The organism is Streptomyces sp. NPDC058086 (assembly GCF_042885015.1).
Taxonomy (GTDB): Bacteria; Actinomycetota; Actinomycetes; order Streptomycetales; family Streptomycetaceae; genus Streptomyces.
This window is the reverse complement of sequence record NZ_JBHVST010000093.1, coordinates 1-44,242: the sequence shown is the minus strand read 5'-3', so window position 1 is coordinate 44,242 and position 44,242 is coordinate 1. Positions and strand designations below refer to the sequence as shown.

Here is a 44,242-nt window from a genome sequence, read left to right as displayed (position 1 = left end):
GGCGGGATCAGCCCGAGCCCAGCGACACCCTCTCAGGCCGGGCGACTTTGCGGCGCCCGGCCCGTACGCCGGTCTCGTGCAACCCCCTCAGGGGATCTCCCGGAGGTTCCTTCAGGGGATCTCCCGGAGGTTCCTTCAGGGGAGCAGCTTCGGCTTCTTCTTGGCGGCCACGTCCTCGACCCAGCCGACCAGCGGGATGGCGACCCAGATCAGCACCCAGCCGATGCCGAACATGAACCACTGGCTCTCCAGCGGCAGCCACTTCTCGAAGGCGGGCACCTTCCAGAACTGGTCGATCAGCGGGACCGCGAGCACGAGGGCGATCTCGTGCCAGAGGTAGATCGTCACCGCCCGCCCGTTGAAGATCGTCACGGTCCGGTCGAGCCGCTTGAAGCGGGCGAGCCAGGCGAAGTCGACGTTGTAGTACGCCTTGAAGTACATCAGCAGCGTCACGAAGCCGGCCGACCAGAAGGTCTGCGCGACGGGGACCTCGTCCAGGTCGTACGTACCGAACTCCGCCTGGTGCGCGAAGGCGTACCAGCCGCCGTACGCCAGGAGGGCGAGCGACGCCAGGATCACCAGGGCCGGCTTCAGTCGCTGGAGCACGCCCTCGCGGTGCGCGAAGCCGACCAGCCAGCAGAACAGGAAGGTGGCGAAGTCCGTCAGGCCGCTGCCGAAGCGGTTGTACGGAGGCTGCCAGGCGTACTGGAAGACCAGGATCGGGACGAGGGAGAGGAGCAGGACCGGGAGGGGGGCCTTGCGGAAGACCTTCAGGAGCAGCGGGGACATCAGGACGAACCAGAGGTACGTCCGCAGGTACCAGAGGATCTCCCAGGCCTGGATGCCCCACTGGTTGCCCGGCGGGTCGCCGACCGGCACGATCCAGAAGACGATCTGCCAGCCCGGCATCCAGTCGTGGATCAGCATCGCCACCACGACGAAGAAGCCCCAGAACCAGAAGGGCGGCAGCAGCCGTCGCATGCGGCTCTTGACCACCTTGAGCGCGGGGCGTTCCAGGGACTTGGCCATCAGCGAGCCGGCGAGCGCGAACATCACGCCCATCGACGGGAAGACCAGGCCTGCCCAGGCCCAGCCGAAGGTGTGGTACGCCACGACACGGACCAGCGCGACGGCGCGCAGCGCGTCGAAGTAGCGGTCGCGTCCGGTGCCTTTGGCCTTCGGCGCCGGCTCGGCGGCGGGGCTTTCGGGCTCCCCGGCGTCAGGGCTGGGCTCGGTCCGGACGGCAGCGTCCGCCGCGGGCTCCGGCTCGATCACCGGCAGGGGTGCCGTCCCGGTGACGTACACCTGGCCATGGTCGACGTACCCCTGCCCGTAGCCGTACTGCTGGGGGACCTGAGGCTGCCGGCCCTGGCCGTACGGATCGGGCTGCTGCCCGTACCCATAGTCATATCCCTGCTGCCCCTGCTGCCCCTGGTACTCCTGCTGGCCTTGGTACCCCTCATACCCCTGGTACCGCTGTTGTTCCGAGCCCCAGCTCATGTCAGCTCACTCCTGCCGGGGTCCCGACCTCACCCGTGCGCTTGAGCTTCTGCCAGCGGAGGCGGCCGCCGGTCAGAGCGGTCACGGAGGAGTGGATCAGGACGAGGTACATCATCTGACGGTACGCGAGCTGCTGCAGCGGCAGCATCGCGAGGTAGCGGTACTTCTCACGGTCGAGGCGGAACGCGTAGGCGGCGCAGACGAGTTGGACGACCAGCACCGCCAGCCAGGCCAGCAGTGAGGCCCAGAAGTCCACGAAGATCATCGAGTAGATGGTGAACACGTCGATGAGCGGAGCGAGGACCGGCGTGATGATCTGGAAGATCACCACGAGCGGCATGCCTATGCGGCCGAAGCGGCCCGACGGGCCCTTGTCCGTCAGGGACTTGCGGTGCTTCCACAGCGCCTGCATGGTGCCGTACGACCAGCGGTAGCGCTGCGACCACAGCTGCTTCAGGGAACTCGGCGCCTCCGTCCAGGCCTTGGCGTGCTCCTGGTAGACGACCCGCCAGCCCGCGCGGTGCATCGCGATGGTGATGTCGGTGTCCTCGGCGAGCGTGTCCTCGCTCATGCCACCGACCTCGAGGACCGCGTCGCGGCGGAACGCGCCGATCGCGCCCGGGATGGTGGGCATGCAACGCAGCAGGTCGTACATGCGGCGGTCGAGGTTGAAGCCCATCACGTACTCGATGTGCTGCCAGGCGCCGATGATGGTGTTGCGGTTGCCGACCTTGGCGTTGCCCGCGACCGCGCCGATACCCGGGTCCGCGAAGGGCTGGACGAGCTGGTGCACGGCGTCCGGTTCGAAGACGGTGTCGCCGTCCATCATCACGACGATGTCGTAACTGGCGTTGCGGACGCCGTTGTTGAGGGCGGCCGGTTTACCCGCGTTCTCCTGGCGGATGACTCGGACATTGGGCAGGCCCAGTGACTCGGCGATCTCCTTGGTGCCGTCCGTGGAGCCGTCGTCGACGACGATGATCTCGATCGGATGGGTGCTCTGCGCCAGCGAGTGGAGCGTGTTGGCGATGCACTCCTTCTCGTTGTACGCGGGCACGATCACCGTCACCGGCCCGGTGACCGTCGGCCCCCAGCTGAACTTGCCGCCCTTGCCGCGTTTCCTGTTGCGCTGTCTGTAGTGACGGCGGGCGAGGATCAGCATCATCCCGAAGCGGCCCATGACGGAGATGCCGACGACCAGCAGCAGCCAGGAGAGCAGCGGCAGGACCCATTCGGCGACCGCGACCGCGTAGACGAGGGCCTTGCCCTCGTAGAGGGTCGAGCCGGTGGCCTTCTGCTGGCCGGACTGCTCGACGTTCACCTTGTTGGTGGCGTTGTTGGTGGAGCCCGAACCGGGCGCGGACTGCGTGCCGCCCGGCTGCTCGCCCAGCGCGCCGGTGTCCGTACCGGCACCCGCCCCCGCACCGGTACCGGTCTGTCCGACCCCGGCCTCGACGGCCTGTCCGGAACCGGCGGTGCCCGTGCGGCCGGCACCGTTCGCCGCCCTGTTCAGCTTCGCCATCGCGCCGCTGACAGTGGTGAAGGAGTACCCCTTCGCCTTCATCTTCTTGATGTACGTGTCGAGCGCCTTGACCGTCTCCGAGCGGTCGCCGCCCGCGTCGTGCATGAGGACGACGGCACCCTTGTTGTTCTTCGGCGTGGCCCACTGGACGATCTTCGAGACGCCCGGCTTCTTCCAGTCGTCACTGTCGGTGTCGACGAAGACGCTGGTGTAGCCGAGGTTGCCGATCTCCTTGTAGACGGGCCAGCTGTAGTTGTCGACGGCGTTGATCTCCGAGGAGTACGGAGCCCGGAACAGCGTCGTCGTGATCCCCGCCGCACCCGCGAGCGCGAGCTGGGTCTGCTTCAGCTCCCGCTGGAGCCGGCCCGTGCCCTGGTAGGAGAGGTCGACGTGGGTGAAGGTGTGGATGCCGACCTCGTTGCCCTGGTCCACGAGGTCCTTCACGACGCTCGGATAGCGGGAGACCATCGAGCCGACCATGAAGAAGGTGGCCTCGACGCCGTTGTCTTCGAGCACCTTGAGGATCTGGGGAGTCCAGGTCGGGGTGGGACCGTCGTCGAAGGTGAGCACGATGGTCTTCTTCGGGACGGACCGGGTCTTGGCCGTGCCGCCCGTGAACGTCAGGAGCGGACCGCCGTCGAGGATCTTCTGCGGCACCTTGTCGTAGGCCGCGCCGTCGCGCACCCGCGCGTCGTTGCCGATCTCGGAACGCAGATAGCCGTCGAGCAGCATCACGCTGGTGAGCCCCAGCAGGAGCAGCAGGGCGAGGATCACGCGCGGCTTCTGCAGCGCCGCGGCCTTGCCGGCCGCCCGCTCCATCTTGGTGGGGGCGCGCCGGCGGCCGCGTGAAGGCGTCGTCGAAGTCATGGAGGTGGGTCCGTTCCGGTCAGTTGGCGCCGGTGGAAGCGGACGCGGATGCGGCGGGGGCCGGGGAAGCGGCCGAGGAGGGGGCCGTGCCCGTGCGCAGGCCCGACGGCGGGGTGCCGGTCGGCCTGCCGGTGGGGGCCACGCCGCCCTGCGGCCGGAGATTGCCCCCGGGTGCGGAGCCGGCCTGGCCGCCGCTGAACGGGAAGAGCGAGGACGGGGTCAGCGAGGTGCCCCAGCCCATGAAGGCCATCCCGAGGACGACCGCGTAGCCGAAGCAGACGGCGCCGACAAGCATGCCGAACCTGCGCAGCAGACGTGCTCTGCGCCCGGAGTTGTCAACGAACACGGGACCGTCTTCGGACGCGTTGCCGCGTTTGCGGCGGCGGCCGCGCCCTTGACTGTGGTTTTCGATGGCTGACTCGGATTGCATTCCCCGGATATTAGGGCTCCTTTATGTGGCCAATTCTCTGGTTCTCATGTGAGGCGCCCATGAAACTTGGCCCAAGCTGTCCATTCCCTGAGAGAATCCTTGAACATCTGCGCAGCTCAGGGTCGATACATATTTACCTTGTATGCCGATTCACGGCCCGGCTTGCCCGATTCGCGTACCGCTACTCATGGGTTACCCATGCGCTTCCTGTATTCGGGAATCACCCTCGGATGTGCCACCTTGGAACTCCCGAATCGCACTTTGTTTCGGTCCTGAGACAGAAATCACGAGAGCGGGTGCATACGCAATGAGGGGTTATCTGAGGCCGGCTGCCGGGCTCACCTGCCTGTTTGCTCTGGCGGCGGCGGGGTGCTCTTCCGGTGGTACGGGTGCCACGGACGCGGCGCCCGCGCAGACCTCCCAGGCCCCGCGGACGAGTGCGGCGCCCTCCGAGAGCGCGTCCTCCTCCAGCACCTCGTCCAGCACCTCGTCCAGCACCTCGTACGCGCCCTACGTGAGCGCCACGGAGGCCTCCGCGACGGACTCGAAGGGGTCGCCGACCACGTACAACCTGGCCTTCGTGATCTCCGACGGCACCAACTGCACGGCCAAGTGGAACGGCACGGACGCCATCGACAAGGCCGCCGTGAAGTCCCGGATCTCGGCGCTGAAGGAGTCCGGCGCGAGTGTGCGCGTCTCGTTCGGCGGGGCGTCCGGCAAGGAGCTGGCGGAGGTCTGCGACAGCGCGAGCGCGCTCGCGGCGGCGTACGGGGCGGCGCTCGACGCCGCCGGGTCCACCCAGGCCGACTTCGACATCGAGGGGGACGCGCTGACCGACTCCGCGTCGGTCGCGCTGCGGTCCAAGGCGATCGCGCTGCTCCAGAAGGAGCGCGCTGACCTGAAGGTGTCCTTCACACTGCCGGTCATGCCGTCCGGGCTGGATTCGGACAGTCTGGCGCTGCTGGAGTCCGCCAACGACAACTCCGTGACCGTCTCCACGGTCAACATCATGACGATGAACTACGGGAGTTCGTACTCCGGGGACATGGGCGACTACGCCGAGACCTCCGCCAAGGCGACCCATGATCAACTACAGGATGTTTTCGGACTGTCGAGTGCGGGCGCCTGGCAGGGGCTCGCGTTGACCTCGATGATCGGGGACAACGACGTGGCCAATGAGACGTTCAGCCTCTCGGACGCGGCCCAGGTCCGTGCGTTCGCGGAGTCGAAGAAGATCGCTTGGGTGTCGATGTGGTCGACGTTCCGGGATCAGCAGTGTTCGAGTGATGACGCTTCTTCGGACAATGCGGCCACCAATTGCAGTGGGGTTTCGCAGAGTTCGGGGGCGTTTGCTCAGGCGTTCGCTGGGTGACGGCGCATATCTGATCTGCGGGCCGGTGGGGGCTGGTCGCGCAGTTCCCCGCGCCCCTAAAAACGGGGCGCTTCCCCGCCCGGGATGAAGAAGTTCAGCGGCGTCTGTGTACCAAGCGTCCAGCGCACACCGTCGCCAAGCACGTCCCGTCCGCATCGAAGACCGCCAAGTCGGCTCGGCCGGTATCGGTGATCTCGGGCTTTCTTGCACTACGGAGTACGGCGATCTCGTTACGGGAGGCCGCCGCGCGGAGATCGGGGGTGTCGGCGTACTGCTGCAGTACGGCGGTGGAGCCCGACTTCAGGACGGCGTGCAGCCGCTCCCTGGGGGACGGCGCCTCCGGCAGTGGGCCCTCGTGGACGAGCGCCGGCCCGAGGACCCCGGGCCAGCTGCGGACCCGCGCCCCCGGGAAGCGCTCCAGCAGCACGTCCAGCGGCCCGGTGCCCGCGACCCGGTCGCCCTCCACGGCGACCGCGCCGCCCTTCAGCGGGTCCGCGTCCCGGCTGATGCGCAGCTCGTCGGCGGTGTGGATCGTCAGCACGGCGGGGCTAGTTGGAGGCGAGCAGCTTCAGCTCGGGATGCGCCGTACCGCCCTCGATCGCGGTGGAGGAGATGTGCGACATGACGCGCTCGTCGACCGGGTCGTTCGCCGGGTCGTCGTGGACGACGATGTGCTCGTACGTCGTGGTCCGCTGGGCGGGCACGCGGCCTGCCTTGCGGATCAGGTCGATGATCTCCATGCGGTTGGAGCGGTGCTTGGCGCCCGCCGAGGAGACGACGTTCTCCTCCAGCATGATCGAGCCGAGGTCGTCCGCGCCGTAGTGCAGGGAGAGCTGGCCGACCTCCTTGCCGGTGGTCAGCCAGGAGCCCTGGATGTGGGCGATGTTGTCCATGAACAGCCGGGCGATCGCGATCATCCGCAGGTACTCGAAGAGCGTCGCCTGCGTGCGGCCCTTCAGGTGGTTGTTCTCGGGCTGGTAGGTGTACGGGATGAAGGCGCGGAAGCCGCCCGTGCGGTCCTGTACGTCACGGATCATCCGCAGGTGCTCGATGCGCTCGGCGTTGGTCTCGCCGGTGCCCATGAGCATCGTGGACGTCGACTCGACGCCCAGCCCGTGCGCGGTCTCCATGATCTCCAGCCAGCGCTCGCCGGACTCCTTGAGGGGGGCGATCGCCTTGCGGGGGCGGGCCGGGAGGAGTTCGGCACCTGCGCCCGCGAAGGAGTCGAGGCCGGCGGTGTGGATCCGCTGGATGGCCTCCTCCACACTCACCTTGGAGATGCGGGCCATGTGCTCGACCTCGGACGCGCCGAGGGAGTGGATGACCAGCTGCGGGTAGGCGGCCTTGATCGCGGCGAAGTGCTTCTCGTAGTACTCGACGCCGTAGTCCGGGTGGTGTCCGCCCTGGAACATGATCTGCGTACCGCCGAGTTCGACGGTCTCCGCGCAGCGGCGCAGGATGTCGTCGAGGTCGCGCGTCCAGCCCTTGGCCGTGTCCTTGGGAGCCGCGTAGAAGGCGCAGAACTTGCACGCCGTGACGCACACGTTCGTGTAGTTGATGTTGCGCTCGATGATGTACGTGGCGATGTGCTCGGTCCCCGCGTACCGGCGGCGGCGTACCGCGTCCGCGGCGGCGCCCAGGGCGTGCAGCGGGGCGTCGCGGTAGAGGACGAGCGCCTCTTCGGGGGTGATCCGCCCACCCGCGGCAGCACGGTCGAGGACGGCTGTGACATCAAAAGACGTGAGGTCGGCCTTCTCGGTCACCGGGAGCGTCCCTTTCGTAAGGGTTCTGGACGGACCCGGCCAGCCTACGCCAGCCCCGTCCGCGACCCGACGTCAGGCCGCGTACGCCCCGATCAGCAGCCCGACGTACGCCCCCGCGATCAGGAACGGTCCGAAGGGGATGGACGTCTTGCGCCCCGCGCGTCGCATCAGCACCAGCCCCAGCCCGTACAGGCCGCCGAACAAGAACCCGGCGAAGGTCCCGAGCACCACGGTCCCCCATCCGTACCAGCCGAGCACGGCCCCGATCCCCAGCGCGAGCTTCACATCCCCGAAGCCCATGCCGTTCGGGTTGACGAGGAAGAGGAGGAAGTACGCGCCGCCCAGCACGAGCGACCCCAGCAGCGCGGTCGGCCACTCCCCCGCGTGCTCCGGTACGAGGGCCATCACGCCCAGCAGGACGAGCGCCAGGCCCGCGAGCGGCAGGGTCAGGACGTCCGGCAGGCGCTGCACCCGGAAGTCCACGACCGCGAGCAGCACGCCGAGCGGCGCGAGCAGCAGCCAGACGGCCAGTTCGGGGCGGGCGCCGGTGGCGAGGGCGAGACCGGCGCAGGCCCCCGCGGTGGTGAGGGCGACGAGCGGGGTGCCGGGGCCGTAGCGGTGGGTCGTCGGGGCACCGCCCGACACCCGCCCCGCACCGCCCGGCACGGTTCCCGCATCACCGGGCACGCGCCCCACATCGCCGGGCACATGCCCCGCGTCGCCGGGCGCCGACCACGACGTACGAACGTCACGAACGTACTGGGCGCATTCGGCACAGCGGGCGAGGCCGAGCCAGCCGCCCGCGGCGCCGGTGAGGGCGTGTCCGTCGGGGCACCGGGTCCGCCACGCCTCGTCCGGCTCCACCGCGAACCGGTAGGCGGCCCGCGGTATCAGCAGTCCCGCCGCCGCGCCCCAGAGGACGGCGAGGACGGTCAGCCACAGCGGCCGGACGGACCAGAGTTCGAGGTCCACGGCTACTCGGCCTTCGACATGCGGGCCACCGGATCGCCCGCGTCCGCGTTGTCCGTCTCGTACTTGAGGTCGCCCCCGGCGGGGATCAGCCGCACCTCGTGGCTGCCCGTCGTGCAGGTGCTGGAGTTGGACGTCTTGGCGGTGCTCGTCGCGGTGAGCTGTTTGTCGGTGACCTTCTTCAGGACGAGTACGTCGTCACAGGTGCCGCCGATCAGGTCGGTCGACCGGAACGTGCCCAACTCCTGGCCCACGGCGGCCTGGTGGAGGGTGACCCGGAACGTGCCCGCGGGCAGCTTCCCGCTCAGTGCGTAGGCATCGCCCGACCAGGTACCGAGGTAGTGCGCGGGCACGGAGGCGAGCGTCGCGCCGGCCGGGCCGGGGGCGCTCGGTGTCGCCGCCGGACGGCTGGCCGCGGAATCGGAGCCGCTGGAAGCCGAGTTGTCGTCACCGCCGCCCGGGAGCAGATGGAACATGAACACCGAGCCCACGGTCACCGCGGCCAGCGCTCCCGCGACGGCCAGCGCGAGCGTGCAACTCACCCTGCGGCCACGACCGTTCGCACCAGGGGCCGAGGCCGCGGCCACGCTCACGGAGAGCTTGCCCGGGTGGACCGTCGGCGCCGCGACCGCGTCCTGGACATCGCGCTGCCCCGGTACGTACGTCGGCATGGCGTACGGCGGCATGGTCGGCGGCGGACCGAACACCCCGTCGGGCGGTGGCGCCCCGGCCCCGGAGTCCGTGCCCACCGAAGGGCTGCTGAAGCCCACCGGCCCGGACGGCGTCACCTCCGCCGCCTCCAGGTTCAGCAGCTGCACCGCGCTACGGCTGACCTGCTCCACCAGGGGCCCCGGCAGCCAGCCGGCGGTCACCAGCCGGGCCGCCCCCTCGGGGGCCAGCCGTCCGGCCACCTCGCCCGGGGTCGGCCGGCCGGCCGGGTCCTTGGCGAGGCAGGCGGCCACGAGTTCCCGTAGCTCCCCCTCCAGGGAGCCGAGCCGGGGTTCCTCGTGCACCACCTTGTAGAGGAGGGCGGCCGAGGAGTCGCCGGGGAACGGGGACTCGCCCGTCGCCGCGTACACCAGCACCGCGCCCAGGGAGAAGACGTCCGCCGCGCCCGTGACCCCCTTGCCGAGGATCTGCTCGGGGGACATGTAGCCGGGGGAGCCGACGGAGACGCCCGTCGAGGTGAGCGAGGCGGTGCCGTCGGTGGCGCGGGCGATGCCGAAGTCGATGAGGAGGGGGCCGTCGAGGGTGAGCAGGACGTTGGAGGGCTTGACGTCACGGTGGACGAGGCCCAGCGCGTGGACCGCCGTGAGCGCCTCGGCCAGGCCCGCGCCCAGCACCCGTACCGAATGCGCCGGAAGCGGACCGCTCGCGTCGGCGACCGCCGCCGCGAGCGAGGGACCGGCCGCGTAGCCGGTCGCGACCCATGGCACGGACGCCTCCGGGTCCGCGTCGAGGACCGGGGCCGTCCACGCGCCGCCCACCCGCCGCGCGGCCTCGACCTCGCGGCGGAAGCGGGCGCGGAACTCCTCGTCGAGCGCGAAGTGCGGGTGCACGATCTTGACCGCGACCGTCCGCCCGCCCGCGCTGCGGCCCAGGTACACCCGCCCCATGCCGCCGGCCCCCAGCCGGCCGAGCAACCGGTAGGGCCCCACGACCGTGGGTTCATCCACTCCGAGCGGCTGCATGGCGCTCCCACCTCCCCCGTACGCACGGACGCACTGCCCAGCAGGGTAGTTCCGTACGCCCCCGTGGGGTCCCGAACACCCCCGCGGGTTCACAACGTCCGCGCGATCTCAGGGAGTCAGCAGTTCGACCTTCACGTCCGTCGGGAAGCCGGTGGTCGAGCCGACCCGCCGGGCGAACTCCTGTACGGCCGCGAGCTGCGGGCCGCCGAAGCGGAAGTCGAGCGTGGTGAAGTACTGCTCCAGGGTCCGCTCGTCGAAGGCCTCCCAGCGGGCCGCCTGTTCGGCGACCTTGGAGACCTCGTCCAGCGAGAGGTCCCGGGAGGCGAGGAAGGCCTCGTGCACCTTGCGGGTGACGACGGGCTCGCGCTCCAGGTAGTCGCGGCGGGCCGCCCACACGGCGAAGACGAACGGCAGGCCCGTCCACTGCTTCCACAGCGTGCCGAGGTCGTGCACCTCCAGACCGAACCTCGGCCCGTCGAGGAGGTTGGCCCGCAGTGCCGCGTCGCCGATGAGGACAGCGGCGTCGGCCTCCTGCATCATCAGGCTGAGGTCGGGCGGGCACGTGTAGTAGGACGGCTGGACGCCCACGCTCTCGGCCAGTAGCAGCTGCGCGAGCCGCACGGACGTGCGAGAGGTGGAGCCGAGGGCGACCCGGGCACCGTCCAGCTGGTCCAGCGGGACCTGCGAGACGATCACACAGGACATCACCGGACCGTCGCAGCCGACCGCGATGTCCGGGAAGGCGACCAGCTCGTCGGCGTGCTTGAGGAACTCGACGAGCGTGATGGGCCCGATGTCGAGGTCGCCCTGCACCAGCTTCTCGCTGAGCTTCTCCGGGGTGTCCTTGGTGAGCTCGAAGTCGAGGAGCGTGCCCGTTCTCGCGAGCCCCCAGTAGAGGGGCAGGCAGTTCAGGAACTGGATGTGGCCGACGCGCGGCCGGGTGCGGTAATTGTCCACATCGCGAGGCTAGACCCCATGGAGTACCGTGCAGTCTCCAGGGTCCCCGCGGGGTTTCCGAAACCCTTCCGCCCTCTTGTGTCAACCCTTGCGACAGCGAGTCGACACCACCTCGTCAACCCATCCGCCATGCGGGTCAAACATCCGGGTGACGTGATCTTGCCCCCTATTGCTTTCGGCTGCCTGCGTGCTAGGCTCGCCGCAAGTTGCAGTTTGGTTTCCCTTGCAGTACAGAGCCTGCGGAGCATGTGACCGCGGGCTCTCGTCGTTTTCAGACGAATGCAGTTGTTTACACAATCGCAGGTTCTGGAGCAGGGCAACCCTTTGGGCCCAAGGAGGGCTTATGGCTACCGGAACCGTGAAGTGGTTCAACGCCGAAAAGGGCTTTGGTTTCATCGCCCAGGAAGGCGGCGGCCCGGACGTCTTCGTCCACTACTCCGCGATCAACGCGAGCGGATTCCGCTCTCTCGAAGAGAACCAGTCGGTTTCCTTCGACGTCACGCAGGGTCCGAAGGGCCCGCAGGCGGAGAACGTCACCCCGATCTAAGTCTGCGGGCTTCATGAGCCCAATGCTTTGATCCGGAACGGATCGCAACACCCAAGGAGCCCCGCGCCAGCCGGTCGCGGGGCTCCTGCCTTGTCCGGATCTGCCCTGAGCGGCCCTACCGCACGTACAGCTCCTCGATCTCCTTGCTGAAGTCACGTTCGATCGCCGCCCGCTTCAGCTTCATGGTGGGGGTCACGTGGCCCGCCAGTTCCGTGAAGTCCCCCGGGACGACGGCGAAGCGGCGGATGGACTCGGGGCGGGAGACGAGCTTGTTGGCCTCGTCGATCGCGCGCTGGAGGATGACGTTCAGCTCCGGGTCGTCCATGAGGAGTTCCGGCGGGACGGGGTGCTTGCCGATCATCTGGCGCCAGTGGGTGACGCCGTCCTGGTCGAGGGTGATGAGGACGGTGACGTAGGGGCGGCGGTCGCCGAGGACGATGCACTGGGCGATCAGCGGATGCGAGCGGAGCCAGTTCTCCAGGGGCGCGGGGGCCACGCTCTTGCCGCCCGCGGTGATCAGGATCTCCTTCTTGCGGCCTGTGATGGTGAGGTAGCCCCCGTCGTCCAGTTCGCCGATGTCACCGGTAGCGAACCAGCCGTCCGGCGCCGCGTCGACGACGCCGCCCGCGTTCGGGTCCCAGTAGCCGCGGAAGATCTGTTCGCCGCCCAGCAGGATCTCGCCGTCCCCGGCTATCCGGACCCTGGTGCCGGGCAGCGGCCAGCCCACCGTGCCCAGCCGGGGTTTGAGCGGGGGCGTGACGGTCGCGGCGGCGGTGGCCTCCGTCAGGCCGTAGCCCTCGAAGATCTCGATGCCGGCACCGGCGTAGAACGCGGCGAGACGGCGGCCCAGCGGGGAGCCGCCGCAGATCGCGTAGCGGACCTTGCCGCCCAGCGCGTTGCGGATACGGCGGTAGACCAGGGGGTCGTACAGGGCGCGGGCGGCGCGCAGGGAGCGCGAGGGACCCGGCCCGGTGCCGTGCTGCTTGGCCTCGACCGCCTCGCCGTAGCTGCACGCGATGCGCGCGGCGCGGTCGAAGGAGGACCCGCGGCCCATCTTCTCGGCCGTGGCCCGGCCGGTGTTGAACACCTTCTCCAGTACATAGGGGATGGCCAGCAGGAAGGTGGGTCTGAAGCTCGCCAGGTCCGCGAGCAGGTCCTCGGTACTCAGGCTCGGCGCATGGCCCAGGCGCACCCGTGCGCGCAGACAGGCGACCGCGACCATCCGCCCGAAGACATGGGAGAGGGGGAGGAAGAGAAGCATCGACGCGGCGTCCGAGGTCTTCGCCTTGAAGATCGGGTAGAGCAGTTCGATCGCGTTGTCGATCTCGGCGAAGAAGTTGCCGTGGGTGAGTGCGCAGCCCTTGGGGCGGCCGGTGGTGCCCGAGGTGTAGATGAGGGTGGCGAGCGTGTCGGGGCCGAGCACTCCACGGCGTACGGCGACCTCCTGGTCCGGGATGTCCCGGCCCAGCTCGGCCAGCCGCTCCAGGTGTCCCTTGTCGAAGACCCACATGTGCCGCAGGTCGGGGATCCGGTCGCGTTCCGGGCCGAGCGCGGACGCCTGCGCCACCGTCTCCGTGGCGAGGGCGACGGCTCCCGAGTCCTGGAGGATCCAGCGGACCTGGAAGACGGAGGAGGTGGGATAGACGGGGACGGTGACCAGACCCGCCGCCCAGGCCGCGAAGTCCAGGAGCGTCCACTCGTACGTCGTCCGCGCCATGATCGCGATGCGGTCGCCGGGCGCCAGGCCCTCGGCGATCAGGCCCTTCGCGACCGCCAGCACCTGCGCGGCGAACTCGGTGGCGGTCACGTCCTCCCAGGCGCCGTCGGCGTTCTTCCTGCTGAGAACCGCCGCGTTCGGGGCCACGGTCGCGTTGTCGAACGGGATGTCCGCGAGCGAGCCGTGGGTCACCTGACCGACGAGGGGCGGCACGGACACCTCGCGCACCACTCCGTCCAGCCGCCTGATCTCGGGCTCCACGAGGAAGGGTGGGGAGTCGTACGGGCTGGGCTGGGTGGACATGGAGTGGCTCCTTGGCTACCAGGACCCGGTCGGTATGAGGCGGGTTGGGGGCGCAAAGCCTCATACGTGCCTGGGGCGTGGGGGGTTCATGCGAGTTTCAACAAGGCAGGGGTGACCGGGATCGTACGGGGCGAAAGTGTGGGGTTTGTGGGTGTTCAAGGCGGGCGAAGTGCGAGTTACCCGGGGTAAACCTTAATTCTTCAGAGGAAGTTCGGCCCATACCGTCTTGCCGACCAGGCGGTGCGCGACGCCCCATACGGTGGCGAGCAGGGCCACGACGACCAGACCCCGCCCTCCCTCACCGTCCACCTCCCTCGCGCCGAATCGCAGATGCCGGTCACCGCGCGTGTCACTCACTTCGATGCGCAGCGTGCCCTCCGGGAGGCGCAGCAGGCGGAGTTCGAAGTCGCGTCCGGGTACGCGGCCGTGGGTGACCGCGTTGGCGGCGAGTTCGGCCACGACGTGCTGTGCGGCGTCGTTCTCGTCGCTGTCGTGCGGGTATCCCCACTCGGCGAGTTGGTGTGCGGTGAGGTGACGGGCCAGGCGGGCGCCGCGCGGGGTGGAGCTGAGGCGCTGGCTCAGTTCGTCGGTGGGGGTGGAGATTCGAGAGTTCACATCACAGAGCGTGGTCGGCTCGTCCTACGCTGACCAGGAGCGACCCGGCGACGCTGCGTAGCCGTACGGGTGCGGTGCGCGGGGTGTGCGGGTTGTCGGCCGTGGCGGTGAGCGTGTGAAGGCGGTGGCGTACGTGACGGAAGAGACCGACCGGAGGCCGGAGACACCGGCGGAGGCCGAGGGAACGACGGGCTTGTTCACCGCGCTCGGCAAGATGCTGAAGCTGCTGCGTGAGCGGGCGGGACTCACGCAGAAGGAGTTCGGGCAGGCGGTGGGGTACGGGCCCGACGCGATCTCCGCGATGGAGCGGGGCGTACGGGTGACTCGGCCCGAGCTGCTGGAGAAGGCGGACGAACTCCTTGACGCCGGGGGCCTGTTGAAGCAGGCGATCCCCGAGGTCAGGGAGGCGATGAAGAAGGCGCGGACGCGTCATCCGGAGTGGTATCGGGGGTACGCCGGGATAGAGGCGGAGGCTGTCGAGCTGCACCACTACTGCAACCACGCGATGCACGGGCTTCTCCAGACCGAGGATCACGCCCGAGCGGTGTTCAGCAAACGGCGCCCTTTCCTCAGCGAGGAGACGATCGAGAAGCGGATCGCCGACAGGCTCTCCCGCCAACAGGTCTTCGACCGTTGGCCGCCGCCCATCGTGAGTTATGTACTCGAAGAGGTCGTACTGGACCGGCCGATCGGTGGACGGCATGTACACAGGGAACAGCTGCGGCGGCTGCTGCTCGTCGGCAGTATGCGGAACATCGAGATCCAGGTGATGCCGACCCACCGAGAGGAACACCCCAACCTGGACAGCGCGTTCAACATGCTGGTCCCCAAGGGGCACGCGCAGGTGGCGTACACGGAGGCTCAGGGGTATCCCCAGCTGATCACCGATCAAGAAGAGGTCCGAAAGATCGCCGACCGCTATGGTTTTATGCGCGCACTGGCGCTCAACCCAATGGAGTCCGGGACCCTGATCGAAGAGAAGCTGGAGAAGCTGTGAGCACCGAGCAACTCAACTGGTTCAAGTCCAGCTACAGCAGCGGCGAAGGCGGAGACTGCCTCGAAGTCGCCTACACCTGGCACAAGTCGAGCCACAGCGACGGCGAGGGCGGTGAATGCGTGGAGGTCGCCGTCTGCCCCCACACCATCCACCTCCGCGACTCCAAGAACCCCACCGGCCCCCGCCTCACCCTCTCCCCCACCACCTGGTCCGCCTTCCTCACCTCCGGGCCCGGGATTGCGGACACCTGACGCCGACCACGCGACGAACACGGCGGAACTCGGTACGGCCCTGTCCACGGAGATCGGGCGCTGGGTCCCCCACGACGGGTACCACCTGATCGGTCTGGACCCCGTCAGCGGCACCATCTCCTTCCACGTCACCCGGCACGGCTACGGCGTGAGCGCGCGGCGCGTGCTGAACGAGGAGTACTGGCGGACCGGTGCGACGCTGCCCTTCCCGGCCCTGTTCGGCGGGCCCACGCCCGTCGCCGTGCTCGGCACGGCCGGTGACGTGCCCCCGTGCGACGTACGGCTGCACGAGGTCATGCGGGCCGAGGGGCTGGGCTGTGAGATGCGGATCGCGCTCACCGCGGGCGGCCTGGCGTGCGGCGGCATGGTGCTGCTGCGGGCGCGGGGCGGCAGACCCTTCTCGGACACCGAGATCGCACGCGCCGAGCGCCTCGCCGCACCGCTCGCCGCCGCCCTGCGCCGCTTCGTGGCCGACAGGCCGCTGCGCCTGCTGCCGTACGAGGGGCCGCCCGGGGTGGTGGTCGTGGGCCGGGACGACACGGTCAAGGCGGCGAGTCCCGGCGTACAGGACTGGCTGTACGAGTGTCTGCCCGCACCCGGCGGGCCGCCGGACCCCGCGGGCTCCCCGAAACTGGACCACGAGGCCCTGCTCAGCTCCGTCTGCAACATCACGGCCACCGCGCGCCGGGCACCGGACGGTACGGCGGTCACCCGGATGTTCACCGCGCGCGGCTGGGCCCTGCTGCACGCCCAGCCACTCTGCTCGGCGGAGACGGCGGGCGAGATGGTGATCACCATTCAGACGGCGACGGCCGAGGCGCTGCTGCCGGCGGTGGCCGCCTGGTACGGGATCACCCCCCGGGAGCGGGAGGTGGTCCGGCACGCGCTCGAAGGCCTGGCGGCGAAGAACATCGCCCGCCGCCTGGAACTGTCGCAGCACACCGTCAACGACCACCTGGGCGCCGTCTACCGCAAGTTGGGCGTGAGCGGACGCGAGGAACTCTTCGCGTGCCTGCGGCACCGCGCAACCCCCTAGTTCTCGGGATACCCCCACGTCTCGGCGCCCGCCACCGTGATGACGGGAATCACCGAGCGAGGGACCACCATGCACCACCTGCGCCTGACCATCGCACTCCTCATCACGGCGGCCACTCTGGCAGTGGTGACCCTCTGCCCCGGCAGGTATTGAAGCACTTACCGTGGGTAACCTGACTCCGGAGTAAATACATCCGAGCCGGGAGCTGGACCATGGCCGACCGCTATCTGATGACCCCTCTCCTCGCCCGAGGCGCCCTGTTCTCCCCCTTCAAGCGACCCCATCCGGACGCCCGCGTCCCGCCGACCCGGCTCGTTCTCCCGGACGTCCGTATCGATCTCGACCGGCTCGCGAGGTACGAGCGGATCTGCGGGTTCGCCACGGGGGCGGACGCGCTGCCGGTGACGTATCCGCACGTCCTCGGGTTTCCGCTGGCCATGCGGATCATGGCGAGCCGCTCGTTCCCGCTGCCGCTGCTCGGGCTCGTCCACACCTCGATCGAGATCACCCAGCGGCGGGCACTGGCCGCTGGGGAAGCGTACGAACTCGGCGTGTGCGTCGCGGGGTTGGAACCCCATCGCCGGGGGACGCAGGCCTGCGTCGTGACCGAGGCGAGGGTCGGCGGCGAGCTGGTGTGGGAGTCGCGGAGTGTCTATCTCGCGCGGCACCGGACGAACGGGGAGAGCGGGGAGACGGCGTCTCCGGTTCCGCGGGAGTCCGACGGCGGCGCGTCCCTGCCCGTCCGCGCCGAGTGGCGGCTCGGCGGTGATGTCGGGCGGCGGTACGGCGCCGCTTCCGGGGACCGCAACCCCATCCACCTGCACGCCCTCACCGCCCGCCTCTTCGGCTTCCCCCGCGCCATCGCCCACGGCATGTGGACGGTGGCCCGCTGCCTCGCGGAACAGGGCCCCCAGGACGCGGTACGTCTGCGCGCCGGCTTCAAGGCCCCCGTCCTCCTCCCGGGCACGGTCACCTACGCCGCCGACGGCCCCGCGTTCGAGCTGCGCGGCACGGACTCCGGACGCCTGCATCTGACGGGCGACCTACAGCCCATACGGTGAAGAGGTCAGTCCTGCGGGGGCGTCCACGGGCGGTTCTCCATCAGGTCGCCCAAGCCCGCCCAGGCGAAGTTCATCAGGGTCGCCGCGGCCTGCTTAGCGGACACGCCAGGCGTGGCGTTGGCCCAGGCGGCGAGGGACTCGGCGGCGCCGACGAGTGCCTCGGCGAGTCCGGCGACCTCCCGTTCGGGCAGCGACGGGTCACGGTGTGCCTCACGCGCGGCGACCACGATCAGCTCGGTGACGAACGCGACGAGTTCCTCGCGCATCACCGCGACCTCGGCCGCGAACGGCTCGCCGTGCGTGCGCGCCTGACGGTGCAGGACCGCCCAGCCGTCCGGGTTCTCGGCCGTGTGCGTGAAGAACGCCCGCAGGCCTTCCCAGAGTTGGCGGTCGGCGGGCAGCCCGGGCCGGACGCCCGCGTGTACCGCCGCGGTCAGCGCGGCCGCCTCACGGCGGATGCAGGCGGTGAAGAGGTCTTCCTTGGAGTTCAGGTACAGGTACACCAACGGCTTGGACACGCCCGCCAGATCGGCGATCTCGTCCATCGAAGCGGACCGGTACCCCCGCTGCCCGAAGGTCCGCACGGCGGCGTCCAGCATCTGCTGTTCACGTACCGCGCGCGGCATCCGCTTGTTCTTCACAGCACCCATACCGGCAAGCGTACGATCGGCCGCCGTCGGCCAGGCACAGCGTTACGAGGTCTGGCCCTGCACGCCGCCGCGGGCGGCGTCGTCCACGCCGTCCTCCTGACTGCGGTTCTGCTCCAGGTTGGTCTTCATGCGGTCCACGCGCGCGACGACCTGGGCGGAGGCGCGGTCGCGCTCCTTGCGCAGCACGACGAAACTGATGGGCGCGGAGATCACCAGCGCGAGCAGGACGATCCACATGTAGTTGGAGTCACCCAGGCCGCGCGGGAGGATGCCCGAGTAGACGAGGCCCCAGACGACCACGAGGCAGCCGGCGAAGACGCCGAGGCGCATCAGTGTGTAGCGGCCCATGTCAATCCACTCTTCCGTTCCGAACCGTTTCGAACGTTCCCAAAGGGCACCGTCCAGTGAAGCACGCCCGGCCCGATCCTCGTGCAGGGGGTCATCAGTCGCAGGGCGGGAGAGGCAGCAGCATCATGATCTCGTCACGGTCGTCGCCCGGCCCGACACGCAGCGCGTCGGGCGCCCGGCCGATCTCCTTGTAGCCGCAGGAGGCGTAGAAGCGTTCCAGTCCCTCCCCGCCCCGGCAGGTGAGGCGGAGTCCCTCCAGGCCGAGTGCGCGGGCCCCGCCCTCGGCCTCGCGGAGCAGGTCGGCGCCGTAGCCGCGGCCCTGGAGGGCCGGGTCGACCATGACGGTGTACAGCCAGGCCCAGTGGCGCATGAGGGGGTGGTCGTTGAGGGCGAGGAACGCGGTGGCGGCGAGCCGGCCGTCGGAGGTGAAACCGGCGAGGAGCCGGGTGCGGCCCTCGGCTATCGCGGTGAGGTGGGCCTCGGCGCGGGGGCGTATGTCGTCGGCGGTCACCGGCGGCACGAAGCCGACCGCACCGCCCGCGTCGGTGACATCCGTCCAGAGGGTGAGCAGTTGGCCGGACAGGGTCCGGGGCGGCTTCGTGTCCCGGGTGAACAGGGTGAAGGTCAGTGGCACAGCCACCGAGCGTAGAACACCGAGGTCGGAGCGGACCGGCCGGAGGCTGGGCGGCCGAAGACGTACGGCCGGTCCGCGGAGCGTCAGACGCGCATCGGCTGCGGCGACTCCCGGCGCGCCGGGTCCGGGCCGTCGTACTCGCGGATGATCTCGTAGCGCGTGTTCCGCTCGACCGGCTGGAAGCCGGCGTCGCGGATCAGGTCGAGGAGATCGTCGCGGGTGAGCTTGTTCGGGGTGCCGTAGTTGTCGGCGTCGTGCGTGATCTTGTACTCGACGACCGAGCCGTCCATGTCGTCGGCGCCGTGCTGGAGCGCGAGCTGCGCGGTCTGCACGCCGTGCATGACCCAGAAGACCTTGACGTGCGGGACGTTGTCGAAGAGGAGCCGGGAGACCGCGAAGGTCTTCAGGGCCTCGGCGCCGGTGGCCATCTGCGTACGCGCCTGAAGGCGGTTACGCACCTTGCCGTCCTTCATGTCCACGAAGTCGTGCTGGTAGCGCAGCGGGATGAAGACCTGGAAACCGCCGGTCTCGTCCTGGAGCTCACGGAGCCTGAGGACGTGGTCGACCCGGTGGCGGGGCTCCTCGATGTGCCCGTACAGCATCGTGCACGGGGTCTTGAGGCCCTTCTCGTGCGCGAGCCGGTGGATGCGTGACCAGTCCTCCCAGTGGGTGCGGTGGTCGACGATGTGCTGGCGGACCTCCCAGTCGAAGATCTCGGCGCCGCCACCGGTCAGGGATTCGAGGCCCGCCTCGATCAGCTCGTCGAGGATCTCCGACGCCGACAGCCCGGAGATCGTCTCGAAGTGGTGGATCTCCGTCGCCGTGAAGGCCTTCAGGGAGACGTTCGGGAGGGCCTTCTTCAGCTCGCTCAGCGACCGCGGGTAGTAGCGCCACGGCAGGTTCGGGTGCAGCCCGTTGACGATGTGCAGCTCGGTGAGGTTGTCGTTCTCCATCGCCTTGGCGAGGCGGACGGCCTCCTCGATGCGCATCGTGTACGCGTCCTTCTCGCCCGGCTTGCGCTGGAACGAGCAGTACGCGCAGGACGCGGTGCACACGTTCGTCATGTTGAGGTGGCGGTTGACGTTGAAGTGGACGACGTCGCCGTTCTTCCGCGTCCGCACCTCGTGGGCGAGCCCGCCCAGCCAGGCCAGGTCGTCCGACTCGTACAGCGCGATGCCGTCCTCGCGGGTCAGCCGTTCACCGGCTCGAACCTTCTGCTCCAGCTCGCGCTTGAGCCCGACGTCCATGCCACTACCTCTTCCTAAGACAGACTTCGTAAACCGTACGCCTAGCTCTCTTCCGGAAGCTCTCCGACCCGGTTCTCCCACTTCGTGGAGAGCACGATCGTCGTACGGGTCCGGGAGACGCCCTTCGTCCCCGAGAGCCGCCGGATGGTCTTCTCCAGCCCGTCGACATCACTCGCCCGCACCTTGAGCATGAACGAGTCGTCGCCCGCGATGAACCAGCAGTCCTCGATCTCGCCGAGGTCCCGCAGCCGCCGGGCCACGTCCTCGTGGTCGGCGGCGTCGGAGAGCGAGATGCCGATCAGGGCGGTGACGCCGAGACCGAGCGAGGCGGAGTCGACGGTGGCGCGGTAGCCGGTGATGACCCCGGCCGCCTCCAGCCGGTTGATGCGGTCGGTGACGCTGGGTCCCGACAGACCGACGAGGCGCCCCAGCTCCGCGTAGGAGGCCCGGCCGTTCTCTCTCAGGGCCTGGATGAGCTGCCTGTCCACCGCGTCCATGCGATCGCTAGCCTTCCGCTGAAGTGTGTGAGTCGTGAGTGGTGCGATGTTGCTCAGTGGTGTTCGGGTCGTGCGTGTTCGGGTCGTGCGTGCCGAGGTCGTACGTGCTCGGGGTCGTGGCCGCTCAGGTCGCCCGGAAGCCGCCGCCGAGTTCGCCCTCCCACCGGCGGTACAGCCCGTGTTCGACGCCCGCCGCGTCCAGCACCCGCCCGGCGACGAAGTCCACCAGGTCCTGGATGTGCGTGGCCCCCGCGTAGAACGCGGGCGAGGCGGGCAGCACGGTGGCGCCCGCGTCGTCCAGGGAGACCAGGTGGCGCAGCGTCTGCCCGTTCAACGGGGTCTCGCGGACGGCGACGACGAGCTTGCGCCCCTCCTTGAGCGTCACGCTCGCCGCGCGCTGCAGCAGGTCCTTCGACAGCCCCAGGGCGACTCCGGCCACGCAGGCCGTCGAGGCGGGCACGATGAGCATGCCCTTCGAGGGGTACGAGCCCGAGGACGGCCCCGCCGCCAGGTCACCGGCGCTCCAGTGCCGTACGGCGTCGAGGCGCTCCTCGAAGGCGTCGAAGGTGCCGGGCTTGCCGTCCGCGCCACGCGCCAGCCATACCCGCAGGTCGTCCTGCCAGTGGGCGTCCCGGAAGGAGAGGCCGGTCTCGTCGAGGAGCGTGAGCCGGGAGGCGCGCGAGACCACCAGGTCGACGCTCTCCCCCGCCGCCAGGAGCGCCCGCAGCACGGAGGCGGCGTAGGGCGTACCGGAGGCACCCGACACCCCCACGATCCAAGGCCGGCGCTGCGTCTGTCCTGGCTTCATGATGTCGAGGGTATCCGGCGGCTGTCGGGATTCAGACCGTGAGCCCGCGGACCAGCAGATCGAGCAGGGCACACACGAACAGGGCGATGCCGATGAATCCGTTGACTTGGAAGAACGCGCGGTTCAGACGGGACAGGTCGTGCGGCTTCACGATGGAGTGCTCGTAGAGGAACGCGCCCGCGACGATCAGCAGGCCCAGCCAGAAGAACGCACCCGCGTCGGTGGCGACGGCGTACCAGGCGAACAGGGCGGTGGTGACGGCGTGGCAGGCGCGCGCCCCCCAGATCGCGGCGGGAATACCGAAGCGCGCCGGTACCGACATGACCCCGATCTCACGGTCCGTCTCGACGTCCTGGCAGGCGTAGATCAGGTCGAAGCCGCCGATCCAGATCCCGACCGCGAGCCCCAGGATGACGGCGTCCCACGACCACTCGCCGGAGATCGCCAGCCAGCCGCCGATCGGGCCCATCGCCTGGGCCAGACCCAGGATGGCCTGCGGGAAGTTCGTGAACCGCTTGCCGTACGGGTACACCACCATCGGGATCACGGCGATGGGGGCCAGGGCCAGGCACAGGGGGTTCAGGAGGGCCGCGGCGCCCAGGAAGAAGACCAGCGCGACCAGCGCGCCCGTCCACGCGTGCTTCACGCTCATCGCGCCGGTGACCAGCTCGCGGTGGGCCGTGCGCGGGTTGCGGGCGTCGATCTCGCGGTCGATGATCCGGTTCGCCGCCATCGCGAACGTGCGCAGCCCGACCATCGCGATCGTGACGAGCAGCAGCCTGCCCCAGTGGACGTTCTTGTCCCACTCGAACATCGCGGTCAGCGCGGCGATGTAGGCGAAGGGCAGCGCGAAGACGGAGTGCTCGATCATGACGAGCCGGAGGAAGGCCTTGGTGCGCCCCGGCTGCTGCGGGAGCGCGGCGGATGCGCTGGTCACCGGCCGCCCGCCCTTGTGCTCTTGATGGACCTCACAGGCCGTACTCCTTCCAACGGCGGTCGACCGTCGCCGCCGTCTCCGGGTCGGAGAGAACCATTTCCGGCCATCCCCCGTCCCGGGTGTAACCCTCCTCGGGCCACTTCCTCGTCGCGTCGATGCCCGCCTTGCCGCCCCAGAACTGCTGGTAGGAGGCGTGGTCGAGATGATCGACGGGGCCTTCGACGACGGTGAGGTCGCGGGCGTAGTCGGTGTTGCCGAGGGCCCGCCACGCGACCTCGTGCAGATCGTGGACGTCGCAGTCCGAGTCCACGACCACGATGAGCTTCGTGAGGGACATCATGTGCGCCCCCCAGACGGCATGCATCACCTTTTGGGCGTGCTTGGGGTATTTCTTGTCGATCGCGACGATCGCGCAGTTGTGGAAACCGCCGGCCTCGGGGAGGTGGTAGTCCACGATGTCCGGCACGATGATCTTCAGCAGGGGGAGGAAGAAGCGCTCGGTCGCTCGCCCGAGGGGGCCGTCCTCCGTCGGGGGCCGCCCCACGACGATCGACTGGAGCAGCGGCCGCTTGCGCATGGTGACGCAGTCGATGGTCAGCGCCGGGAAGGGCTCCTGGGGCGTGTAGAACCCCGTGTGGTCGCCGAAGGGCCCCTCCGGGAGCATCTCCCCCGGCTCCAGCCACCCTTCGAGCACGACCTCCGCGTTCGCGGGGACCTGCAGCGGGACGGTCTTGCAGTCCACCATCTCGATCCGCTTGCCCTGGATGAACCCGGCGAAGAGGTACTCGTCGATGTCACCGGGCAGGGGGGCGGTGGAGGCGTACGTCACGGCAGGGGGGCACCCGAAGGCGATCGCGACGGGCAGTCGCTCTCCCCTCCTCGCCGCCACCTGGTAGTGGTTGCGGCTGTCCTTGTGGATCTGCCAGTGCATGCCGATGGTGCGCTTGTCGTGGCGCTGAAGGCGGTAGAGCCCGAGATTGCGGATCCCGGACTCGGGGTCCTTGGTGTGGGTGAGCCCGAGGTTGAAGAAGGAGCCGCCGTCCTGGGGCCAGGTGAAGAGCGCGGGGAGGGCGTCAAGGTCGACGTCCTCACCGTGCAGCACGACCTCCTGCACAGGCGCGTTGTCGGACTTCACCTTCTTCGGCGGTACGTGGGTCATCGCGCCGAGCTTGCCGAAGGCCTCGCGTACGCCCACGAAGCCGTGGGGCAGCTCGGGCCTGAGCAGGCCGCCGATCTTCTCGCTGATCTCGCCGTACGACTTCAGGCCGAGGGCCTTCAGCAGCCGCCGGTCGGTCCCGAAGACGTTCATGGCGAGCGGCATGGCGGACCCGCGCACGTTCTCGAAGAGCAGCGCCGGTCCACCCGCCTTCTGCACCCGGTCGACGATCTCCCCGACCTCCAGATACGGGTCCACCTCGGCCTTGATGCGCTTGAGGTCGCCCTCGCGCTCCAGCGCCCTCAGCAGGGATCGAAGATCGTCGTAAGCCATGCGTCCAAGTATCGCTGAGGGCCGCCCGACACCGACGTGCGCCCCACCGCCGTGGGCAGGACCACCCCTCTCGCCCCCGCCGCCCCTACCCGTCCCGTCCCAGGGGCTCCGCCCCTTCCACCCCGCTGGGGGCTACGCCCCCAGACCCCCTATCGGCCTGAACGGCCTCGTCCTCAAACGCCGGACGGGCTGAAAGATGAACGCCGACCAGGCCAAGGCTTTCAGGGGCGCGGGGAACTGCGCGACCAGCCCCCGCCCACCCGCAGTCGACGAACCCACCCGGGGGCTGGGGCGGCGGGGGCGGGGAAAGTGTCATCCCCCCGTTGAAGTCAGCCGCTACCCTGTGCGCGTCACCGGGGCCCCGCACCGCCCCGCCATCGTCCACTGGGGGACCGTTCCGCCATGCTCAGGTATCTGCCGTTCCTGCTGGTCCTGGCGCTGTGGATCTACTCGTTCATCGACTGCCTGAACACGCCGGAGGAGGAGGTCCGCGGCCTGCCCAAGGTGGTGTGGGTGATCGTCATCCTGCTCTTCGGAGAAGTCCTCGTCGGCCCGATCGCCTGGCTCGTCGCGGGCAAGGTCGGCCGGGGCCCGACCCGAGGCGTCACGCCCTCCGAGTGGCACCGCGACCAGCGCCCGCAGTACGTCGCCCCCGACGACAACCCCGAGTTCCTGAACTCCCTCAACGCGGAGTCGTCCCCCTCCAAGAACGTCAAGGACGAGGCACTCCTGAAGGACTGGGAGGCCGACCTGCGGCGCCGCGAGGAGGAGCTGCGCCGGCGCGAGGCCGGCGAGGAGTCCGAGAGCTGACGCCCGTACAAGGTGTACGCCGACGAGCCTCCCGGAACGGACAGTGCGCCTCTGGCCGGGGGTGACGGCGCCCCGGACACTTACGGTGCATGACGACCGCTCCCCCCGGCACCACCGCACCGATCACGCCCGAGTACGGCGACCGAGTCATCGCCGTCGAGACGGCGGGCTCGGAACCGATCCCCGACGCCGAACGCCACGGCAGTCCGCTCCAGTTGCTGTGGACCTGGGCCTCCCCGAACATCGAGTTCGCGACCGTGTACATCGGCGTGATCTCGGTCCTCTTCTTCGGGCTGGACTTCTGGCAGGCGGCCGCGGCACTGCTGCTGGGCACGGCGCTGGGCGCGCTGACGCAAGGCGTCCTGTCCCTCGACGGACCCCGGTTCGGCGTCCCGCAGATGGTGATCGGCCGCCTCTCCTTCGGCTACCGGGGCAATCTGCTGCCGGCCGGGGTGAACGCCCTGGTGGCGGGCGTGGGCTGGTTCGCCGTGAACAGCGTGAGCGCCGCGTTCGCGCTGAACACGCTGACGGGTCTGCGCCCCCTGCCTTCGCTGCTGCTGGTGGTGGCGGTCGAGATCGCGATCGGCTTCATCGGCCACAACTTCGTGCACGCCTTCGAGAAGTACGCGTTCCCGGCGCTGGCGGTGGTGTTCCTGGTGGCGGGGGTGTGGACGTTCGACCACGCGGACCTGGGCGCCTCGGGCGGGGGCGGCGGCATCGGCGGCTTCCTGCTGGCGTTCAGCACGGCGTGGGGGTACGCGGCGGGCTGGAACCCGTACGCCACGGACTACTCGCGCTACCTCCCCCGTACGGCGAACAAGTTCAGGACCGCCCTCTACCCGGCCGTCGGACTCTTCCTCTCCGTCGCGGCCGTCTCTCTCATCGGTGCGGCGTCGGCGACGATCGCGGCCCCCGACAGCGCGACCCCGACGGCCGCCTTCACCGGCCATCTCCCGTCCTGGCTCGGTGACTTGGTACTGCTCTCCATCATCCTGGGCGGTGTCTCGGCGAACGCGCTGAACGTCTACTCCTCCGCCATGTCCATCACCTCGCTCGGCCTGCGGCTGCCGGCCCGGCTGGGGCGCGGCGCGCTGGTGGTGCTCTCGGGTGTGGTGGGCACGGCGGCGGCGTGGGCGTCGCTGTCCGACGCCGGGCATGCGTACGAGGCGTTCCTGCTGGTCATCGCGTACTGGATCGGACCGTGGCTGGGAGTGGTGCTGGTGGAACGGTGGTTCCTGACCCGTACACCCGACGACGAGCCGGCCCGGCGCCTGGGCGACCGCGCGTTCACCAACTGGCCTGGCATCACCGCCTTGTTGATCGGCGTGGCGGTCTCGGTTCCGCTCTTCTCGAACCAGGAGAAGTACGTGGGCTGGGTGCCGAAGCACTGGGCGTCCTTCGGCGACATCACCTGCCTGGTGGGCTTCGCGGTGAGCGCGGCGCTGTACGCGCTGCTGCGGCGGGTGCCCCGCACGGGCTGAGCGGTCAGCCGGTGGCGCTCAGCAGCGAGGCCTGTTCGGCGTACCCCACCTCGATGTGCCGTGCGCCGAAGGCCTTCTGGACGAGGGGTCGGGCGGTGGAGGGGTCGTCGACGCCCACGAACACGAACCCCGCCTCGTCCACGCCGACTTCGCGCAGGTCGAAGGTGCCGTTCCAGCGGGACATGTCCTCGGCGATCCGGTCGGCGAGGGCCTCCAGGTCGGTCCGGTTGGCATCGGTGTCGTGCAGCCGCACCGTGACGCCCTTCTCGGCGGCGCCGCAGAGGTCGGCGTCGAAGGAGGCGGACGGCATGCGGTACACGTCCGTGGCCCGGTCCTCCTCGTCGACCGACATGCCGGTGTAGACGGCGGCGTAGCGGGCGGACTCCCCCATCCTGCCGACGTGAGCCAGGGTGCGGTCCAGCGGGGTGAAGTCCTCGGCGCCCCGGTCGGGAAGGCTCCCGGCCGGCCGCGTGCCGACGCAGGTGGCGGTGACGGGCGCGGTATGCGCGGGCTCGGCCTGTGCGACGGCGCTCGATCCGTGGAGCAGCGCTCCCAGCAGCACGACGGCACCGGTCACGGTGGCACCGGTGGCCGTCCGACCCCTCACACGCTTCTTCATGCCCCTTTGACGCGGGGGGCGGCGAATCGGTTCAGTGCGTCGGGTCCTCACGCAGCACCAGGTCGAGGAGTCCGGGGAAGCGGGCCTCGAACTCCTCGCGTCGTAGGCGGTTGACGCGCTTGGGCCCCTCGTCGCGCTGCTCCACCAGACCCGCCCCGCGCAGCACCGCGAAGTGGTGGCTGAGGGCCGCCTTGCCGACCGGCACATCGAAGCTGCCGCAACTGCGTGTCCACTCCGCCGAGTCGGCCAACTCCCTTACGAGCGTGACGCGTACGGGATCGGCGAGGGCGGCGAGGGCGGTCTGGACCGGAACGTCGTCGGGATGGGTGTGTTCCGGGGCGGCTCTGTGACTCGCTCGTTCCGCCACGCCCGACTCCCCTCAGATCTTCCACACCTTGCCGAGTGTTCGATGGAAACCATACACTCCCGACTGTTCGGTTTTCATTGAACAGTCGAGTTGACGAGCTCTCGCGAGGGGTGTGCCATGCGCGCGGTCGAGATCCAGGAGTACGGCGGTCCCGAGGTACTGAAGGTCGTGGAGGCGGAGGTGCCCGAGCCCGGTCCGGGGCAGGTGAGCATCGACGTGGCGTACACGGGTGTGAACTTCGCCGACCTCAAGGCACGGGCCGAGGGCTACCGGGTGCCCGCCCTGCCCTTCGTCCCCGGTCTGGAGGTCTCGGGCCGCGTCCGGGCCCTCGGCGCCGGGGTCACCGGCCTCGCCGTGGGGCAGGAGGTGGCCGCCCTGACACAGGGCGGCGCGTACGCGGACGTCGTCGTGGCCGACGCGGTGACCGTCTTCCCGCTGCCGGCCGGTGTGGGCCTGCGCACGGGCGCGACCCTCCCCACCGTGCTGCCCACCGCGTACGCCCTGATCCATGCCGTGGGCCGGCTCCAGCCCGGCGAGACGGTGCTCGTGCAGGGCGCGGCGGGTGGGGTGGGCACGGTGCTGGGGCAGTTGGCGAGCGCGGCGGGGGCCGGGGCGGTCTACGGGGTGGTGTCGGGTGCGGCGAAGGCCGAGTACGCACGGGAGCACGGCTACGACGAGGTCTTCGTCACCTCCTCCGCCTCCTTCGCGAAGGAGGTGCGCGAGGCGACGGACGGTCGCGGGGTGGACCTGGCCCTCGACCCGGTCGGCGGCGAAACCCTGCGGGCCTCCCTCGCCGCCCTCGCCCCCTTCGGCCGCCTGGTCTCCTTCGGCAACGCGAGCGGGGCGCAGCCATGGCAGCTGGGCCAGCCGGACCTCTACCCGCTGGCCCTGTCGGTCTCCGGCTTCTCCATCCTCACCCTGGCCCAGACGGCCCCGACCGAACTGCGCGCCCTCACCGAACGCGCCTTCCGGACAGTGGTCGACGGGGTGGTGTCCCTGCCGGTGACGGCGGAGTTCGCCCTGTCGGACGCGGCGGAGGCGCACCGGCTGATGGGGACGCGGACGAGCACGGGAAAGCTGCTGCTGCGCGCCCACGGCACGGACGGGGCCGCCGACCTCGCGTGACGACGACGCATCGGACTTGTCAGTCCGCCCGACTAGTCTCCCGCGCCATGACCTCTCACCCCGCGACCTCTCACCCCATGCCCTCCCGCCCGGACGCCACCAGGGCGTCGTACGACACCGTCGCCGTCGACTACGGCAAGCTCCTCAAGGCCGAGTTGGAGCACAAGCCCTTCGACCGGGCCATGCTCGCCGCCTTCGCGGAGAAGGTGCGGGACGGCGGGGGCGGGCAGGTCGCGGACCTCGGGTGCGGGCCGGGGCGGGTGACGATCCACCTGGAGGGTCTCGGGCTGGACGCGTACGGGATCGATCTGTCGCCGCAGATGGTCGCCGTGGCCCGGCGCAGCCACCCGCACCTCCGCTTCGAGGTGGGCACGATGACGGATCTCGACGTCGAGGACGCGTCACTCGCCGGGGCCCTCGCCTGGTACTCGACCGTGCACACGCCGCTGGACGAACTTCCGCTGTTCTTCCGCGAGTTCCACCGGATCCTGGCACCGGGCGGTCATCTGCTGATCGCCTTCAAGGTGGGCGACGAGCGTGTGCACCTCGATCACGCGTACGGCCATGACCTGGACCTCGACGTCTACCGCTTCCCACCCGAGCGTGTCGCCGGGCTGCTGCGCGAGGCGGGGCTGGTGGAGGTCGCCCGCCTCGTCCGCGAGGCCGACGCGCGCGAGGGCACGCCACAGGCGTTCGTGCTGGCCCGCAGGCCGGAACCCTCGGCGTGACGTCGACGTTTTCCTCCGAGGGACGGGATGAGGAGGGGAGCGGAGACGCATGAGAACACGGTTCAAGCTGACCCGGGACGGGGACGGGTTCGTCGCGCGGCTCACCCTGGCCCAGACGGCGGCGATGCGCGAGGCGCTGACCTACCTGCGTCACCGGGACGACAGTGACCTGACCCTGACCCTGCAGCTCGGTATCGGCCGCGAGACGGTCGACGCGCTCATCGACCGCCTCTCCGGCGGGCACACGGAGTCACGTGACATCCGCTTCCGCGCGGAGGAACTGCACGCGGTGCACAGCGCGCTGACCACCGCGCCGACCATGTTCGTCTCACGCGAGGGCGCGTTCCTGCAGGAGCCCTTCCACATCCGGCTGGGCTTCTACCGGGAGAACTTCGACGCCCTGGCGTACGGCATCGTCGAGGCGGCGTCCGAGGTGTGACGTGCCTTCGGGGCCCCGCCGATACTTTCGTCGGCCGTGCGTAGACCATCGGCGGACAGCAAGACGAAGGACCGCCTCCCAGAATGAAGTCCGCGAACGCGAAGACGGACACGGGAGGCGCGATGCGGGGGATCACCCGGGCTCGGTTCATGGGGATGGCCGCGGGGGCCGGGGGCGCGGTGGTGCTGCCGGCCGGCCGGGCCGGGGCCACGGGCCGTCGGCCGGGGCTGACGTACCGGGGTGTGGTGTACGAGGTGACGGACGGGGAGACGCCGGGCACCGGGTGGAGCCCCGGGCGCATGCGCCGCGACCTGCGCGCCGTCGCGCACGACCTGCACGCCGACTCCGTCAAGGTCACCGGCAACGGAGTCGAACGGCTCACCGCCACCGCGGCCGAGGCGGCGGAGCTCGGTCTGAACGTCTGGCTGGAGCCGACTCTGGGCGACGTACCGGAACGCGAGATCCTCGACCACCTCGCGCAGACGGGCCGGTTCGCCGAGCGGCTGCGGCGACGGGGCGCGGGAGTGCATCTCAGTGTCGGCTGCGAGTTCGTGCTGTACGTGCCCGGGATCGTGCCCGGCGCCAACGCCCAGGAGCGCGTCGAGCATCTGCTCAAGGGCGACTTCGATCCCGTACTGATGGCACGGCACCTGCACCGGTTCACGGCGAAGGCGGCGTCTGTGGGCAGGTCCGTCTTCCACGGGCGGCTCACGTACGCCGCCGCCCAGGACGAGGACGTCGACTGGGGCCTCTTCGACCTCGTCGGTGTCGACTACTACGGCTGGTTCCGGGACCGGAACGCCTACGTCCGCGACCTCGCCGCGCTGCGGCGCTTCGGGAAACCCGTCGCCGTCATGGAATTCGGCTGCTGCACCTTCGAGGGCGCGCCGGAGAAGGGCGGCATGGGCTGGGACGTCGTCGACTACGGAAAGGAGCCGCCGGAGATCAAGGCGGGTCTCGTCCGCAGTGAGCGCACCCAGGCCGCGTATCTGACGGACGTGCTGTCGGTGTTCGAGTCGATGGGCCTGTACTCGGCGATGGCGTACACCTTCGTCGCCCCCGACGCCCCGCACCGCCCCCGCGACCCGCGCCACGACCTCGACACGGCGAGCTACGGCATCGTGAAGACGATCGAGGACCGCCACGGCGGATGGCACTGGGAGCCGAAGGAGTCCTTCCGCGCGCTGGCCCGGCAGTACGCACGGGCCCGCGCACACACCTGCTGACGGTCAGGCCGGACCGGGGCAGGTCAGGCCACCGTCCGCAGGCCGCCGTCCGCGGTCGCCGGCACCCCCCGCACGATCCGGTGCGCGCACAGGGCCGCGAGCAGTTCCCCCAGCAGGTCCGGGTCGTCGATCTCCAGGCCCAGGAGGGATTCGATGCGTTCCAGGCGCTGGTAGAGGGACTGGCGGCCGATGTGGAGCAGGGCCGCCGTGCGGGTGGGTGAACAGCCGTGGCGGAGGTGGATCTCCAGGGTGCGGACGAGGTCGCTGGGGTGGGCGGCCTCCCAGGCCAGCAGGGGGCCCAGGGTGTGCTGGACGAGACGGGCGAGGCGGTCGCGGTTGGCGTCCACGCCGCCTCGGGTCAGCTCGCGTTCCAGGGTGAGGGCGCGGGAGGAGGTGACGACCGGGCCACCGGTCGGGCCGGGTTCGGCGGACGGCACGGTGAGCGCCAGTTCCAGGGTCGTCCGGGCCGCCCGCAGTGTCTCGCTCCAGCGCAGCCAGCCGCCGCCCGCGAGGACCGCGTGTCCGACCGCCACGGTCACCCCGGCCTCGGCGACCGTCCGGAAGGCCTCCTGCACGGCCCGTACGACATCCCGCCGCGCCGTCACCGCCCGTACGGCGTCGTCCGGCATCGCCACCAGCGCCAGTACGTCCCCCGGGAACGCCGCCCGCAGCACCGCGACCCCGCCCAGGGAGCGCGCCGCCCGGTCGACCACGCCCGGCTCGCGCGCCCCGTGCGCCGACACCCCGACCAGCCGCGCGCCCGGCCCCGGATGGAACCCGGCGAGCGCCGGCCTCCACCTCGGGCTGGTTGAGGGCCTGCCCGTCGGCGAGATCGGCGAGCAGCGCGGCGGTGTGGTCGCCGCCCCAGGGCCGTACGGACGCCGCCCGCCCCGACAGGCCACGCGCCACGATCGCCCGGTTGGCGGCCTCGGTGATGCGGACGAAGGGCACCACCCGGTGCAGGGCGAGCAGCGGCAGCCCGAGCCGCCGGGCCTCGTCGACGACCTCCTCCGGCATCCGCACCAGCGACCGTCCGACCTCCACCGCGAGCCCCGCCGCTCCGCGCGCGGTCAGCTCGCGCACGTAGCGCCGCCGGGTGTCCTCGTCCGCGTCGGTCAGCCCGAAGCCGTTGGTCAGGAGCAGTTCGCCGCCGTCGAGGAAGTTCGCCCCCTCGTACACCTCGCTCGAATGCACCCAGCGGACCGGGCGGTCCAGGGCGCCTTCGCCGGCGAGGAGTTCGGGCTCGCTGCCGCGGACGGGGTCGAGGGCCAGGATGTCGCGGAGGGTGAGTGCGGGCACGGGTACCTCCTTCAGGCGCTGACAGTCCGTCCGGGTGCGGCTTGCCGGGAGAGTACTTTCCGCACGTTGCCCTCGTGTTTCGGCCACAGCAGAGTGGAGTCATGGAGCGCATCGATCAGGCACGGGCACGGATGTGGTTGTCGACCGCCGTCGCGGAGGCCCGCGCCGGGCTGGCGGAGGGCGGCATCCCCATCGGCGCCGCGCTGTACGGCGCGGACGGCACGCTGCTGGGCCGCGGTCACAACCGGCGGGTCCAGGACGGCGACCCGTCCATGCACGCGGAGACCTCGGCGTTCCGCGCCGCGGGACGACAGCGTTCGTACCGCGGTACGACGATGGTGACGACCCTGTCGCCGTGCTGGTACTGCTCCGGCCTGGTGCGCCAGTTCGGCATCTCGCGGGTCGTGGTGGGTGAGGCGGAGACCTTCCACGGCGGCCACGACTGGCTGGCCGAGCACGGCGTGGAGATCGTGCTCCTGGACGACCCCGAGTGCGCCGCGCTGATGCGCGACTTCATCAAGGACCACCCGGCTCTGTGGAACGAGGACATTGGTGAGTAACCCCCAGAGCAGCCCCCGTACCCCCGGTACCCCCCGCATCCCGACCGTCGACCTGCGGCCCTGGCTGGACGGCGATCCCGACGCCCGTACCGTCATCGCCCGCACCGTCGACGAAGCCCTCCAGAGCGCCGGTTTCCTCCTCGTCACCGGACACGGTGTGGACCCGGCCCTGCGCACCCGCATCCGCGAGGCCGCCCGTGCCTTCTTCGCCCTCCCCACGGAGGTCAAGCAGCCGTACGCCGTCCAGGTCGGCGGGCGCGGCTGGCTCGGCCCGGGTGCCGAGGCCAACGGTTATTCGGAAGGTACGCAGACGCCCCCCGACCTCAAGGAGTCGCTGACCTTCGCGACGCACGAGCCCTTCGAGGACCCGGAGACGAACGCGGAGTGGTACGCGCCCAACGTCTGGCCCGCTGAGGCCCCCGAGCTGCAAAAGCTCTGCGCGGAGTACCTGGCGGGGATGGGCGAACTGGAGAACCACCTGCTGGCCCTCCTGGGTGAGGCGCTGGGACTGGAGCCGGACTTCTTCACCCGGCACATGGACCACCCGACGTACGGCTTCAACATCAACTGGTACCCGGGAACGGAGGTCGTCGGCGAGCCGGAGCCCGGCCAGTTCCGTATCGGCCCCCACACAGACTTCGGCACCGTCACCATCCTCGACCGGCAGGCCGGCAAGGGCGGGCTGCAGGTCTACACGGACGAGGGCGGCTGGGAGGACGCGCCCTTCGACCCGGCGGCGTTCACGATCAACATCGGCGATCTGATGGCCCGTTGGACGGGTGACCGGTGGCGCTCGGGACGGCACCGGGTGCTGCCCCCGCCCGCCGACGCGCCGGCCGAGGAGCTGATGTCGCTGGTCTACTTCGGCGAGTGCACGCCGGGGACGGTGGTGGAGTCGGTGCCCGCGCCGGTGGGCCGCGTCGCGTATCCGCCCGTCGACTCCCATGTTTATCTGCGCGAAAAGCTGGATTCGATCACCGTGGGATAGCTGGATGAAAGGGCGCGGAAAAATTTCGTAACCAAACGGACATCCCATGCCCTAGTCCGAATCAACTCCCCCTTTTTACACTGGTGTTGATAGACCTCACAGCAGCACAGAGCAGGACCGGACCGCGCCAGGGGGAGATGCGGTGCACAGAGGGCTGCACGGACGCGGAGCGTTGTTCGACACCGATCCGCCCGGTCTTGCACCACGGCTCGTCGGCCTGCGCCCGTACCAGCTGCGCTCGTCCCCGTACGAACACCCGAAGGAACTGCCCTTCGTGGTGTTCGCGGGCGGGCGGGGGCTCGGCAAGAGCGCCGTACTGCGGGAGCTGCGTGACGCGTATCGCGGCCACACACCGGTCGCGCTGGTCGACGGCGAGGAACGGCAGTTCGCCGGGCCGCCCGCCGAGCGACCCGCGGAGTCCTGGTCGCCGGTGGGACAGGCGCTCACCACCATCGCCGAGCAGCTCGCGGAGCCGGTGACCGGCGCCGGGCGGATCGGATTTCCGCGCCTGACGTCCGGGCTGCTGGCCGTCGCGGCGGGCGGCTGGAGCGACCGTGACGTGCCCCGCATCCGGCAGGAGGCGGAGCGGATCCTGCTGCTGAACGAGACCGGCTCATGGCTCTCGGGGTTCGCGGGCCGCTGGGTGAGCAAGGTCGTCTCCAAGCTCATCGCCTCGCTCAGCGGTACGGGTCCCGTGATCGCGCCGATCATCGAAGCCACCCTGGAGGCGTTCGCCGAGGGGATCGGACCCGCTCCCCGCCGACTGCGCAGGGCCGCCATCTGGTACCGCGACTATCCGAACGCGGGCGGCAATCCCAAGCTCGGCCTGATCCTGCTCTCCTCGCACTTCCGCGCGGGCGGCGACTCCCGCACCCACGCCGAGCGCTATCTCGTACGGGCCCTGCTGGCCGACCTCGACGACGCGTACGCGGGGGTCATGCAGCGCTCGCACCGGCTGGGCCGCCCGGTCGTACTGATCGACAACGTGCAGGAACGGGCGGGCCTCGGCCTGATGGAACCGGTGCTGCGCGACCGCGCCGACGGCATCGCCGACCACGTCGTCTTCTTCGCCGCCCTGCGCGGCTACAGCCATGGAGCACTGCGCAACGCGAGCCGCCGCACCCTCCCCGAGGTCGCCCGGCACACCAACTGGGAGCCGGGCACCTCGCCGTCCTCGCGGGCGCTGCTCGTCGCGCTGCCGCCGCTGACCCCGGACGACACCCTGCACCTCGTGGGCGGCGTCTCGCAGGGCCTCGCCGTCCCCCCTCAACTCCCGCACGCCACCCACCGGCTGTCCGGCGGCAGCCCACTCGGGGTCACCCTCCTCGCGGAGTCCGCCCGCCAGAACCTGCCCCAAGGAGCCAAGTCCCTCGGCGAGTTGCTCACCTCCGACGTCGCCGTCCATGAGGACAACGACGGCCGGCCCACCTATCAGGAGCTGCTCGACCGGCTCGTACCCGGTGGCCGGCTCGACGAGCTGACCGTGCTCGCCGCGGCCCACGACCGCGACTCGGCCTGCGCGCTCGCGGAGGTCCAGCTCTCCGACGACTTCGGCGCGTCGGGGGTCCTCGCACTGGAGGAACGGCTCACGGAGGAGGGCTGGACGAGCGCCGCCGGGCAGTTCGTGGGCGATCCGTTCCTGCGCGCGCTGCTCCTGCTGCGGCTGCACCACGACGACCCCGACCACGCACGCTGGCGGTCCGTGCACCGCACCCTCATCGACCACTTCGGCGACGGGGACCAGCCGGACAGCGCGCGCTGTCGACTGCACCACGAACTCGCCCTCGGCAAGGCCGACTTCGCGGTGGCGCACCTGCGCGACACCTTCCCGCGCACCGACACCGGGTCCTGGCTGTCCTCGCTCGTCTTCATCGCGTCCGCGCCCTACTACCACGCACACGGCCCGGACGGCCGCGACTTCGGTGGCCACGGCGGTCACGACGACCGGGCGGCCGTCGCGCTAGGCCGCACCGACGCCGCCCAGCAGCCGCCGGACAGCGTGGACGCCGTACTGCATCTGCGGGTACGACGCCTGCTGCACGCGGTCTGGCAGCTCACCGATCCGCTGGTGCTGCCGGATCCGAAGGTGTCCGACCGGCTCCGTTTCGAGCTGGAGCAGCTGTCGAACCTGCGGCCCGCGGGCAACCCGCTGCTGTGGCGGGCCTCACGGGAGTGGCCGTCGGACGCCCTCGCCGGCCGCCCCCTGCGCATCCCTGACGACGACGAGAACGGGAACGGGGACCTGTGATGGCGCGCTTGTGGACCTGGCTGCGCGAGGACGTCTGGGAGATTCGTTTCCGCAGGTATGTCGCGCTGGCCCTCGCGGCGGTACTGGCGGGTCTCGGCGTCTGGGGCGGTATGACGGCCACCAAGGAGAATCGCTCCTGCGCGCCCGGCGTCGTCCAGCCGAAGGGCAGCGACGAGTGCGTGGGCGTCTCGTGGACGACGTACGCCTTCGGGCGTCCGCAGTTCGCCGACACCGTACGGGCGATCCACCGCGAGAACGCCCGTCTGGCGCCCGGCAGTTACGTCACGGTCGCGCTCCTCGAACCCTTCACCGCCACCGACGCCGACAACCTGGCCGATGTGCTGCACGAGCTCCAGGGCGCCTATCTGGCCCAGTACCAGGCCAACCACGACACCACCGGCCTGAAGCCGAAGATCCGCCTGGTGCTGGCCAACCCCGGCTCCACCGGCACGTACTGGCAGCACACGGCCGACCAACTGGCGGGCATGACGGGAGGCTCCGACCGGTTGCGCGCGGTGACCGGGGTCGGTCTGAGCACCGACAACAACAAGAAGGCCGTCAAGGAGCTCACCAGCCGGGGCATCCCGGTGATAGGGAGTTCGATCACCGCCGACGACCTGGCCAACGGGCAGGACGGCAAGGACCCGTTCCCCGGGCTCGCCCGGGTCTCCCCCACCAACACCGACGAGGCACGCGCCCTCGCCTCCTTCGCCAAGGTCTCCGCCGCCAACGCCTTCCTCGTCTACGACCGCACCGGCGACCCGTACACGCGCACGCTCCAGGCGTCCTTCGAGAAGATGCTCAAGGGCTCGCGCTACGAGGCCCAGCCGTTCACGCCGCCCGCAGACCGCAGCAAGGAGGGCAGTACCTCCAACGTCTTCATGCAGATCACCAACATCCTCTGCAACACGCCGACCACCACGAACACCATCCTGTTCGCGGGGCGCCACACCCAGCTGCGGCAGTTCATCAACATGCTGGGCCAGCGCGGCTGCCACGACCGCCGGTTCACCGTGCTCACCGGCGACGAGGGCTCCTACCTCGCCGGGGACAAGGACCTCGACCCGGCCGCCCTCAAGGACCCGCTGCTGACCGTCCGCTACACGTCCCTGGCCCACCCGGACGCCTGGCTGAAGGACACCGCGAAGACGGGCGGCAGCGCGGCCGACGCGAAGGTGCTGCAGTCGCTTCTGGGGAGTGCCGGGAAGGAGCCCGTCGGGCCCGTCGGGCCGATCGCCCTGGACGACGGCCAGCTGATCATCGCGTACGACGCCATGCGGCTCGCCGTGCGCGGCATCCGCGGGGCGTCGCCGACGGGGAAGATCCCGGTCCTCGCGGACGTCGGGCTCCAGTGGCCGCAGGTCAAGGGCAAGGAGCTGCGGGTGAACGGGGCGAGCGGGTGGATCTGTCTGGACGCCCACGGCAATCCGTACGACAAGGCGGTGCCGATCGTGCAGCTGACGCCCGAGTCCCGGGCCCGCTTTGTGAAGATCGCGTGGCCCGAGGGGAAGCCGCCCTCCGCGGAGTGTCTGCCGCCGGCTTGACGGGGGGCGCCGTTGGGGGATCGGTGGTTCGTATGTGCGGGCTGTGTGTGGCTGGTCGCGCCCACGCGGCGGAGCCGCACAATGTCACAGCCCCGCGCCCCTAAGGGGCGCTCCTGTCCGGAGCGCTTGCCAAGTGGGCGACCAATCCATCGAAGCGCTGACGCCAGCCCGGGTCCTCGTCGCTCGGGGACTCGTGGGTGAAGCGGACCGTCGTGCCTGACGGGCGGGTCGGTTCCAGGTGGAAGCGGATGCGGCCCCGCCCCTCGACCGTGTACTCGGCGATCCGCTCGACGTCCCACGCCGTGATCCGGCCGCTGCCGATCCCGCGGAGCGTGACCGCGCCGCCGAGTCGCGGCTCGAAGACCTCGGCCTCGGCCAGCCACGCCCGCAGGCCCTCGGGTGTGGCCACCGCCTTCCAGACGTTCTCCACAGGCTGGGGAAAACGCAGCAGGTAGTGCAGGACGCGGGTGCCGTCCTCCCGGGTCTCGGTGGCGCCCTCTTCGATGCCTCGGGTCACTCCGGTCATGACACCAGCGTGGCCCGAGGCGGGCCGTTCCGCACGCGCCGAAGGCTAGGACCTGGCCTAGACGCCCGCGTAGGAGTGCTTGCCGGAGACGAAGATGTTGACTCCGTAGTAGTTGAAGAGGAAGCAGGCGAAGGCGATCAGGGCGATGTACGCGGCCTTGCGGCCCTTCCAGCCGGCCGTGGCGCGGGCGTGGAGGTAGCAGGCGTAGGCGACCCAGGTGATGAACGCCCAGGTCTCCTTGGGGTCCCAGCCCCAGTAGCGGCCCCACGCGTCGCCCGCCCAGATGGCGCCCGCGATGATCGTGAAGGTCCACAGCGGGAAGACGGCGGCGTTGACGCGGTAGGAGAACTTGTCGAGGGAGGCCGAGGAGGGCAGCCGCTCCATGACGGAGGTGGCGAACCGGCCCGGCTGGCCGCCGGTGGCGAGCTTGTTCTCGTACGAGTCCTTGAAGAGGTACATCAGGGTGCCGACCGCGCCCACGTAGAAGACGGCGCCGCAGAGGATCGCGGTCGAGACGTGGATGTACAGCCAGTACGAGTGGAGCGCGGGCACCAGCTGGTCGCTCGCCGTGTAGAGCACCGTGACCGCGAGGCCGAGGTCGAGGAGAACCGTGGTGACCAGGGGCAGGCCCAGCCAGCGGATGTTCTTCTTCAGCGCCAGCATCACCAGGTACACGGTGACGGCGACCGTGGAGAAGGTGACGCTGAACTCGTACATGTTGCCCCACGGCGCCCGCTGCACCGACAGCGCGCGGGCCACGACACCGGCCGCCTCGACGGCCCAGGCGAGCACGGTGAGGGACACCGCGATCCGGCCGTAGAGGTCGCCCTGCTCGTCCCCGCCGTGTGCGCCGGGCCCGTCGGGCACGTCACGGGCGCCCGCCGCCGACCGGGTGACGACCTTCGGCCGCTCCAGGACGGCCGTACCGCCCGCCGACTGCGCGGTGACCGCGGGGGCCTTCGCCTTCTCGGCGCTGGTGAGCGCGGCGGCCGTACGGGCGACCTTGCTGCGGCTGCCGAAGATCCACTCGGCGATGTACGCGAAGAAGGCCAGGGTGTAGACGGCCATCGAGGAGTAGATCAGCGTGTTGCTGATGTTGGCGAGGTGTTCGTTGGTGGCCGTGGCCAGATCGGTCACGGCACCCAGGTCTGTTGCGGCGGCGAGAGTCACTTCTCAGTCCGTTCGGCGGCAGGTACGGAGGGTTCGGCGTCGGGGTCGGTTTCGACTGCGGCTTCGTCTGTGTCGGGCTTGGTGGGCGCCTGGTCGTGCACAAGGGCGGCCAGGTCCCCCAGTTCTTCGGGGAGCTTCGCGGACTCGCTGCGGCCGAGGCCCGCCATCTCGACGACGGTGACACCGTCGGCCCCGGTGGTCGCCCGCACCCACACGCGGCGGCGCCGGATGAAGAGCGAACCGGCGAGACCGAAGATCGCGGTGAAGGCACCGATCAGCGCCCAGTCACTGCCGGGCTGCTGGGTGACCTGGAAGTTCGCCCACTCCTTGATGCCCTTGTCGAAGGTGATGGAGCCGGCGCCGTTCGGCAGCTTCATCGTCTCGCCGGGCAGCAGGCGCGCCTTGACGATGTTGCCCTTCGCGTCCTTGAACTGCTTCATCTTCGAGGTGTCGAGCTGGTACACGTTCTGCGGGATGCCCGCGTCGACACCCAGGCTGCCGTGGTACCCGGACAGCGCGAGCACGGGGAAGTCGAGCGCGGGGAACTGGGAGAACATGTCGCCCTTGCCCGCACCCGCGAAGGTCGGCACGAAGAAGGCGGAGAAACCGAGCTGTTCGGTCGTCCCCTGCGCGTTCTTGTATCCGTCCATGACCTTGATCGCGCCCTGCGAGGTGACGTTCGAGTCGAGCGGCAGCATCGGCACGGCGTCGTGGTAGACGACGTTGCCCTTGCCGTCCCGGACGGTGACGACCGGCGCGTAACCGTGGGCGGTGAGATAGACCTTCGAGTCGCCGATCCTCAGCGGCTCGTTGACCTTGACGGTGGTCTTCTTCTCCTTGCCGTACGCGCCGATGCTGTAGGTGATGGCCGCCTGGTACGTGCGGGGGGTGCCCTTGTTGGGGCCGGTCCGCTCGTAGGTGCCGGTGAACTTCTTGAGGTTGAAGCTGAACGGCGTGAGGTCGTCGGTGCTGAAGAGGTTGCCGGACTTGAAGTCGTCGTACTGCGAGATCGTGTTGGAGAACCCGTCGCCCTCGACGATCAGCTTGTTGCCCTCGGACTTGAAGAGCTGGCCCCAGGCGAAGGCGACCAGCATCACGATCAGCGCGATGTGGAAGAGCAGGTTGCCGGTCTCGCGGAGGTAGCCCTTCTCGGCGGCGACGGCGTCCTTCTCGATGTGCGCCCGGAAGCGTCGCTGCTTGAGGATCTTGAGGGCGGCCTCGCGGACCTGCTCGGGCTCGGCCGCGGTGCGCCAGGTCGCGTACGCGGGCAGCCGGTTCAGCCGCTTGGGGGCGCCCGGCGGACGGCCGCGCAGCTGCCCGACGAACTGCCAGGTGCGCGGCACGATGCAGCCGATGAGCGAGACGAACAGCAGGATGTAGATCGCGGAGAACCACACCGAGCTGTAGACGTGGAACAGGCCGAGCTTGTCGTAGACGGGCCCGAGGATGCTGTGCGCGTCCTTGAAGTCCGCCACCTTCTGGGCGTCGGTCCCGGACTGCGGGATCAGCGAGCCGGGGATCGCCCCGAGCGACAGCAGGAAGAGCAGGATCAGGGCGACCCGCATCGACGTCAGCTGCCGCCAGAACCAGCGGGCCCAGCCGACGACCTCACGGCCGGTCCAGGTCAGCCAGCCCAGGGCGCCGGGCGCGCGGGACCCGCCGAAGGAGCCGGGCACGGCCGTGTCGACCGGCGCGGTGGACAGCTGGGATCCGGCTTCGCCGAGTTCGCCGTCGGCGCTCACCCCGATGTGCCGCTTGGCGGCCGCCGGGTCCTTCGTCCTGCCCGTGCCGGTGTCGGTGTCGGTCGTGCTCATCGATCAGATCCCTACCGTGAAGCCGTTGGACCAGGTCTGCATCTGCTGCACGATGCTGTCCCAGGCACCGGTGAGCAGGAGCAGGCCGGTCGCGATCATCATGCCGCCGCCGATCCGCATCACCCATGCGTAGTGCCGCTTGACCCAGGCGAAGGCACCGAGCGCCTTGCGGAAGGCGACGGCGGCGAGGACGAAGGGCACTCCCAGACCGACGCAGTACGCGACGGTCAGTATGGCGCCGCGGCCCGCGCTCGCCTGGTTCATGGAGAGAAAATTGATGGAGGAGAGCGTCGGTCCCAGGCAGGGCGTCCAGCCGATGCCGAAGAGCGCGCCGAGTATCGGAGCACCGACCAGGCCGGTCACCGGCCGCTTGTGGAAGCGGAACTCGCGCTGCGTGAGCCAGGGCATCATCCCCATGAAGAACACGCCCATCGCGATCATCAGTACGCCGAGGATCTTGCTGAGCGTGCTCTGGTACTCCTGGAGGGTCGACCCGAAGTAGCCGAACAGCGCCCCGCCGGAGACGAACACGGCGGTGAAGCCCACCACGAACAGGCTGGCGCCCGCGACCATCCGCCCCCGCCTGGCCTCCGCCAGATCCGTGCCGGTGACACCGGTCACGTACGACAGATAGCCGGGGACGAGCGGCAGCACGCACGGCGAGAAGAAGGAGACGAGCCCGCCGAGGACGGCGATCGGCAGGGCGAGCACCAGCGCACCGCTGACGACGGTGTCGGACGACGCGGCGAGGTTCGTGGACGCGGCGAGAAGGGACACGTCGGTCACTTCTCCGCGAGGACGGGGTCGAGCATCTCGCGGAGCTTCTCCTCGCTGAGGGCCTGCAGCGTACGGGCCGCGACCTTCCCGTCCCGGTCGATGACGATCGTGGAGGGGATCGTCTGCAGGTTCAGCGTGCCCTTCTTGAAGCGGAGCAGCAGCTTGCCCGTGGGGTCGTAGAGGCTGGGGAAGTTGACGCCGTGCTGCTTCTCGAACGCCTGGGCCAGACTGACGTTGGCGTCACGGGTGTTGATGCCGACGAACTGCACGCCCTGCGCCGCGGTGTCCTTGGCGACCTTGGCGAAGTTCGGGGCTTCGGCACGGCACGGCGGGCACCAGGAGCCCCACACGTTCAGGACGACGACCTTGCCCTTGTAGTCCTTGACGTCGAGCTGCTTGCCGTCCACGGTCGGGCCGGAGAGGTCGGGGGCCTCGACCCGGGAGCCCTTGGCGACGGTCGAGATGCCGTCCTTGCCCGCCACGAAGTTGCTGTTGCCCGAGCCCCCGGACGTCCCGCCCGAACCGCACGCGGACAGGACAAGCGCGGCGACGGCGGCCCCGGTGGTGAGCAGGGCGGCGCGGCTACGGGTGCGGTTCGAGCGCTGTTCGGCGCGGCAGGCGGCACTCATGTGAAAAGTTTCGCATGCCCGTTTCGAGGATCTTCCGCACCCCCCTTGCGGGCGGAAAACACCATTTCAGGCGGCGTCCCCGGACCCCTTGGAAGTACCCGTCCCAGTACCGGTACCCGAACCCGTACCAGCCCCCTTGCCGGTGTCGCCGAGGAACGTCTTCCAGCCACCCGCGGGCCGCTGTCCCACGTCCAACGTCCGCAGCTTGGCCAGTGTCTCGGGCTTCTGTACGTCCATCCAGTCCACGTACTGCCGGAAGGAGACGAGGCGGACGTCCTCGCCCTTCTCCTTCTCCCGGGCGATGTGCTTGAAGGCGTACTCGACGGCGTCCATGTAGATGCCGCCGTTCCAGTGCTCGAAGTGGTTGCCTATGAAGAAGGGCGCCCGGTTGCTCTCGTAGGCCCGCCGGAATCCGGCGACGTACGCCTCGCCCGCCTGCTGCCGCCACGCCGGGTAGTTGTGCGCGGGCGCCTTCGTCGAGTTGATCGACTGGTTGGCCAGCATGTTGTAGTCCATGGACAGCACCTCGAAGCTGCGCCCCGGGAAGGGGATCGCCTGGAGGGGCAGGTCCCACAGTCCGTGCCGCTTCTGCGGCCAGACCTGGCGGCCGCCGGGCGAGGAGGCGTCGTAGCGCCAGCCGAGTTCCTTGGCGGTGGGCAGCAGGTTGTTCTGGCCGAGCAGACAGGGGGTGCGCGCGCCGACGAGTTCCTTCTCGTAGTCGAAGGGCAGCGGGGGCAGATCGGTCCAGCCCGTGTTGGTCCGCCACTCCTTGACGAAGGACTTGGCCTGGTCGATCTCACTGCGCCACTGCGCCGGCGTCCAGTTGCCGACGGTGCCGTGGCCGGAGCAGAAGTGGCCGTTGAAGTGCGTGCCTATCTCGTGGCCGTCGAGCCAGGCCTGCCGGACGAGCCCGAGCGTCGACTTGACGTGGTCGTCGGAGAGATAGCCGATGTCGGAGGCGCCCCGGGGGTTGTTCGGCGGCAGGTACTTGCGCTTCTTCGACTCGGGCAGGAGGTACAGCCCGGAGAGGAAGAAGGTCATGTGCGCCTCGTGCTCGCGGGCGAGCCCGAGGAAGCGGGAGAAGAGACCGGTCCCGACCTCACCCGCGCCGTCCCAGGAGAAGATCACGAACTGCGGAGGGGTCTGGCCGGGCTCCAGAGGAACCGGCTTCGCGGGCTGCTTCGGCTGCTTGCCCGTGAAGGAGGTGGAGCCGTCACCTATCAGGCGGGCGGGGTGCGAGGAGGCGCCGGGCTCGCCGGACGCACCGGGCTTGCCCGACCGGGAACCACCGCCCCCGCCCTGACCGTCCTGTTGGTCGGTGCCGCACGCCGCGAGTCCCATCGCCGCCGCGGCACCCGCCCCGAGGCCGATCATTCCCCGCCGGCTGATGTCCCGCATTCGGTCCCCATCTCATCGCGCCCTCTCAACTGGCTCCCAGCTGACACACAATGAGAGGGCACGACAAGCAGATAGGTTCCTTCGAACGCGCAACATTGGTCGTATTTTACGAAGAACAGTTCGGGTAGCGACGCATACGAACACTTTGCGCCAAGGTGTACGGGAATGGGCGCTCTAGCCCCCGGACACCTCTAGGCCCTGTCGTCAAATTCCCGTCTGCCCCGCGACGCCATGCACGCGCCCCCAAGTTCTCGGCTTCGCTCGAACAGGGAGGGACCCCCTTCGC

At 69.9% G+C, this 44,242-nt stretch carries 44 protein-coding genes and 1 pseudogene; 17 read left to right on the top strand and 28 right to left on the bottom strand.

All coding sequences use genetic code 11. The annotated features are described in order from the left end of the window. Positions 1–135: 135 nt before the first annotated feature. From ACFVWD_RS44350 to ACFVWD_RS44340, 3 genes are read right to left on the bottom strand one after another with little or no spacing between them, the layout of a single operon-like run. Positions 136–1,500: an acyltransferase gene (locus tag ACFVWD_RS44350; RefSeq protein ID WP_389603732.1), complete on the bottom strand. Its 1,365-nt coding sequence runs from the start codon at positions 1,498–1,500 to the stop codon at positions 136–138. 1 nt (position 1,501) lies between these two features. Continuing rightward, the gene (locus ACFVWD_RS44345; RefSeq protein WP_389603731.1) at positions 1,502–3,889 is read right to left on the bottom strand and encodes a bifunctional polysaccharide deacetylase/glycosyltransferase family 2 protein; all 2,388 of its coding nucleotides are present in this window, start codon (positions 3,887–3,889) and stop codon (positions 1,502–1,504) included. Between the two features lie 19 nt (positions 3,890–3,908). Continuing rightward, positions 3,909–4,319, bottom strand: coding sequence for a hypothetical protein (locus tag ACFVWD_RS44340; RefSeq protein WP_168510152.1), 411 nt, complete (start codon positions 4,317–4,319; stop codon positions 3,909–3,911). Positions 4,320–4,626: 307 nt separating this feature from the next. Between ACFVWD_RS44340 and ACFVWD_RS44335 the strand changes: the two genes are divergently transcribed. Further along, on the top strand, positions 4,627–5,691 hold the full coding sequence (locus ACFVWD_RS44335; RefSeq protein WP_389603730.1) for a chitinase: 1,065 nt from the start codon (positions 4,627–4,629) through the stop codon (positions 5,689–5,691). A gap of 94 nt (positions 5,692–5,785) precedes the next feature. Here ACFVWD_RS44335 and ACFVWD_RS44330 read toward each other — a convergent pair whose 3' ends face one another. The 5 genes from ACFVWD_RS44330 to ACFVWD_RS44310 all read right to left on the bottom strand — a co-directional run bounded on the left by ACFVWD_RS44330 (position 5,786) and on the right by ACFVWD_RS44310 (position 11,071). Further along, complete coding sequence (locus ACFVWD_RS44330) at positions 5,786–6,232, bottom strand: hypothetical protein (protein ID WP_389603728.1); 447 nt, start codon at positions 6,230–6,232, stop codon at positions 5,786–5,788. Between the two features lie 7 nt (positions 6,233–6,239). Beyond that, on the bottom strand, positions 6,240–7,454 hold the full coding sequence (gene mqnC, locus ACFVWD_RS44325; protein ID WP_067367507.1) for a cyclic dehypoxanthinyl futalosine synthase: 1,215 nt from the start codon (positions 7,452–7,454) through the stop codon (positions 6,240–6,242). A gap of 72 nt (positions 7,455–7,526) precedes the next feature. Beyond that, on the bottom strand, positions 7,527–8,426 hold the full coding sequence (locus tag ACFVWD_RS44320) for a prepilin peptidase (protein WP_389603726.1): 900 nt from the start codon (positions 8,424–8,426) through the stop codon (positions 7,527–7,529). Between the two features lie 2 nt (positions 8,427–8,428). Next, entirely contained in the window at positions 8,429–10,114 is a 1,686-nt protein-coding gene (locus ACFVWD_RS44315; RefSeq protein WP_389603724.1) for a serine/threonine-protein kinase, read from the bottom strand. A 108-nt stretch (positions 10,115–10,222) separates the two neighbouring features. After that, positions 10,223–11,071 carry a menaquinone biosynthetic enzyme MqnA/MqnD family protein gene (locus ACFVWD_RS44310; protein ID WP_389603722.1) on the bottom strand — a complete coding sequence of 283 codons (849 nt, stop codon included), beginning with the start codon at positions 11,069–11,071 and terminating at the stop codon, positions 10,223–10,225. A 343-nt stretch (positions 11,072–11,414) separates the two neighbouring features. Here ACFVWD_RS44310 and ACFVWD_RS44305 point away from each other — a divergent pair, with 343 nt between their 5' ends. Beyond that, positions 11,415–11,618, top strand: coding sequence for a cold-shock protein (locus ACFVWD_RS44305; protein ID WP_028805073.1), 204 nt, complete (start codon positions 11,415–11,417; stop codon positions 11,616–11,618). A gap of 115 nt (positions 11,619–11,733) precedes the next feature. Here ACFVWD_RS44305 and ACFVWD_RS44300 read toward each other — a convergent pair whose 3' ends face one another. Continuing rightward, complete coding sequence (locus ACFVWD_RS44300) at positions 11,734–13,638, bottom strand: AMP-dependent synthetase/ligase (protein WP_389603721.1); 1,905 nt, start codon at positions 13,636–13,638, stop codon at positions 11,734–11,736. Between the two features lie 192 nt (positions 13,639–13,830). After that, entirely contained in the window at positions 13,831–14,253 is a 423-nt protein-coding gene (locus ACFVWD_RS44295; protein ID WP_389603719.1) for an ATP-binding protein, read from the bottom strand. A gap of 133 nt (positions 14,254–14,386) precedes the next feature. Here ACFVWD_RS44295 and ACFVWD_RS44290 point away from each other — a divergent pair, with 133 nt between their 5' ends. From ACFVWD_RS44290 to ACFVWD_RS44275, 4 genes are all read left to right on the top strand, one after another. Continuing rightward, positions 14,387–15,250, top strand: coding sequence for a helix-turn-helix domain-containing protein (locus tag ACFVWD_RS44290; RefSeq protein ID WP_389603718.1), 864 nt, complete (start codon positions 14,387–14,389; stop codon positions 15,248–15,250). Further along, positions 15,247–15,501, top strand: coding sequence for a DUF397 domain-containing protein (locus ACFVWD_RS44285; protein ID WP_389603716.1), 255 nt, complete (start codon positions 15,247–15,249; stop codon positions 15,499–15,501). Before ACFVWD_RS44290 ends, ACFVWD_RS44285 begins: the two co-directional genes overlap by 4 nt. Continuing rightward, on the top strand, positions 15,488–16,537 hold the full coding sequence (locus ACFVWD_RS44280; protein WP_389603714.1) for a LuxR C-terminal-related transcriptional regulator: 1,050 nt from the start codon (positions 15,488–15,490) through the stop codon (positions 16,535–16,537). The genes ACFVWD_RS44285 and ACFVWD_RS44280 overlap by 14 nt, the downstream gene beginning before the upstream one ends. Positions 16,538–16,749: 212 nt before the next feature. Continuing rightward, the gene (locus ACFVWD_RS44275) at positions 16,750–17,598 is read left to right on the top strand and encodes a MaoC family dehydratase (protein WP_389603712.1); all 849 of its coding nucleotides are present in this window, start codon (positions 16,750–16,752) and stop codon (positions 17,596–17,598) included. 5 nt (positions 17,599–17,603) lie between these two features. Here the strand turns inward: ACFVWD_RS44275 and ACFVWD_RS44270 are convergent, their stop codons facing one another. The 8 genes from ACFVWD_RS44270 to ACFVWD_RS44235 all read right to left on the bottom strand — a co-directional run bounded on the left by ACFVWD_RS44270 (position 17,604) and on the right by ACFVWD_RS44235 (position 24,208). Then, the gene (locus ACFVWD_RS44270) at positions 17,604–18,248 is read right to left on the bottom strand and encodes a TetR/AcrR family transcriptional regulator (RefSeq protein WP_389603711.1); all 645 of its coding nucleotides are present in this window, start codon (positions 18,246–18,248) and stop codon (positions 17,604–17,606) included. Positions 18,249–18,290: 42 nt separating this feature from the next. Next, positions 18,291–18,596: a DUF4229 domain-containing protein gene (locus ACFVWD_RS44265; protein WP_389603709.1), complete on the bottom strand. Its 306-nt coding sequence runs from the start codon at positions 18,594–18,596 to the stop codon at positions 18,291–18,293. 94 nt (positions 18,597–18,690) lie between these two features. Then, a complete protein-coding gene (locus ACFVWD_RS44260) occupies positions 18,691–19,230 on the bottom strand; it encodes a GNAT family N-acetyltransferase (protein WP_389603734.1) in 540 nt (179 codons plus the stop codon). 83 nt (positions 19,231–19,313) lie between these two features. Beyond that, positions 19,314–20,477, bottom strand: a complete 1,164-nt coding sequence (gene mqnE / locus ACFVWD_RS44255) for an aminofutalosine synthase MqnE (RefSeq protein WP_389603707.1) — start codon at positions 20,475–20,477, stop codon at positions 19,314–19,316. Positions 20,478–20,518: 41 nt separating this feature from the next. Beyond that, a complete protein-coding gene (locus tag ACFVWD_RS44250) occupies positions 20,519–20,974 on the bottom strand; it encodes an Lrp/AsnC family transcriptional regulator (protein ID WP_389603705.1) in 456 nt (151 codons plus the stop codon). Positions 20,975–21,098: 124 nt separating this feature from the next. Continuing rightward, positions 21,099–21,782: a UbiX family flavin prenyltransferase gene (locus ACFVWD_RS44245; protein WP_389603704.1), complete on the bottom strand. Its 684-nt coding sequence runs from the start codon at positions 21,780–21,782 to the stop codon at positions 21,099–21,101. 31 nt (positions 21,783–21,813) lie between these two features. Then, positions 21,814–22,719, bottom strand: coding sequence for a menaquinone biosynthesis prenyltransferase MqnP (gene mqnP, locus ACFVWD_RS44240; protein ID WP_168510128.1), 906 nt, complete (start codon positions 22,717–22,719; stop codon positions 21,814–21,816). A 31-nt stretch (positions 22,720–22,750) separates the two neighbouring features. Further along, a complete protein-coding gene (locus ACFVWD_RS44235) occupies positions 22,751–24,208 on the bottom strand; it encodes a menaquinone biosynthesis decarboxylase (RefSeq protein WP_168494463.1) in 1,458 nt (485 codons plus the stop codon). Between the two features lie 402 nt (positions 24,209–24,610). Here ACFVWD_RS44235 and ACFVWD_RS44230 point away from each other — a divergent pair, with 402 nt between their 5' ends. Together ACFVWD_RS44230 and ACFVWD_RS44225 are read left to right on the top strand one after the other, a co-directional pair. Continuing rightward, on the top strand, positions 24,611–25,018 hold the full coding sequence (locus ACFVWD_RS44230) for a PLD nuclease N-terminal domain-containing protein (RefSeq protein WP_389603703.1): 408 nt from the start codon (positions 24,611–24,613) through the stop codon (positions 25,016–25,018). An 89-nt stretch (positions 25,019–25,107) separates the two neighbouring features. Further along, positions 25,108–26,499: a purine-cytosine permease family protein gene (locus ACFVWD_RS44225; protein WP_389603702.1), complete on the top strand. Its 1,392-nt coding sequence runs from the start codon at positions 25,108–25,110 to the stop codon at positions 26,497–26,499. A gap of 4 nt (positions 26,500–26,503) precedes the next feature. Here the strand turns inward: ACFVWD_RS44225 and ACFVWD_RS44220 are convergent, their stop codons facing one another. Beyond that, positions 26,504–27,106: a hypothetical protein gene (locus ACFVWD_RS44220; protein ID WP_389603700.1), complete on the bottom strand. Its 603-nt coding sequence runs from the start codon at positions 27,104–27,106 to the stop codon at positions 26,504–26,506. A gap of 43 nt (positions 27,107–27,149) precedes the next feature. Next, positions 27,150–27,485: an ArsR/SmtB family transcription factor gene (locus ACFVWD_RS44215; RefSeq protein ID WP_389603698.1), complete on the bottom strand. Its 336-nt coding sequence runs from the start codon at positions 27,483–27,485 to the stop codon at positions 27,150–27,152. Between the two features lie 117 nt (positions 27,486–27,602). On the opposite strand from ACFVWD_RS44215, the gene ACFVWD_RS44210 reads away from it, so the two are divergent. The 4 genes from ACFVWD_RS44210 to ACFVWD_RS44195 all read left to right on the top strand — a co-directional run bounded on the left by ACFVWD_RS44210 (position 27,603) and on the right by ACFVWD_RS44195 (position 31,003). Beyond that, positions 27,603–28,610, top strand: coding sequence for a zinc-binding alcohol dehydrogenase family protein (locus tag ACFVWD_RS44210; RefSeq protein ID WP_389603696.1), 1,008 nt, complete (start codon positions 27,603–27,605; stop codon positions 28,608–28,610). Between the two features lie 47 nt (positions 28,611–28,657). Beyond that, a complete protein-coding gene (locus tag ACFVWD_RS44205) occupies positions 28,658–29,338 on the top strand; it encodes a class I SAM-dependent DNA methyltransferase (RefSeq protein ID WP_389603694.1) in 681 nt (226 codons plus the stop codon). Positions 29,339–29,387: 49 nt separating this feature from the next. Then, positions 29,388–29,777, top strand: a complete 390-nt coding sequence (locus ACFVWD_RS44200; protein WP_389603693.1) for a hypothetical protein — start codon at positions 29,388–29,390, stop codon at positions 29,775–29,777. 83 nt (positions 29,778–29,860) lie between these two features. Beyond that, entirely contained in the window at positions 29,861–31,003 is a 1,143-nt protein-coding gene (locus tag ACFVWD_RS44195) for an abortive phage infection protein (protein WP_389603691.1), read from the top strand. Positions 31,004–31,026: 23 nt separating this feature from the next. Here ACFVWD_RS44195 and ACFVWD_RS44190 read toward each other — a convergent pair whose 3' ends face one another. Further along, entirely contained in the window at positions 31,027–31,746 is a 720-nt protein-coding gene (locus tag ACFVWD_RS44190; protein WP_389603689.1) for a PucR family transcriptional regulator, read from the bottom strand. A 107-nt stretch (positions 31,747–31,853) separates the two neighbouring features. Between ACFVWD_RS44190 and ACFVWD_RS44185 the strand changes: the two genes are divergently transcribed. Next, on the top strand, positions 31,854–32,090 hold the full coding sequence (locus ACFVWD_RS44185) for a hypothetical protein (protein ID WP_389603687.1): 237 nt from the start codon (positions 31,854–31,856) through the stop codon (positions 32,088–32,090). On the opposite strand, the pseudogene ACFVWD_RS44180 reads toward ACFVWD_RS44185, so the two are convergent. Then, positions 31,973–32,302: pseudogene (locus tag ACFVWD_RS44180) on the bottom strand (PucR family transcriptional regulator ligand-binding domain-containing protein); the annotation flags it as partial. The gene ACFVWD_RS44185 and the pseudogene ACFVWD_RS44180 sit on opposite strands and share 118 nt — an antisense overlap. A gap of 101 nt (positions 32,303–32,403) precedes the next feature. Here ACFVWD_RS44180 and ACFVWD_RS44175 point away from each other — a divergent pair. The 4 genes from ACFVWD_RS44175 to ACFVWD_RS44160 all read left to right on the top strand — a co-directional run bounded on the left by ACFVWD_RS44175 (position 32,404) and on the right by ACFVWD_RS44160 (position 37,642). Beyond that, positions 32,404–32,862, top strand: a complete 459-nt coding sequence (locus tag ACFVWD_RS44175; RefSeq protein ID WP_351527608.1) for a nucleoside deaminase — start codon at positions 32,404–32,406, stop codon at positions 32,860–32,862. After that, on the top strand, positions 32,855–33,850 hold the full coding sequence (locus ACFVWD_RS44170; protein WP_389603685.1) for an isopenicillin N synthase family dioxygenase: 996 nt from the start codon (positions 32,855–32,857) through the stop codon (positions 33,848–33,850). The genes ACFVWD_RS44175 and ACFVWD_RS44170 overlap by 8 nt, the downstream gene beginning before the upstream one ends. Positions 33,851–33,992: 142 nt before the next feature. Further along, positions 33,993–36,098: a hypothetical protein gene (locus tag ACFVWD_RS44165; protein ID WP_389603683.1), complete on the top strand. Its 2,106-nt coding sequence runs from the start codon at positions 33,993–33,995 to the stop codon at positions 36,096–36,098. Next, positions 36,098–37,642: an ABC transporter substrate-binding protein gene (locus ACFVWD_RS44160; RefSeq protein ID WP_389603682.1), complete on the top strand. Its 1,545-nt coding sequence runs from the start codon at positions 36,098–36,100 to the stop codon at positions 37,640–37,642. The genes ACFVWD_RS44165 and ACFVWD_RS44160 overlap by 1 nt, the downstream gene beginning before the upstream one ends. 100 nt (positions 37,643–37,742) lie before the next feature. Here ACFVWD_RS44160 and ACFVWD_RS44155 read toward each other — a convergent pair whose 3' ends face one another. From ACFVWD_RS44155 to ACFVWD_RS44130, 6 genes are all read right to left on the bottom strand, one after another. Continuing rightward, a complete protein-coding gene (locus tag ACFVWD_RS44155; protein WP_389603681.1) occupies positions 37,743–38,168 on the bottom strand; it encodes an SRPBCC domain-containing protein in 426 nt (141 codons plus the stop codon). A gap of 57 nt (positions 38,169–38,225) precedes the next feature. Next, on the bottom strand, positions 38,226–39,338 hold the full coding sequence (ccsB, locus tag ACFVWD_RS44150) for a c-type cytochrome biogenesis protein CcsB (RefSeq protein ID WP_389603679.1): 1,113 nt from the start codon (positions 39,336–39,338) through the stop codon (positions 38,226–38,228). Beyond that, a complete protein-coding gene (locus ACFVWD_RS44145; protein ID WP_389603677.1) occupies positions 39,335–41,152 on the bottom strand; it encodes a cytochrome c biogenesis protein ResB in 1,818 nt (605 codons plus the stop codon). Before ACFVWD_RS44145 ends, ccsB begins: the two co-directional genes overlap by 4 nt. Positions 41,153–41,155: 3 nt before the next feature. Continuing rightward, positions 41,156–41,938, bottom strand: a complete 783-nt coding sequence (locus tag ACFVWD_RS44140; protein ID WP_168494436.1) for a cytochrome c biogenesis CcdA family protein — start codon at positions 41,936–41,938, stop codon at positions 41,156–41,158. After that, positions 41,935–42,558 (bottom strand): TlpA family protein disulfide reductase, encoded by a 624-nt coding sequence (locus tag ACFVWD_RS44135; RefSeq protein WP_389603676.1) that lies wholly within the window; start codon positions 42,556–42,558, stop codon positions 41,935–41,937. The genes ACFVWD_RS44140 and ACFVWD_RS44135 overlap by 4 nt, the downstream gene beginning before the upstream one ends. Before the next feature lie 66 nt (positions 42,559–42,624). Next, positions 42,625–43,956: a hypothetical protein gene (locus ACFVWD_RS44130; RefSeq protein WP_389603674.1), complete on the bottom strand. Its 1,332-nt coding sequence runs from the start codon at positions 43,954–43,956 to the stop codon at positions 42,625–42,627. Positions 43,957–44,242 lie beyond the last annotated feature (286 nt).

Coding starts and splice junctions, on each gene's coding strand:
- ACFVWD_RS44350 (WP_389603732.1), bottom strand. CDS start 1,500: ATGAGCTGGGGCTCGGAACAACAGCGGTACCAGGGGTATGAGGGGTAC.
- ACFVWD_RS44345 (WP_389603731.1), bottom strand. CDS start 3,889: ATGACTTCGACGACGCCTTCACGCGGCCGCCGGCGCGCCCCCACCAAG.
- ACFVWD_RS44340 (WP_168510152.1), bottom strand. CDS start 4,319: ATGCAATCCGAGTCAGCCATCGAAAACCACAGTCAAGGGCGCGGCCGC.
- ACFVWD_RS44335 (WP_389603730.1), top strand. CDS start 4,627: ATGAGGGGTTATCTGAGGCCGGCTGCCGGGCTCACCTGCCTGTTTGCT.
- ACFVWD_RS44315 (WP_389603724.1), bottom strand. CDS start 10,114: ATGCAGCCGCTCGGAGTGGATGAACCCACGGTCGTGGGGCCCTACCGG.
- ACFVWD_RS44305 (WP_028805073.1), top strand. CDS start 11,415: ATGGCTACCGGAACCGTGAAGTGGTTCAACGCCGAAAAGGGCTTTGGT.
- ACFVWD_RS44300 (WP_389603721.1), bottom strand. CDS start 13,638: ATGTCCACCCAGCCCAGCCCGTACGACTCCCCACCCTTCCTCGTGGAG.
- ACFVWD_RS44275 (WP_389603712.1), top strand. CDS start 16,750: ATGGCCGACCGCTATCTGATGACCCCTCTCCTCGCCCGAGGCGCCCTG.
- ACFVWD_RS44270 (WP_389603711.1), bottom strand. CDS start 18,248: ATGGGTGCTGTGAAGAACAAGCGGATGCCGCGCGCGGTACGTGAACAG.
- ACFVWD_RS44265 (WP_389603709.1), bottom strand. CDS start 18,596: ATGGGCCGCTACACACTGATGCGCCTCGGCGTCTTCGCCGGCTGCCTC.
- mqnE (WP_389603707.1), bottom strand. CDS start 20,477: ATGGACGTCGGGCTCAAGCGCGAGCTGGAGCAGAAGGTTCGAGCCGGT.
- ACFVWD_RS44250 (WP_389603705.1), bottom strand. CDS start 20,974: ATGGACGCGGTGGACAGGCAGCTCATCCAGGCCCTGAGAGAGAACGGC.
- ACFVWD_RS44245 (WP_389603704.1), bottom strand. CDS start 21,782: ATGAAGCCAGGACAGACGCAGCGCCGGCCTTGGATCGTGGGGGTGTCG.
- ACFVWD_RS44235 (WP_168494463.1), bottom strand. CDS start 24,208: ATGGCTTACGACGATCTTCGATCCCTGCTGAGGGCGCTGGAGCGCGAG.
- ACFVWD_RS44230 (WP_389603703.1), top strand. CDS start 24,611: ATGCTCAGGTATCTGCCGTTCCTGCTGGTCCTGGCGCTGTGGATCTAC.
- ACFVWD_RS44225 (WP_389603702.1), top strand. CDS start 25,108: ATGACGACCGCTCCCCCCGGCACCACCGCACCGATCACGCCCGAGTAC.
- ACFVWD_RS44210 (WP_389603696.1), top strand. CDS start 27,603: ATGCGCGCGGTCGAGATCCAGGAGTACGGCGGTCCCGAGGTACTGAAG.
- ACFVWD_RS44205 (WP_389603694.1), top strand. CDS start 28,658: ATGACCTCTCACCCCGCGACCTCTCACCCCATGCCCTCCCGCCCGGAC.
- ACFVWD_RS44200 (WP_389603693.1), top strand. CDS start 29,388: ATGAGAACACGGTTCAAGCTGACCCGGGACGGGGACGGGTTCGTCGCG.
- ACFVWD_RS44195 (WP_389603691.1), top strand. CDS start 29,861: ATGAAGTCCGCGAACGCGAAGACGGACACGGGAGGCGCGATGCGGGGG.
- ACFVWD_RS44175 (WP_351527608.1), top strand. CDS start 32,404: ATGGAGCGCATCGATCAGGCACGGGCACGGATGTGGTTGTCGACCGCC.
- ACFVWD_RS44160 (WP_389603682.1), top strand. CDS start 36,098: ATGGCGCGCTTGTGGACCTGGCTGCGCGAGGACGTCTGGGAGATTCGT.
- ACFVWD_RS44155 (WP_389603681.1), bottom strand. CDS start 38,168: ATGACCGGAGTGACCCGAGGCATCGAAGAGGGCGCCACCGAGACCCGG.
- ACFVWD_RS44145 (WP_389603677.1), bottom strand. CDS start 41,152: ATGAGCACGACCGACACCGACACCGGCACGGGCAGGACGAAGGACCCG.
- ACFVWD_RS44135 (WP_389603676.1), bottom strand. CDS start 42,558: ATGAGTGCCGCCTGCCGCGCCGAACAGCGCTCGAACCGCACCCGTAGC.
- ACFVWD_RS44130 (WP_389603674.1), bottom strand. CDS start 43,956: ATGCGGGACATCAGCCGGCGGGGAATGATCGGCCTCGGGGCGGGTGCC.